Annotated in this window: 48 protein-coding genes and 10 pseudogenes (1 of these 58 only partly in view); 22 read left to right on the plus strand and 36 right to left on the minus strand. The window is 71.6% G+C overall.

Going from position 1 to position 55997, the window contains the following annotated elements; all coding sequences use genetic code 11:
- Nucleotides 1–11: 11 nt before the first annotated feature.
- Nucleotides 12–449 carry a ubiquinol-cytochrome c reductase iron-sulfur subunit gene (locus tag NLX86_RS23470; RefSeq protein WP_254373748.1) on the minus strand — a complete coding sequence of 146 codons (438 nt, stop codon included), beginning with the start codon at nucleotides 447–449 and terminating at the stop codon, nucleotides 12–14.
- A gap of 94 nt (nucleotides 450–543) precedes the next feature.
- Between NLX86_RS23470 and NLX86_RS23475 the strand changes: the two genes are divergently transcribed.
- Nucleotides 544–1464, plus strand: a complete 921-nt coding sequence (locus NLX86_RS23475) for a carbohydrate kinase (protein ID WP_254373749.1) — start codon at nucleotides 544–546, stop codon at nucleotides 1462–1464.
- A gap of 542 nt (nucleotides 1465–2006) precedes the next feature.
- Here the strand turns inward: NLX86_RS23475 and uvrA are convergent.
- Nucleotides 2007–4985 carry an excinuclease ABC subunit UvrA gene (gene uvrA / locus NLX86_RS23480; RefSeq protein WP_254373750.1) on the minus strand — a complete coding sequence of 993 codons (2979 nt, stop codon included), beginning with the start codon at nucleotides 4983–4985 and terminating at the stop codon, nucleotides 2007–2009.
- Nucleotides 4986–5168: 183 nt separating this feature from the next.
- Between uvrA and NLX86_RS23485 the strand changes: the two genes are divergently transcribed.
- Both NLX86_RS23485 and NLX86_RS23490 read left to right on the plus strand, forming a co-directional pair.
- On the plus strand, nucleotides 5169–5861 hold the full coding sequence (locus NLX86_RS23485; RefSeq protein ID WP_254373751.1) for a maleylpyruvate isomerase family mycothiol-dependent enzyme: 693 nt from the start codon (nucleotides 5169–5171) through the stop codon (nucleotides 5859–5861).
- Between the two features lie 9 nt (nucleotides 5862–5870).
- Nucleotides 5871–6527: an MBL fold metallo-hydrolase gene (locus NLX86_RS23490; protein ID WP_254373752.1), complete on the plus strand. Its 657-nt coding sequence runs from the start codon at nucleotides 5871–5873 to the stop codon at nucleotides 6525–6527.
- A 34-nt stretch (nucleotides 6528–6561) separates the two neighbouring features.
- Here NLX86_RS23490 and NLX86_RS23495 read toward each other — a convergent pair whose 3' ends face one another.
- Complete coding sequence (locus NLX86_RS23495; RefSeq protein WP_254373753.1) at nucleotides 6562–7275, minus strand: S9 family peptidase; 714 nt, start codon at nucleotides 7273–7275, stop codon at nucleotides 6562–6564.
- Between the two features lie 237 nt (nucleotides 7276–7512).
- Between NLX86_RS23495 and NLX86_RS23500 the strand changes: the two genes are divergently transcribed.
- On the plus strand, nucleotides 7513–8826 hold the full coding sequence (locus NLX86_RS23500) for an MFS transporter (RefSeq protein ID WP_254373754.1): 1314 nt from the start codon (nucleotides 7513–7515) through the stop codon (nucleotides 8824–8826).
- Nucleotides 8827–8838: 12 nt separating this feature from the next.
- Here NLX86_RS23500 and NLX86_RS23505 read toward each other — a convergent pair whose 3' ends face one another.
- From NLX86_RS23505 to NLX86_RS23525, 5 genes are all read right to left on the minus strand, one after another.
- On the minus strand, nucleotides 8839–9846 hold the full coding sequence (locus NLX86_RS23505) for a TerC/Alx family metal homeostasis membrane protein (RefSeq protein ID WP_254373755.1): 1008 nt from the start codon (nucleotides 9844–9846) through the stop codon (nucleotides 8839–8841).
- 227 nt (nucleotides 9847–10073) lie between these two features.
- Nucleotides 10074–12143 carry a TerD family protein gene (locus tag NLX86_RS23510; protein WP_254373810.1) on the minus strand — a complete coding sequence of 690 codons (2070 nt, stop codon included), beginning with the start codon at nucleotides 12141–12143 and terminating at the stop codon, nucleotides 10074–10076.
- Nucleotides 12144–12241: 98 nt separating this feature from the next.
- Nucleotides 12242–12820: a TerD family protein gene (locus tag NLX86_RS23515; protein WP_254373756.1), complete on the minus strand. Its 579-nt coding sequence runs from the start codon at nucleotides 12818–12820 to the stop codon at nucleotides 12242–12244.
- Between the two features lie 173 nt (nucleotides 12821–12993).
- Entirely contained in the window at nucleotides 12994–15132 is a 2139-nt protein-coding gene (gene uvrB, locus NLX86_RS23520) for an excinuclease ABC subunit UvrB (protein WP_254373757.1), read from the minus strand.
- Between the two features lie 51 nt (nucleotides 15133–15183).
- On the minus strand, nucleotides 15184–16032 hold the full coding sequence (locus NLX86_RS23525) for an MHYT domain-containing protein (protein ID WP_254373758.1): 849 nt from the start codon (nucleotides 16030–16032) through the stop codon (nucleotides 15184–15186).
- A gap of 265 nt (nucleotides 16033–16297) precedes the next feature.
- On the opposite strand from NLX86_RS23525, the gene NLX86_RS23530 reads away from it, so the two are divergent.
- The 3 genes from NLX86_RS23530 (at nucleotide 16298) to NLX86_RS23540 (ending at nucleotide 19214) form a co-directional block, all read left to right on the plus strand.
- A complete protein-coding gene (locus NLX86_RS23530) occupies nucleotides 16298–17185 on the plus strand; it encodes a glycerophosphodiester phosphodiesterase family protein (protein WP_254373759.1) in 888 nt (295 codons plus the stop codon).
- A gap of 40 nt (nucleotides 17186–17225) precedes the next feature.
- A complete protein-coding gene (locus NLX86_RS23535; RefSeq protein ID WP_254373760.1) occupies nucleotides 17226–17774 on the plus strand; it encodes a methylated-DNA--[protein]-cysteine S-methyltransferase in 549 nt (182 codons plus the stop codon).
- Nucleotides 17775–17894: 120 nt separating this feature from the next.
- Complete coding sequence (locus NLX86_RS23540) at nucleotides 17895–19214, plus strand: MFS transporter (RefSeq protein WP_254373761.1); 1320 nt, start codon at nucleotides 17895–17897, stop codon at nucleotides 19212–19214.
- On the opposite strand, the gene NLX86_RS23545 is transcribed toward NLX86_RS23540, so the two are convergent.
- From NLX86_RS23545 to NLX86_RS23555, 3 genes are read right to left on the minus strand one after another with little or no spacing between them, the layout of a single operon-like run.
- The gene (locus NLX86_RS23545) at nucleotides 19204–19566 is read right to left on the minus strand and encodes a cupin domain-containing protein (protein ID WP_254373762.1); all 363 of its coding nucleotides are present in this window, start codon (nucleotides 19564–19566) and stop codon (nucleotides 19204–19206) included. The two genes, NLX86_RS23540 and NLX86_RS23545, sit on opposite strands and share 11 nt — an antisense overlap.
- Nucleotides 19567–19595: 29 nt before the next feature.
- Nucleotides 19596–20357, minus strand: coding sequence for a class I SAM-dependent methyltransferase (locus NLX86_RS23550; RefSeq protein WP_254373763.1), 762 nt, complete (start codon nucleotides 20355–20357; stop codon nucleotides 19596–19598).
- Between the two features lie 10 nt (nucleotides 20358–20367).
- Nucleotides 20368–20805 carry a VOC family protein gene (locus NLX86_RS23555; protein ID WP_254373764.1) on the minus strand — a complete coding sequence of 146 codons (438 nt, stop codon included), beginning with the start codon at nucleotides 20803–20805 and terminating at the stop codon, nucleotides 20368–20370.
- Between the two features lie 88 nt (nucleotides 20806–20893).
- Between NLX86_RS23555 and NLX86_RS23560 the strand changes: the two genes are divergently transcribed.
- Nucleotides 20894–21817, plus strand: a complete 924-nt coding sequence (locus NLX86_RS23560; RefSeq protein ID WP_254373765.1) for a pseudouridine-5'-phosphate glycosidase — start codon at nucleotides 20894–20896, stop codon at nucleotides 21815–21817.
- Nucleotides 21814–22728 carry a sugar kinase gene (locus NLX86_RS23565; protein ID WP_254373766.1) on the plus strand — a complete coding sequence of 305 codons (915 nt, stop codon included), beginning with the start codon at nucleotides 21814–21816 and terminating at the stop codon, nucleotides 22726–22728. The genes NLX86_RS23560 and NLX86_RS23565 overlap by 4 nt, the downstream gene beginning before the upstream one ends.
- Nucleotides 22729–22731: 3 nt before the next feature.
- On the opposite strand, the gene NLX86_RS23570 is transcribed toward NLX86_RS23565, so the two are convergent.
- Nucleotides 22732–23409, minus strand: a complete 678-nt coding sequence (locus tag NLX86_RS23570) for a uridine kinase (RefSeq protein ID WP_254373767.1) — start codon at nucleotides 23407–23409, stop codon at nucleotides 22732–22734.
- Nucleotides 23410–23534: 125 nt separating this feature from the next.
- On the opposite strand from NLX86_RS23570, the gene NLX86_RS23575 reads away from it, so the two are divergent.
- A complete protein-coding gene (locus NLX86_RS23575) occupies nucleotides 23535–24020 on the plus strand; it encodes a DUF1772 domain-containing protein (protein WP_254373768.1) in 486 nt (161 codons plus the stop codon).
- Between the two features lie 5 nt (nucleotides 24021–24025).
- On the opposite strand, the pseudogene NLX86_RS23580 reads toward NLX86_RS23575, so the two are convergent.
- A pseudogene (locus NLX86_RS23580) lies at nucleotides 24026–24274 on the minus strand (DoxX family membrane protein); the annotation flags it as partial.
- Between the two features lie 68 nt (nucleotides 24275–24342).
- On the opposite strand from NLX86_RS23580, the pseudogene NLX86_RS23585 reads away from it, so the two are divergent.
- A pseudogene (locus NLX86_RS23585) lies at nucleotides 24343–25208 on the plus strand (PQQ-binding-like beta-propeller repeat protein); the annotation flags it as partial.
- On the opposite strand, the pseudogene NLX86_RS23590 reads toward NLX86_RS23585, so the two are convergent.
- Nucleotides 25157–25788 (minus strand): annotated as a pseudogene (locus NLX86_RS23590) (flavin reductase family protein). The pseudogenes NLX86_RS23585 and NLX86_RS23590 overlap by 52 nt on opposite strands.
- Before the next feature lie 65 nt (nucleotides 25789–25853).
- Here NLX86_RS23590 and NLX86_RS23595 point away from each other — a divergent pair.
- Entirely contained in the window at nucleotides 25854–26579 is a 726-nt protein-coding gene (locus NLX86_RS23595) for a helix-turn-helix domain-containing protein (protein WP_254373769.1), read from the plus strand.
- On the opposite strand, the gene NLX86_RS23600 is transcribed toward NLX86_RS23595, so the two are convergent.
- Entirely contained in the window at nucleotides 26570–27043 is a 474-nt protein-coding gene (locus NLX86_RS23600; RefSeq protein WP_254373770.1) for a cupin domain-containing protein, read from the minus strand. The two genes, NLX86_RS23595 and NLX86_RS23600, sit on opposite strands and share 10 nt — an antisense overlap.
- 228 nt (nucleotides 27044–27271) lie before the next feature.
- A pseudogene (locus NLX86_RS23605) lies at nucleotides 27272–27505 on the minus strand (hypothetical protein); the annotation flags it as partial.
- 57 nt (nucleotides 27506–27562) lie between these two features.
- Between NLX86_RS23605 and NLX86_RS23610 the strand changes: the two are divergent.
- Nucleotides 27563–28237, plus strand: coding sequence for a DUF2293 domain-containing protein (locus NLX86_RS23610; protein ID WP_254373771.1), 675 nt, complete (start codon nucleotides 27563–27565; stop codon nucleotides 28235–28237).
- A 10-nt stretch (nucleotides 28238–28247) separates the two neighbouring features.
- On the opposite strand, the gene NLX86_RS23615 is transcribed toward NLX86_RS23610, so the two are convergent.
- Complete coding sequence (locus NLX86_RS23615) at nucleotides 28248–28865, minus strand: chaplin (RefSeq protein ID WP_254373772.1); 618 nt, start codon at nucleotides 28863–28865, stop codon at nucleotides 28248–28250.
- A gap of 203 nt (nucleotides 28866–29068) precedes the next feature.
- Here NLX86_RS23615 and NLX86_RS23620 point away from each other — a divergent pair, with 203 nt between their 5' ends.
- Both NLX86_RS23620 and NLX86_RS23625 read left to right on the plus strand, forming a co-directional pair.
- Nucleotides 29069–29602, plus strand: a complete 534-nt coding sequence (locus NLX86_RS23620; RefSeq protein WP_254373773.1) for a hypothetical protein — start codon at nucleotides 29069–29071, stop codon at nucleotides 29600–29602.
- 26 nt (nucleotides 29603–29628) lie between these two features.
- Complete coding sequence (locus NLX86_RS23625) at nucleotides 29629–30120, plus strand: DUF3574 domain-containing protein (protein WP_254373774.1); 492 nt, start codon at nucleotides 29629–29631, stop codon at nucleotides 30118–30120.
- Between the two features lie 13 nt (nucleotides 30121–30133).
- Here NLX86_RS23625 and NLX86_RS23630 read toward each other — a convergent pair.
- From NLX86_RS23630 to NLX86_RS35150, 8 genes and pseudogenes are all read right to left on the minus strand, one after another.
- Nucleotides 30134–31161 (minus strand): annotated as a pseudogene (locus NLX86_RS23630) (phosphatidylinositol-specific phospholipase C domain-containing protein).
- A gap of 132 nt (nucleotides 31162–31293) precedes the next feature.
- The gene (locus NLX86_RS23635) at nucleotides 31294–31656 is read right to left on the minus strand and encodes a hypothetical protein (RefSeq protein ID WP_254373775.1); all 363 of its coding nucleotides are present in this window, start codon (nucleotides 31654–31656) and stop codon (nucleotides 31294–31296) included.
- Entirely contained in the window at nucleotides 31653–32903 is a 1251-nt protein-coding gene (locus NLX86_RS23640) for an SWIM zinc finger family protein (RefSeq protein WP_254373776.1), read from the minus strand. Before NLX86_RS23640 ends, NLX86_RS23635 begins: the two co-directional genes overlap by 4 nt.
- Before the next feature lie 14 nt (nucleotides 32904–32917).
- Nucleotides 32918–35902 carry a DEAD/DEAH box helicase gene (locus NLX86_RS23645; RefSeq protein WP_374213950.1) on the minus strand — a complete coding sequence of 995 codons (2985 nt, stop codon included), beginning with the start codon at nucleotides 35900–35902 and terminating at the stop codon, nucleotides 32918–32920.
- A 412-nt stretch (nucleotides 35903–36314) separates the two neighbouring features.
- Nucleotides 36315–36979: pseudogene (locus tag NLX86_RS23650) on the minus strand (LLM class flavin-dependent oxidoreductase).
- 183 nt (nucleotides 36980–37162) lie between these two features.
- A complete protein-coding gene (locus tag NLX86_RS23660) occupies nucleotides 37163–37891 on the minus strand; it encodes a DUF4328 domain-containing protein (RefSeq protein WP_254373778.1) in 729 nt (242 codons plus the stop codon).
- Nucleotides 37892–38030: 139 nt separating this feature from the next.
- Nucleotides 38031–38978, minus strand: a complete 948-nt coding sequence (locus NLX86_RS23665) for a hypothetical protein (protein ID WP_254373779.1) — start codon at nucleotides 38976–38978, stop codon at nucleotides 38031–38033.
- 558 nt (nucleotides 38979–39536) lie between these two features.
- A pseudogene (locus NLX86_RS35150) lies at nucleotides 39537–39734 on the minus strand (helix-turn-helix domain-containing protein); the annotation flags it as partial.
- A gap of 198 nt (nucleotides 39735–39932) precedes the next feature.
- Here NLX86_RS35150 and NLX86_RS23670 point away from each other — a divergent pair.
- Entirely contained in the window at nucleotides 39933–40574 is a 642-nt protein-coding gene (locus NLX86_RS23670; protein ID WP_254373780.1) for a hypothetical protein, read from the plus strand.
- Nucleotides 40575–40651: 77 nt separating this feature from the next.
- Here the strand turns inward: NLX86_RS23670 and NLX86_RS23675 are convergent.
- A pseudogene (locus NLX86_RS23675) lies at nucleotides 40652–40985 on the minus strand (NAD(P)H-dependent oxidoreductase); the annotation flags it as partial.
- 65 nt (nucleotides 40986–41050) lie between these two features.
- Nucleotides 41051–42334 (minus strand): transposase, encoded by a 1284-nt coding sequence (locus NLX86_RS23680; RefSeq protein WP_254373781.1) that lies wholly within the window; start codon nucleotides 42332–42334, stop codon nucleotides 41051–41053.
- Nucleotides 42335–42357: 23 nt separating this feature from the next.
- Here NLX86_RS23680 and tnpA point away from each other — a divergent pair, with 23 nt between their 5' ends.
- Nucleotides 42358–42786, plus strand: a complete 429-nt coding sequence (gene tnpA / locus NLX86_RS23685) for an IS200/IS605 family transposase (RefSeq protein ID WP_254373782.1) — start codon at nucleotides 42358–42360, stop codon at nucleotides 42784–42786.
- Here tnpA and NLX86_RS23690 read toward each other — a convergent pair.
- Together NLX86_RS23690 and NLX86_RS23695 are read right to left on the minus strand one after the other, a co-directional pair.
- On the minus strand, nucleotides 42746–43105 hold the full coding sequence (locus NLX86_RS23690; protein ID WP_254373813.1) for a DoxX family protein: 360 nt from the start codon (nucleotides 43103–43105) through the stop codon (nucleotides 42746–42748). The genes tnpA and NLX86_RS23690 overlap by 41 nt on opposite strands.
- 106 nt (nucleotides 43106–43211) lie before the next feature.
- Nucleotides 43212–43833, minus strand: a pseudogene (locus NLX86_RS23695) (GlxA family transcriptional regulator); the annotation flags it as partial.
- Here NLX86_RS23695 and NLX86_RS23700 point away from each other — a divergent pair.
- Nucleotides 43822–44357 (plus strand): annotated as a pseudogene (locus NLX86_RS23700) (DJ-1/PfpI family protein); the annotation flags it as partial. The pseudogenes NLX86_RS23695 and NLX86_RS23700 sit on opposite strands and share 12 nt — an antisense overlap.
- A 233-nt stretch (nucleotides 44358–44590) precedes the next feature.
- On the plus strand, nucleotides 44591–44869 hold the full coding sequence (locus NLX86_RS23705) for a DUF6343 family protein (RefSeq protein ID WP_254373783.1): 279 nt from the start codon (nucleotides 44591–44593) through the stop codon (nucleotides 44867–44869).
- A 33-nt stretch (nucleotides 44870–44902) separates the two neighbouring features.
- Here NLX86_RS23705 and NLX86_RS23710 read toward each other — a convergent pair whose 3' ends face one another.
- From NLX86_RS23710 to rpsA, 4 genes are all read right to left on the minus strand, one after another.
- Nucleotides 44903–45265, minus strand: coding sequence for a tetratricopeptide repeat protein (locus tag NLX86_RS23710; protein ID WP_254373784.1), 363 nt, complete (start codon nucleotides 45263–45265; stop codon nucleotides 44903–44905).
- 66 nt (nucleotides 45266–45331) lie between these two features.
- Nucleotides 45332–45943: a dephospho-CoA kinase gene (coaE, locus tag NLX86_RS23715; RefSeq protein ID WP_254373785.1), complete on the minus strand. Its 612-nt coding sequence runs from the start codon at nucleotides 45941–45943 to the stop codon at nucleotides 45332–45334.
- A 33-nt stretch (nucleotides 45944–45976) separates the two neighbouring features.
- The gene (locus NLX86_RS23720) at nucleotides 45977–46915 is read right to left on the minus strand and encodes a PAC2 family protein (protein ID WP_254373786.1); all 939 of its coding nucleotides are present in this window, start codon (nucleotides 46913–46915) and stop codon (nucleotides 45977–45979) included.
- 232 nt (nucleotides 46916–47147) lie between these two features.
- Nucleotides 47148–48656 (minus strand): 30S ribosomal protein S1, encoded by a 1509-nt coding sequence (gene rpsA, locus NLX86_RS23725; RefSeq protein WP_254373787.1) that lies wholly within the window; start codon nucleotides 48654–48656, stop codon nucleotides 47148–47150.
- A gap of 349 nt (nucleotides 48657–49005) precedes the next feature.
- Here rpsA and NLX86_RS23730 point away from each other — a divergent pair, with 349 nt between their 5' ends.
- Both NLX86_RS23730 and NLX86_RS23735 read left to right on the plus strand, forming a co-directional pair.
- Nucleotides 49006–49896 carry a class I SAM-dependent methyltransferase gene (locus NLX86_RS23730; RefSeq protein ID WP_254373788.1) on the plus strand — a complete coding sequence of 297 codons (891 nt, stop codon included), beginning with the start codon at nucleotides 49006–49008 and terminating at the stop codon, nucleotides 49894–49896.
- Nucleotides 49897–49915: 19 nt separating this feature from the next.
- Nucleotides 49916–52852, plus strand: coding sequence for an ATP-dependent RNA helicase (locus NLX86_RS23735; protein ID WP_254373789.1), 2937 nt, complete (start codon nucleotides 49916–49918; stop codon nucleotides 52850–52852).
- On the opposite strand, the gene NLX86_RS23740 is transcribed toward NLX86_RS23735, so the two are convergent.
- Nucleotides 52842–53843 carry a DUF3068 domain-containing protein gene (locus NLX86_RS23740; protein ID WP_254373790.1) on the minus strand — a complete coding sequence of 334 codons (1002 nt, stop codon included), beginning with the start codon at nucleotides 53841–53843 and terminating at the stop codon, nucleotides 52842–52844. The genes NLX86_RS23735 and NLX86_RS23740 overlap by 11 nt on opposite strands.
- A gap of 13 nt (nucleotides 53844–53856) precedes the next feature.
- Nucleotides 53857–53997, minus strand: coding sequence for an SPW_0924 family protein (locus NLX86_RS23745; RefSeq protein ID WP_254373791.1), 141 nt, complete (start codon nucleotides 53995–53997; stop codon nucleotides 53857–53859).
- 165 nt (nucleotides 53998–54162) lie between these two features.
- Here NLX86_RS23745 and NLX86_RS23750 point away from each other — a divergent pair, with 165 nt between their 5' ends.
- Nucleotides 54163–55029 (plus strand): DUF4184 family protein, encoded by an 867-nt coding sequence (locus NLX86_RS23750; protein ID WP_254373792.1) that lies wholly within the window; start codon nucleotides 54163–54165, stop codon nucleotides 55027–55029.
- Nucleotides 55030–55066: 37 nt separating this feature from the next.
- On the opposite strand, the gene polA is transcribed toward NLX86_RS23750, so the two are convergent.
- On the minus strand, nucleotides 55067–55997 hold the end of the coding sequence (gene polA, locus NLX86_RS23755) for a DNA polymerase I (RefSeq protein WP_254373814.1). The gene runs 1754 nt beyond the window's last position; 931 of the gene's 2685 nt are visible here — the last part of the coding sequence; its start codon lies off the right edge, out of view — the gene reads right to left on this strand; its stop codon occupies nucleotides 55067–55069.

Here is a 55997-nt window from a genome sequence, read left to right on the forward strand (position 1 = left end):
GCGCGTGCCCGTCAGGCGGCGGGGCCCGCGACGAGCCGCCCGCCCTCCGCCCTGATCGGGACCGCGGGCAGCGGGTCGGAGGCGGGGCCGCGCAGCACCTGCCCGGTCGTCACGTCGAACCGGCTCCCGTGGCAGGGACAGTTGCCCCGAGTCTCGTCCTCGATCTTGTCCAGTACGCAGCCGGCGTGGGTGCACTGCGCGCTGAACGCCAGGTACTCGCCCTCGGCGGGGCGGCTCACGACGACCTTCTGCTCGCGGTAGAGCTTCGCGCCGCCCACCGGAACCTCGTCGGCCGCGCCCAGGTCGACCGGGGCGGTGGGCGTGGGGGGCGTGGAGCCGCCGCTGTTCGTCTCGGTCGAGCAGGCCGTGAGCCCGAGTCCGAGCCCGGCGGCCCCGGCCAGAGCCGCCCCCTTGAGCACGGTACGGCGGGCGGAGGGCTGGGCGGACATGAGCTGTCTCCACTGGTCAGGGGGCGGTCGGCAGAAGACGATACCGGCGGTGGCCACTTACGCCTCCCACAGGCCATGGGATACGTTCCCCCGCATGATCGTCGTCGCCGGAGAAGCACTGATCGACCTGGTGCCGCAGGGGACGGCGCCGCGCGGCGAGCCCCTGCCGGCGCTGCTGCCCCGGCTGGGCGGCGGCCCGTACAACACGGCCCTTGCGCTGGGCCGGCTGGGGGCCACGGCCGCGTTCTGCTCGCGGGTCTCGACGGACGGCTTCGGCGAGGCGCTGCTCGACGGTCTGCGGTCGGCCGGGGTCGACCGCACGCTCGTCCAGCGCGGGCCCGAGCCGACGACGCTGGCCGTGGCGTCCATCGGGACGGACGGCTCGGCCGGTTACGGCTTCTACGCCGAGGGCAGCGCGGACCGGTTCTTCGAGACACCGGCCGCGCTGCCCGCCGGGACCCGGGCCCTGGCGCTGGGCACGTGTTCGCTGGTGCTGGAGCCCGGCGCGAGTGCGTACGAGGCGCTGCTGCGGCGGGAGGCGGCGCGCGGGGTGTTCACCCTGCTCGACCCGAACATCCGGCCGGGGCTGATCCCCGATGCGGACGCGTACCGGGCGCGGTTCAGGGGCTGGCTGCCGCACGTGGACCTGCTGAAACTGTCCGAGGAGGACGCGCGGTGGCTGGGCGGCGACCCGGCCGACTTCCTGGCGGGGGGTGCGGAGGCGGTGGTACTGACCCGGGGTGCGGCCGGGATGACCGTACTGACGCGGGCGGGGGACGAGTTCGCGGTCCCGGCGGAACCGGTGGAAGTGGCGGACACGATCGGCGCGGGCGACACGGTGAACGCGGCACTGCTGCACCGCCTGGCCGCGCACGACGCGCTCTCGCCACGGGCGATGGCCGCCCTGGGTAAGCCGGCATGGCAGGACACCCTCCACTTCGCAGCCCAAGCGGCGTCCCTCACCTGCTCCCGCCCAGGAGCCCAACCCCCATACGCAGCAGAACTGCCCCCGTAGCGTGGCCGGCCACGGCCAGGCAGCACAGCGGCGGCGAAGGACCCGGGACCTCCGCGCATCGGCGGAAGGCCCTGCGCCCGGCAGGCACGCGAGCCCGCGGGACGCAGCGGCCGAGGCCCGTAGCCCAGCGGCCACCCGAGCACCTCGGTACGCGACGGGCCCGCGCACCGGCTGAACGGCCCCGCTCCCAGCGGATACGCCAGACGCGCGGCCCACCCGCGCGGCGGCGACGACCCTGCGCAGCACACACACGAGCAGTCGGGCCCGAGCCGTGGCCGAGCCCCTGCGCCTACCCGAGCATCGCCGTATACGGCAGGCCCCGCGTGGCCGCGGGGAGCCCCGCCCAAACAGATACCGACCAGCGGGCCCGCGCAGCGGCCGAGGCCCCGCAGCCGCACGAGCATCGCAGTACGCGACGGGCCCGCACAGCGGCGGAACGGCCCCGGGTCCAGCGGATCCGCCCGCCCGCGCGGCGGAGGGCAGGGCCCCCGCGACCGGCGGGTGCGAGGGGACCCGGGCGGTGGTGGGGCCCCGCCGTGGGGTCAGGCCTTGCGGGTGCGCGGCGTCTTCGCGGTCGCCGTCCTTACCGGGACCGCGTTCGCCTTCGCCGCCACCGTCTTCTTCGCCGACGCCCGCTTCACGGGCTTCCGCGCCGCCGGCACCACCGCGTCGCTGATCCGGTCCGCGCCCAGGATGTCCCGCAGGAACTTGCCCGTGTGGCTCGCCGGGACCGAGGCGACCTGCTCCGGCGTGCCCTCGGCGACGACCAGGCCACCGCCGTTGCCGCCCTCCGGGCCCATGTCGACGACCCAGTCGGCCGTCTTGATGACGTCCATGTTGTGCTCGATGACGATCACCGAGTTGCCCTTGTCGACGAGATTGGACAGCACCTTGATCAGCTTGCTGATGTCCTCGAAGTGCAGACCGGTCGTCGGCTCGTCCAGGACGTACACCGTCCGGCCCGTCGACCGCTTCTGGAGCTCCGAGGCGAGCTTCACGCGCTGCGCCTCACCACCCGACAGCGTCGGCGCTGACTGGCCGAGCCGGACGTATCCGAGGCCCACCTCGTTGAGCGTCTTGAGGTGGCGGGAGATGGTCGGCACGGCCTCGAAGAAGTGCAGGGCCTCCTCGATCGGCATGTCCAGCACCTCGGCGATGGACTTGCCCTTGTAGTGGACCTCCAGCGTCTCCCGGTTGTAGCGCGCCCCGTGGCAGACCTCGCACGGGACATACACATCGGGCAGGAAGTTCATCTCGATCTTGATCGTGCCGTCGCCGGAACAGTTCTCGCAGCGGCCGCCCTTGACGTTGAAGGAGAACCGGCCTGGCAGGTAACCGCGGACCTTCGCCTCCATCGTCTCCGCGAAGAGCCTGCGCACATGGTCGAAGACACCGGTGTACGTGGCCGGGTTGGACCGGGGCGTCCGGCCGATCGGCGACTGGTCGACGTGCACCACCTTGTCGACGAGGTCGTCGCCGTCCACCCTCGTGTGCCGCCCCGGCACCGAACGGGCGCCGTTCAGCTCACGCGCCAGGTGCGTGTAGAGGATGTCGTTGACCAGCGTCGACTTGCCGGAGCCGGAGACGCCGGTGACCGCCGTCAGCACACCCAGCGGGAAGGAGACGTCGATGTCCTGCAGGTTGTTCTCACGCGCACCGTGGACGGTCAGCTGCCGCCCCGGGTCCACCGGGCGCCGGATCTCCGGCATCAGGATGGCCTTCTTGCCGGACAGGTACTTGCCCGTCATCGACTCCTCGTTGACCAGCAGCTCCTTCAGGGAGCCGCTGTGCACGACCTTGCCGCCGTGCTCACCCGCACCCGGGCCGATGTCGACGACCCAGTCGGCCACCTTGATGGTGTCCTCGTCGTGCTCGACGACGATCAGGGTGTTGCCCATGTCGCGCAGCCGCACGAGCGTCTCGATCAGGCGGTGGTTGTCGCGCTGGTGCAGTCCGATGGACGGCTCGTCCAGTACGTACAGCACGCCGACCAGCCCGGAGCCGATCTGGGTGGCGAGCCGGATGCGCTGTGCCTCGCCGCCCGACAGCGTGCCGGCCGCGCGGTTCAGGGACAGGTAGTCCAGGCCGACGTCGACCAGGAACCTCAGCCGCTCGTTGACCTCCTTCAGCACCCGCTCGGCGATCTTCTTGTCGCGCGCGTCGAGCCTCAGCCGGCCGAGGAAGTCGGCGCACTCACTGATCGACATTGCGGAGACCTCGGCGATGGACTTCTCCATCACCGTGACCGCGAGGACGATCGGCTTCAGGCGGGTGCCCTCACAGGTCGGGCAGGGCACCTCGCGCATATAGCCCTCGAAGCGCTCGCGGCTGGAGTCGCTCTCCGCCTCCGAGTGCCGCCGCTTGACGAACGGCACCGCTCCTTCGAAGGAGGTGGTGTACGCCCGCTCACGCCCGTACCGGTTGCGGTAGCGGACCTCGATCTGGGTCTTGTGCCCGTACAGCAGTGCCTTCTTGGCACGCTGGGGCAGCCCGGCCCACGGAATGTCCGTACGGAAGCCGAGCTCGTCGGCGAGCGCGCCGACCAGCCGGGCGAAGTAGTCCTTGGTGTGGCCGAGCGACCACGGCGAGACCGCGCCCTCGTCGAGGGACTTCTCCTCGTCCGGGATGATCAGCTCGGGGTCGACCTCCATACGCGTGCCGATGCCGGTGCAGTCCGGGCAGGCGCCGAAGGGCGAGTTGAACGAGAAGGAGCGCGGCTCCAGTTCCTCGAAGGACAGGTCGTCGTACGGGCAGTAGAGGTGCTCGGAGTACATCCGCTCACGCTCGGGGTCGTCCTCGGGCAGGTCCACGAAGTCGAGGATGACCATGCCGCCGGAGAGGCCGAGCGCGGTCTCGACCGAGTCGGTCAGCCGGCGCTTGGCGCTGTCCTTGACGGTGAGGCGGTCGACGACCACCTCGATGGTGTGCTTCTCCTGCTTCTTCAGCGTGGGCGGCTCGGTCAGCTGGATCGTCTCGCCGTCCACCCGCGCCCGGCTGTATCCCTTGGTCTGCAGGTCCGCGAAGAGGTCGACGAACTCACCCTTGCGTTCACGCACCAGCGGCGACAGGACCTGGAAGCGGCTGCCCTCCGCCAGGCCCAGCACCTTGTCGACAATGGCCTGCGGCGACTGGCGCGTGATGGGGCGGCCGCAGTCGGGGCAGTGCGGCTTGCCGATCCGGGCGAAGAGCAGACGCAGGTAGTCGTAGACCTCGGTGATGGTGCCGACCGTCGAGCGCGGGTTGCGCGAGGTCGACTTCTGGTCGATGGAGACCGCCGGGGACAGGCCCTCGATGAAGTCGACGTCGGGCTTGTCCATCTGGCCGAGGAACTGACGGGCGTACGAGGAGAGGGACTCGACGTACCGGCGCTGCCCCTCGGCGAAGATCGTGTCGAACGCGAGGGACGACTTGCCCGAACCCGAGAGTCCGGTGAAGACGATGAGCGAGTCGCGGGGCAGGTCGAGCGAGACGTTCTTGAGGTTGTGCTCGCGAGCGCCACGAACGATGAGACGGTCGGCCACGCCGGTCCGCACCTTTCTTGAGAGAAGCAGGGGGACTATGCAGAACAGCCCCCGTCCCAGGGTATGGGGGGCGCCGAGCGATGTCGTAAGGATTCAGCTCCGAGCCTATAGCACGCGCATTCGATTTTCCGTACAGGCCGGGATGCTTCACCCGATCGAGTGGACGGCGCTATCGTCGACGGCATGATCGATCATGTGCGCGACCTGGCATCTGTACGTGAAGCGACCGAGCGGCTCCTCGCCGCGACCGGCAAACTGGACAACGCGGCTGTGACCGAGCCGTCACGACTCCCCGGCTGGACCCGCGGCCACGTCCTCGCCCACCTGGCCCGCAACGCGGACGCGCTCGTCAATGTCCTCGAAGGCCGGCCGATGTACGTCAGCGCCGAGGCCCGCGACGCCGACATCGAGCGCGACGCGCCCCGCCCCCTCGACGTACAGCTCGCGGACGTACGCGACAGCGACGCCCGATTCCAGCGGGCGGCCGACGCCCCGGCCGACTGGTCCCGCACCCTCACCCTGCGCAACGGCGTCACCGACGCCGCCGCGCGGCTGCCCTTCCGCCGGCTGATCGAAATCGAGCTGCACCATGTCGACCTGGGCATCGGCTACGAGCTGGAGGACCTTCCGTGGGAATTCACCGGACGCGAGATCGAGTTCCTCACGGAACGCTTCTCCGGCCACCCGGACGTACCGTCCCTCATCCTGGCGGCGGCCGACGGGCGCCAGTGGCGCACCGGCCGCACCACCGACACCACCCCTCTCACGGTCAGCGGCAGCGCCGCCGGGCTGCTGGGCTGGCTGGCCGGCCGCGGCGACAAGGGAGCGGGCCTGGACACCGGCGGAGCCCCGCTGCCGCCGCTGCCCCCGCTATAGGCTGAGCCCATGACGTACAGCGGAGTGGTACGGGTCGGCGGACCGGCGGATGTGCACGAGCTGGCGGACCTGATGATCTCCAAGGTCGCGGTCGGCCCGATGGACAACAACGCGTACCTGCTGCGGTGCCGGGCGACCGGCGAGCAGCTGCTCGTCGACGCGGCCAACGACACCGAGACGCTGCTCCACCTGATCGGTGACGACGGCATCGCGTCCGTCGTCACCACCCACCGGCACGGCGACCACTGGCAGGCCCTCGAAGCCGTGGTCGCCGCGACCGGCGCCCGTACCTTCGCGGGGCGGTACGACGCCGAGGGCCTTCCCGTCGCGACCGACGTCCCGGTCGAGGACGGCGACACCATCCAGGTCGGCCGGGTTTCCCTGACCGCCCGTCACCTGGTCGGCCACACGCCGGGCTCCATCGCGCTCGTGTACGACGACCCGCACGGCCACCCGCACCTGTTCACCGGCGACTGCCTCTTCCCCGGCGGGGTGGGCAACACGCACAAGGACCCGAAGGCCTTCGCGAGCCTGATCGACGATGTCGAGCGGAAGCTCTTCGACCGGCTGCCGGACGAGACGTGGGTCTACCCGGGCCACGGCAAGGACACGACCCTGGGCGACGAGCGGCCGCACCTGCCTGAATGGCGCGCTCGCGGCTGGTAGGCGGTAGGCCCGCAGGCGCACTTGTACCGTCCGCTCAGCCGGCTGTATCGGTGCGGGGCGCGGCGCCGGCGAATCGTTCCGCCACCTCCCTCGGAAGCGGGCCCAGGTGCAGCAACCCGGTGACGAGCCGGGTGGTGAGGGTATGCCACTCGCCCGCGCCCCGCAGCATGGCGTGATCGCCGCCGGGCATCCGCAGCGCACAGGACTCGGCGCCTGCCGCCCGGGCCCGCTCCTCGAAGGCCCAGGAGTCGCGCGGGTCGGTCACCCGGTCGCGGTCGCCGTGCACCAGCACGATCCGGCGGCCCGCCAGGTGCTCCACCGGCTCGCCGGGCGGGCACCACGGGGCGAGGCCCACGACGGCCCGTACGGTCGAGTGGCCGGCCACCCGCAGAGCCGCGCGCCCGCCCATCGAATGGCCGACCAGGACAACGGGGACGGGCCCGGTCAGCCGCGTCAGTTCGTCGAGTGCCCGGCGGGCGTCACGGGCTGCATCGCCCCGTACGCCGTTCCAGCCGCGGTGGCGGTAGCGGACCTGCGCCAGCACAACACCGTCGTCCGCGGTGGCCCGCGCGATCGCCCGGGCGAAGGGGCGCATCCGGGCGCCCGGCAGATTCCAGCGTGTGGGCGGCTCGAGCGCGTCCGCACGGCCGCCGTGCAGCAGCACAACGGCGGCCCGCGGTCGTTCTGCGGTCCGCTCGACGACGAGAGCGGGACCGGGAGGCAGCGCCTTCGTGTCGCGTACGGCCATGGGTCAGTCCTCAGCTCCTCAAGGGGTTCCGGCCGGGCCGCGCGCGTTCGGCCCCCGTCTTGTATTCGGAGCCCGGGGCAGGGTGGATGGGCCGGGCGTACCGATTCTTACAGGGAGGGGTGCACGGAGGGTGCACGCAGGCGGCCGCGTATGCCTCCGCGCGCCCCATAACCGCCCTCCGGGGCGGGTAGTTGGAGCGTCATGCGCGAAGATCACCCCCCATCCGGGTCTCCGTCCATGGCCCGTCTCGCGGCCGCGTCACTCGCCGGGACCGCCATCGAGTTCTACGACTTCTTCGTCTACGGGACCGCTGCCGCGCTGGTCCTGGGGCCCCTCTTCTTCCCGACGTTCTCGCCGCTGGCCGGGACGCTCGCCGCGTTCGGCACCTTCGCCGTCGGCTTCCTGTCCCGGCCACTGGGCGCCGTGGTCTTCGGCCATATCGGCGACCGGTACGGCCGGCGTCCGGTGCTGTTCGCCTCCCTGCTGCTGACCGGCTTCGCGACCGTGGCGGTGGGGTGCGTACCGACGTACGGATCCATCGGAGTCGCCGCGCCCGTCCTGCTGTTGGTGCTGCGCTTCCTCCAGGGTCTCGGGCTCGGCGGTGAGTGGGGCGGCGCGGTGCTGCTCACCGCGGAGCACGCTCCCGAGCGGCGGCGCGGGCTGTGGGCGAGCTTCCCGCAAGTCGGGCCGGCGGTCGGCTTTCTGCTGGCCAACGGGGTGATGCTGGCCCTCTCGGCGGCGCTGACGGATGCTCAGTTCCGGTCGTGGGGATGGCGCGTGCCGTTCTGGGCGGCGGGCGTGCTCGCGCTGGCCGGGCTGCTGCTGCGTACCTCCCTGACCGAGACCCCGCAGTTCAGGAAGCTCGCCGAGACAGGGCAGCGGGCGAATGTGCCGCTGGCCGACGTGGTGCGCGGGCACTGGCGGCTGGTGCTGCTGACCGCGGGCGCGCTCTCGGTCGGGTACGCCGTGTTCTACGCGGTGAGCACCTGGGCGCTCGCCTACGGGACGGAACAGCTCGGGGTGAGCCGGACCGTGATGCTCACCTGCATCATGGCGGCCGTCGCGATCCAGGGGGCCGCGACGCCGTTTGCGGCGATGCTCGGCGACCGGTACGGGCGCCGGCCGATGTGCCTGCTGGGATGCGCGGCGGCGGCGGTGTGGATGTTCCCGCTGATCGCGCTGCTGCGCACCGGCGAACCGCTGCTGATGTTCCTCGGCTTCCTGGGCGCGCTGCTGGCCTTCATCACCATGTTCGCGGTGGTCGCCGCGTACCTGCCCGAGCTGTACGAGCCGCGGGTGCGCTGCACGGGCGCCGCCGTCGGCTACAACCTGGGCGGGGTGGTCGGAGGTGCGCTGACCCCTATCGTGGCCACTGCGGTGGCCACCGGGGACGGGCCGCCGTGGGGTGTGGCCGCATATCTGACCGGCATCGCGCTGCTCAGTCTGGGCTGTTTCGCACTCCTGCCGGAGACCCTGCCCGCGGCGGCACGGACCGGGTCTCCGGAGACGACTGAGGCGACGCCGGACGCGACGGAGGCCGCGCCCGCCTGACGCCGTCCGCGGTCAGGCGTCGACGCTGTCCTTCCGGTCCCGCTCGGCCTCCTTGGACGCCTCGGCGGCCTCTGCGGCCTCCTGCTTCCTGGACGCCATGAGGCTGGTGATGGTGGTGATCACCAGAACACCGCAGATCACGGCCAGCGAGACCGGGATGGAGATCTCGGGGACCTGAACCCCGGACTCGTGCAGGGCGTGCAGCACCAGCTTCACGCCGATGAAGCCGAGGATGACCGACAGGCCGTAACTCAGGTGGACCAGCTTCCTGAGCAGGCCGCCGATGAGGAAGTACAGCTGTCGCAGGCCCATCAGGGCGAAGGCGTTGGCCGTGAAGACGATGTACGGGTCCTGGGTCAGGCCGAAGATCGCCGGGATCGAGTCCAGCGCGAACAGCACATCGGTGGTGCCGATGGCCAGCATGACGACCATCAACGGGGTCAGGACGCGCTTGCCGTTGTTGCGGATGAACAGTTTCGTGCCGTGGTACCGGTCGGCCACGCCGAAGCGCTTCTCGACGGACTTCAGGAGCCGGTTCTCCTCGAACTCCTCCTCCTCGTCGTCGGAGCGCGCCTCCTGGATGAGCTTCCAGGCGGTGTAGATCAGGAACGCGCCGAAGATGTAGAAGACCCACGAGAAGCTGGCGATGATGGCGGCGCCGGCGGCGATGAATATCGCGCGCAGGACCAGGGCTATCAGTACGCCGACCAGCAGCACCCGCTGCTGGAGGTGGGAAGGCACCGAGAACTTCGCCATGATCAGGACGAAGACGAAGAGGTTGTCGACGCTCAGCGACTTCTCGGTGATGTAGCCCGCGAAGAACTCGCCGGACGCCTGGCTCTCGCCGAAGGCCAGCAGGCCGAGGCCGAACAGTGCGGCGAGGACGATCCACACGATCGTCCAGGTGCCGGCTTCCTTGATCGACACGTCATGGGGCTTGCGGCCGATGAAGAAGTCGGCACCGATGAGGATGCCCAGACCGACGATGGTCAGCACCCAAAGGGTCAATGAAACGTCCACTACGCCTCCGGCAGATGGCTACGGCTCAAGAGTCAGCATCATGGCTGCCGGAGGTCTCTTCCACCCGGGGCACGCTGAACGGCGCCGCAAGCCGACGCCCCGGGACCGGTCTCGGTCCGTATTGACGGGAACGCCGCAGCAGGAGTACTCCCCTCCGCACAAAGAAGCGTACACGGATTACCAAGGGAAGGTAAAGGGGTTGGTAAAGCCAATCCCAAAAGGCCAGGTCAGGGGCGCCAGGTGCGGCGGGCCTCGGCCGCCTGGCCGAGCACCTGCCGCAACACCTGGCTGCCGGGCGGCGCCAGCAGCGGCTCGAACGTCCACGCGTGCCCGACCCACGGGTCGGCCAGGTGGTCGTCGGGGACTGGGGTGATCCGCAGCAGCGAACGCCACAGCGGGTCGAGCACCGGTCCGTACGCGCTGGCGTCCTCGCGGTCCGCGACCATCACCAGATGCACGCCGACCGCCGGGCCCTCGTCCGCGAGATAGCGCAGCTGGGTGACCGCCCGGTCGTCGAAGCCGTGCGGGAAGTCGTTGACTATCAGCAGCTGCTCGGCCGTGTCGAGGTCGGGCGGCAGCGAATCCGGCGCGCCGCCGCGGATCGCCATCTGTACGAGGTCCACCCGCTGGGTGAGCTTGGCCAGCACGGCGGCCACTCCCCCGGCGCCGGCCGCGGGCGGCTCGTCGAGCACCCCGGACTGGACGAGCGGGGCGAGGGCCGCGGCTCCGGACCCGGCCGGGTCGATCACGTGCACCGAGAAGTCGCCTGCCGGATAGACCGCCAGCAGCCGGGCGGCGGTCGCGACGGCCGTGTCCATGGCGAGCCGACGCAGCTGGCTGGAGTCCGTCATCAGGGCGGCGTCCGAGCCGGAGCGGCCGCTGTCGATCCACAGGCCGCGCTCCAGCGGCAGCCGCACAAGCATGGGGATCCGCAGATCCGTGCGCTCGGGGAGGTGCAGATCGCCGACGCGCAGCGCCATCGGGACTTCCATCGGGACCCGGTAGCCGTGCCACACCGGGTTGTCCCAGCGAGCGAAGGCCGGCGGCAGGGCAGGCTCCACGACCCCCGACTCCGCGGCGAGCTGCGCCAGGTCGCGGTCGAGCGACTCGCGGGCCTGGTCGACCAGCTGATCGTGCTTGGCGCGGGCCGCGGCGCGGGCGGTGTCTCCGGTCGTGCCGATGCGGCTGCGCGGATCGGAGAGGACCCGGTCGAGCTCCTGCTCCATACGGGACTCGGCAAAGTCCACGGCACTGCGGTACGCGGCGGTGGCGCGGGCCAGGTCCTCGAACATGCCCCACACCTGGTTGTAGAGGCGCTCCTCCATGGACCATCCGGTCGCGTCGCCTGCGACCGGTGTGGGCGGCTGCCCGGGCCGGACCTGCGGGGCGGCCGGGGGCGGCGGAGGAGGCGCGGCGGCCTGCCGGCCCGGATGCGCGTAGTTGACCGGGCCGCCTCCGGTGCCGGGACCGAGCGGGCCGCCGGGCCCGCCGACCTGCGGCGCGGCGCCGTGGGCGTTCGGGGTGTGGGCGCCCGGGCCGTGGGCGGTGGCGCCATGCGCCGGGGTGCCGTGCGTGTGCGGGCCGTGGGACGGCGTGCCGTGCGGGCCGTGGGACGGGGTGGCGGCGGGCGGCTGGTCGGCCTCCGGCAGGGCGCCTCCGGTCTGGCCGGGGGCCGGGTGCGCCGCAGTGTGCCGGGCGCGGTCCCCGTCCGGGGTGCGCGGCGGGGGTGCCGAAACCGAGCGGGCCAGCCCACTCGCCACCGCTTCCTGGATGGCGGTGGCCAGCTCGCGGGCCTGCGGCAGGCCCTGGTCGCCGAGCATCTCGGCGAGTCCGCCCGCGTACCCCTGGCCGACGGCACGGACCTTCCACGCGCCCTGCCTGAGGTAGAGCTCGAGGGCGACGACCGCGGACTCGGCGTCCAGATCGGTGATGGTGTAGCTGGCGACCTCCGTGCCGTCCAGGCCGGTCACCGCGACGAAGGGGGCCGCGACGGCACCGAAGCGCACCGGTCCGCCGACCCCCACCGGCAGCGCGAGCAGCACGTTGACCCGGTGCACGGACTCCGGGAGGGCGCCCAGATCGACCGCCAGCCGGTGGTCCGCCGCCGCCTGCCGGGAGACCTCGAGGCCCGGCAGCTGGGGCGAGCCGGGGTGGGCGACCCACTCCACGCCGCGTACCTTGCCGCGCTCGTCGCTGAGCGTCGCGCCCGCCACCACCGGCTGCCCGGCCGATACGCGGATTTCCAAACGGGTCTGGGGCAAGGGGTGGTTCTGCCCCCGGACCAGCTCGGCCGTCATCGCCTCAAGTCCCCTCGTCATGTCGGGTGGTGCGGTGCAGCTCCCGGCGGCGGCATGCCTCCGGGAGCTGCACCGGCGAAATCGCCGTACCGGCCGGACTACAGGTGCGGCAGGATCGCCGGCATCAGGTCCTGGAAGGTACGGCCGTTGGCCGGGTTGCCCACCGCCGTCATCTGCCAGCCGGCGCCGGCTCGGTGCACCTTCGCCATGATCTGCGCTGTGTACTGCCCGCCACCGTCGAGCGTGTAACGGGCCAGTTCCTGGCCGTTGGTCTCGTCGACGATGCGGCAGAACGCGTTCTGCACCTCCTGGAACGTCTGGCCGGTGAAGGAGTTCACCGTGAAGACGATCTGGTCGATGTGCACCGGGACGCGCTGCAGGTCGACGAGGATCGCCTCGTCGTCGCCGCCCTGGCCGGCGCCGCCGACCAGGTTGTCGCCGGTGTGCCGGACGGAACCGTCGTCGCTGACCAGGTGGCGGAAGAACACCACATCGACCGGCTGCTTGTCGGCGAACAGCACCGCCGAGGCGTCCAGGTCGATCTCACGCGTACGCGAACCGAACAGACCGCGACGCGGCGCCGCCTGCCAGCCCAGCCCCATCCGCACCGCGGTCAGGGTCCCCCCGTCGGACTTCTGCAGGCTGATGGCCTGACCCTTGGTCATGTTGACCGTCACGCGCTGTCCCCTCTCCTTCGGCCCGGGGCCCCGGAGGTGGTCCTCCGGGAAAGCACAGCCCCCTCTAACCGCCTGTGTGTGCGGTTGTCCAGCACCCTACGCAGTCAGGTCGGCGGCGCTGCGACCGCGTCCCGGTTTTGTGGCGGTCTTGCAACACAGCGCTCCTGACGGGTTCAGGCGATGCCCGCCTCGCGCATCTGCCGCAGCTCCTTCTTCAGTTCGCTCACCTCGTCGCGGATCCGGGCGGCGACCTCGAACTGCAGCTCCGCCGCGCACGCCCGCATCCGTTCGGTCATCTCCTCGATGAGTGCGGCCAGTTCGGCGGCGGGACGGTCGGTGAGGACCTCCTCCTTGGCGCCCTTGCCTCCCTTGCGGCCGCCCTTGACCGCCTTGGCACCGAGGGCGGGCACCGGGGCCTTGGCCCCCTTGCCCTCCCTGGCCTGCCGGTAGCCGGTGCCGAGCAGTTCCTCGGTGTCGATCTCCTCGCGGGCGATCGTCGCGACGATGTCGTTGATCTTCTTCCGCAGCGGCTGCGGGTCGATGCCGTTCTCCGTGTTGTACGCGATCTGCTTCTCCCGGCGGCGGTTGGTCTCCTCGATGGCCTTCTCCATCGCCGGGGTGATCTTGTCCGCGTACATATGGACCTCGCCGGACACATTGCGCGCCGCGCGGCCGATGGTCTGGATCAGGGAGGTCCCGGAGCGCAGGAAGCCCTCCTTGTCGGCGTCGAGGATCGCCACGAGCGAGACCTCGGGCAGGTCGAGGCCCTCCCGGAGGAGGTTGATGCCGACCAGCACGTCGTACTCACCGGAGCGCAGCTCGCGCAGCAGCTCGATCCGGCGCAGCGTGTCGACATCGCTGTGCAGATAGCGGACCTCGATGCCGAGCTCGAGGAAGTAGTCCGTGAGGTCCTCGGCCATCTTCTTGGTGAGCGTGGTGACAAGGACCCGCTCGTCCTTCTCGGTGCGCTGGCGGATCTCGTGCACCAGGTCGTCGATCTGGCCCTCGGTGGGCTTGACCACGACCTGCGGGTCGACGAGCCCGGTGGGACGGATGATCTGCTCGACGAAGCCGTCGCCGCGCGAGAGTTCGTACTTTCCGGGGGTGGCCGACAGATACACGGTCTGGCCAACCCGCTTCAGGAACTCCTCCCACTTCAGCGGCCGGTTGTCCAGGGCGGACGGCAGCCGGAAGCCGTGGTCGACGAGGGTGCGCTTGCGGGAGGCGTCGCCCTCGTACATCGCACCGATCTGCGGCACGGTGACGTGCGACTCGTCGATGACCAGGAGGAAGTCCTCCGGGAAGTAGTCGATGAGGGTGTTGGGCGCGGATCCGCTCTCTCGGCCGTCCATGTGCAGCGAGTAGTTCTCGATGCCGGAGCAGGAGCCGATCTGCTGCATCATCTCGAGGTCGTACGTGGTGCGCATGCGCAGCCGCTGGGCCTCCAGCAGCTTGCCCTGCTTCTCCAGCTCGGCCAGCCGCTCGGCGAGTTCCGCCTCGATTCCGGTGATCGCCTTCTGCATGCGCTCGGGACCGGCGATGTAGTGGCTGGCGGGGAAGATGTACAGCTCGCTGTCGTCGCTGATGACCTCGCCGGTGAGCGGGTGGAGCGTGGAGAGCGCCTCGATCTCGTCGCCGAACATCTCGATGCGGACGGCCAGTTCCTCGTACACCGGGAAGATCTCGATGGTGTCGCCGCGCACCCGGAAAGTGCCGCGCGTGAACGCCAGGTCGTTGCGCGTGTACTGGATCTCGACGAAGCGGCGCAGCAGCTGGTCGCGGTCGATCTCCTCGCCGACCTTGAGAGGCACCATCCGGTCGACGTACTCCTGCGGCGTACCGAGGCCGTAGATGCAGGAGACGGAGGCGACCACGACGACGTCGCGGCGGGTCAGCAGCGAGTTGGTGGCGGAGTGGCGCAGCCGCTCGACCTCCTCGTTGATGGAGGAGTCCTTCTCGATGTATGTGTCCGACTGCGGGACGTACGCCTCGGGCTGGTAATAGTCGTAGTACGAGACGAAGTACTCGACGGCGTTGTTCGGCAGGAGCTCGCGGAACTCGTTCGCCAGCTGGGCTGCGAGCGTCTTGTTCGGTGCCATCACCAGCGTGGGCCGCTGGAGCTTCTCGATCATCCAGGCGGTGGTCGCCGACTTGCCGGTGCCGGTCGCACCGAGCAGCACGACATCCTTCTCGCCTGCGCGGATGCGCCGCTCCAGCTCGGTGATGGCCGTCGGCTGGTCACCGCTCGGCTGGTAGGGACTGACGACCTCGAAGGGCGCCACCGTGCGTTCGATCTTGGATACGGGCCGCATGGAACCACCGTACGACCCCCCACTGACACTCACGCACCGATCGGGGTCGGATCACCAGTCCCGGCGGTACGGAGCGCCGCTGCGGGGCGGGGGTACGGGCCGGGAGCGCGGGACGGGCGGGGGGAGCGGCGGGGTCCGGGGGGCGGTCGCCCGGTTCTGCCATTCCGGGGTGCCCATGACCAGCAGCGGGTCGAACATCACGACGACGCCGGCCACGAAGAGGAAGATCACCGGGCCGATGAGCATGGGCGCCAGAAGGCTGGCGGGAGAATCACCGCCGACCGGGGACTCGGGCCCGTGCAACCGGACGCTCAGCGCCGCCATGCCCGTGTAGTGCATGCCGCTGACTGCGATGCCCATGACTAGGCTGGCGCCCAGGGCGGGCAGGAAGCCGCGTACCGAGATCGCAGCCCAGAGCGCACCGGTGGCCGCCACAACGGCGATCACGACGGAGATCGCGACGGTGACCGTGTCGTATTCGAGCCGTCCGTGCAGCCGGATCCCGGCCATGCCGAGGTAGTGCATCGAGGCGACCCCGAGGCCGGTGATCGTGCCGCCGGTGACCAGTGCCATGGGGGTGGGGCCGCGATAGCCGACGATGAAGATCCCGACGCCGACCATGACGATCGCGACGGCCAGGCTCGCGAAGGTAATCCGTTTGTCGTAACTCAGCGGAGTTTCTTCGACGGAGAAGCCGATCATCGCGATGAAGTGCATGCTCCAGATTCCAGAACCCGTGGCGGTGGCCCCCAGAGCCAGCCAACCGGGCTTCCAGGAACGCTTGACCAGCAGGGAACGGGTGGCGCAGCGCAGCCCGAGAGCGCCGCCGAGACAGGCCATGAGATAGGCCGCCAGCGGCGTGACCAGGCCATAGCTGAAACCGTCGACCGTACCGTGCATGCGTGTCTGCCCTTCAGCCCATCCTCTGCGAGGTCCGGCCCAAGTGGTGGCGCTAAGGGCCTGTTTGAGGGCGAGAGTAGGACGGCGGACGGGGCGCGCGCACCGGCTCCAGGCAATTTGGCACCGCAGAAACGTACCGTCGTCACGATCCGGGCGTATTCGTTCACGTTGTGGTCATCCTGCACCTGTCCCCCGTTGACGGTCGGCTGTCACGCTCGGCGGGCGGGCACCGGTCTGCCGAGCCGTCGCCGTGAGGAGAACGAACGTGTACCTACGCCCTGCCGCAGCAGCCGCCGCAGCGCTCCTCGGAGCCACGGCGCTGGTCGCCCCCGCCGCCCCCTCCGCCGCCCGGGCCCGGGAGTCCCTCTGTCAGCACTGCCCCGTGGTGTTCGCGCACCGGGGCGCTTCGGCGTACGCGCCGGAGAACACCCTCGCGGCGATCGACCTGGCCGACCGGATGGGCTTCGAGTGGGTCGAGAACGATGTCCAGCGCACCAAGGACGGCCGGCTGGTCGTCATGCACGACGACAACCTCGTGCGGACGACGAACGCGGAGGAGGTCTTCCCCGGCCGTGCCCCGTGGAAGGTCAAGGACTTCACGGCCGCGGAGATCGCCAGACTGGACGCGGGGAGCTGGTTCGACCAGAAGTTCGCGGGAGCCCGCGTGCCCACGCTGGAGCAGTACGTCAACCGGCTCTCGCACAATGAGCAGAGGCTGCTCCTGGAGATCAAGAAGCCCGAGCTGTACCCGGGGATCGAGCAGGACACCCTGCGGGTGCTGGACGAGGCGGGCTGGCTGGACGCGGTCCACGTCAACGAGCGGCTCGTGATCCAGAGCTTCGGCGTCGAGAGCCTGCGGTCCGTGCACCAGCAGCGCCCCGAAGTCACGACGGGGTTCCTCGGTACGCCGCCGGTCGCCGACCTGGCGGCGTACGCGGCGTTCACGGACCGGATCAATCCCTCGCACACGACGATCACGTCCGGCTACGTGGCCGCGATCCACGCGCTGAACGGCGCGCACGGGAGGCCGCTCGAGGTGAACACCTGGACCGTCGACGACGCCGCCGGGGCCGTTCGGGCCCGGGACCTGGGCGTGGACGGCATCATCACGAACAACCCCGACGTCGTGGGCGAGGCCGTCTGCGAGGGCTGACTGGACGGCGTTGTCAGTGGCCCGCCGTACGGTGGTTCGCGTGAACAGCAGCGAGCAGTTCGAGGTGGAGTGGACCGTCGTCGGCAGCGATATCGGGCCGCTGTTCCTGGCCGCGACCGGCGAGGGACTCGTCAGCGTCGTTTTCCATGCCGACGGGGCGGTGCGGGACAGGGTGCTCGACCGGCTGCGTGCCCGGCTGGGCGCCGAGCCGGTGGAGGCTCCCGGTTCCGCGCGGCTGGCCGAACCGATACGTCAGCTCGCGGCGTATTTCGCGGGTGAGCTGAGGGCCTTCGAGCTGCCGCTGGACTGGTCGCTCATATCCGGGTTCAACCGGCAGGTACTGCGCGAGCTGGCGGCGACCGTGCCGTACGGCTCGGTCGTGGGTTACGGGGAGCTGGCCGAGCGGGTGGGACAGCCGGGCGCCGCGCAGGCGGTGGGTGCGGCCATGGGGTCGAATCCGCTGCCGGTGGTGGTGCCTTGCCACCGGGTGGTGGAGAGCGACGGGGGCCTGGGCGGCTTCGGGGGCGGTCTGGAGACGAAGCGGATGCTGCTGGCGCTGGAAGGCGTGCTGCCGCGGCCGCTGTTCTGACCGCCTTGACCCGGTTAACCCTATGTCACCTCGGCGTAAGGGGTGGCACACTGCTGCGGTGACTACACCCGTGGACTTGTATCAGGCTCTGTGGGCCGACGGAGGAAGGGCGTACGCCGGGTGACCGCTACCGAGAGAGCCGTCCCGACCATCGTGGTGGCCGATCTGCCCGCTTTGCGCCGGCGTACGTCCGCCGTGCTCATCGTGAGCCAGATCCTCGGCGGCCTCGGGGTGCCGATCGGCATCGCCCTCGCGCCGGTGCTCGCGACCGAAGTCAGCGGCACCGAGGCGATGTCCGGCCTGGCGCCGACCGCTTCGGTGGCCGGCACCGCGCTGCTGTCGATGCCCCTGGCCGCCCTGATGACCTCGCGGGGCCGGCGCCCGGGTCTCGTACTCGCGTATCTCATCGGGGCCCTCGGCGCGTGCCTCGTCGTCCTCGCCGCCGTGATCGACAGCTTCCCGCTGCTGCTGCTCGGTATGGCGGGCTTCGGGGCCGGCTCCTCCGCCAATCTTCAGGCCCGCTTCGCGGCTGCCGACCTCGCCGAGCCCGACCGGCGCGGCCGGGCGATCTCCACCGTCGTGTGGGCGACGACCATAGGTGCGGTCCTCGGACCCAATATCGCGGCGCCCGCGAGCCACGGCTTCGCCGGCACCGCGATACCCGAGACGGCGGGGCCGTTCCTGTGGGCGGCCGGGATATTCCTGCTCGCCGGCGTCATGGTCGCGATCCTGCTGCGGCCGGACCCGCTGCTCGCGGCGCGGGTCCTGGCTCCGCAGGAGCAGCAGTCGGCCGAGGGCCGCTCGCTGGGCGCGGGACTCGCCGCGGTGGCGGCGTCCCCGCGTGCCCGGCTCGCGCTGGTCACGGTGACCGTGTCGCACACCGCGATGGTCTCGATCATGGTGATGACACCGGTCGACCTCGGACACCACGGCGCCGATCTCGAGCTGATCGGTCTGGTGATCAGCGGCCACATCGCCGGCATGTACGCCTTCTCGCCGGTCATGGGCTGGCTGTCGGACCGGATCGGGCGGCTCGCCGTGATCGGGCTGGCCGTGGGCCTGCTGTCCTGCGCGGCGCTGCTGGCCGGCACGGCAGGCCCCAGCCACGGCCAGACCGCCGCCGGGCTCTTCCTGCTCGGGCTCGGCTGGTCGGCCGGCCTGGTGTCCGGCTCGGCGCTGCTCACCGACTCCGTGCCGCAGCCCGCCCGCGCCGCTGTCCAGGGCCTGTCGGACCTGACGATGAACACGGCCGCCGGCATCGGCGGTGCGGCGGCCGGCCTGATCGTCTCGCAGGCGGGCTACGGCTGGCTGAACGCCCTGGGCGCCGCTCTGCTGCTGCCGATGGCCGCACTCGCCCTGCTCACCGCCCGCCGCCGGCCGGCGGCAGAGGCCGGGGCCGGGGCTGGGGCTGGGGCTGGGGCTGGGGCCGTCAAAGACTGATGTGGTAGCCCTTGCGCAGCGTCTCGTGGACGGTCCACGTCGTACGGTCGCCCTCACGCAGCACACAGGCGGATCCGGGGCCGACCTCCAGGGTGTCGCCGCCCTCGACCTCGATGGTCGCGCGTCCGCTGACCACGACGAACAGCTCGTTCGCCTCGGTGTCGGTGACAACGCCCGGGGTGATCTGCCAGATTCCGCGGAGCTGCTTGCCGTCGGCGGACTCCCACAGCACCTTCCCCGTCACGACGGGGTCGCCGGAGACGATCTGGCCCGGGTCGAGGGGCTCGGGCTCCAGGTCGGCGTCGGGGATGTGCACGGCGAAGGAGGCGGGAGCGTGATCAAGGTTCGTCATGGCGGGCACCCTAACCTGTCGCCCGTCGGTCACCGCCGGGCGGTCATGACCGGCTGGAAGAACCCGCTGCGGGCCGGGTCGTGCCACTCGGTGGCCGTAAAGCCGGCCTCCACCGCGAACGCGGCGGTCTCGTCCTGGGGCAGCGCCCAGTACGTGGTGAGCCGGGTGTGCGTCGTCCACGCGTCCCCCTCGGGCAGCAACTGGAACAGCTCCACGTCGTAGCGCTCCCCGTCCGGGTGCCAGTGCCACAGCTGAAAGGTGATGGTCCGCCCGTCGGGCCCGGTCCTGACGTGCGGAGGCGCGGAGGCGGGCCGCTCGCGCCGCAACGCGTCGTACGGGCGCGTGGAGAGCAACAGCAGCCCGCCCGGGCGCAGCACGCGCCGCATCTCCCGCAGCGCGGCGCGTACGTCCTCGGGCGTCAGCAGATGCGGCAGGGAGTTGTCCGCGCAGACGACAACGTCGAACGTGGCGTCGGGGAACGGCAGCGCCCGCATGTCGGCGGCCGTGACCGGCGGCCGGAGACCTCGCGCCGCGGCTTCCCGTGCCGCCCGGCCCGCGGCGACCGGACTCACATCGCTGCCGGTGACTCGGTGCCCGCGCGCCGAGAGGCCCAGCACCTGGGTGCCGATGCCGCAGGCGCAGTCGAGTACGTCGTACGCCCCCTCCCCGAGCGCGTCGTCGATCAGCATGCCGAGCGCCTCGCCCTGCCGCGCGATGCTCGCGTCCCAGTCTGCATACATCAGGTCGTAACTGTCGGCGAGGCGGTCGTAGAAACGGCGGGGCGAGTGCATGGAGCCAACGCTAGGGCGTGTCGGGCTGGTCGTAGTGGCGGGCCTCGAAGATGTTCCCGTCCGGATCGCGGAAGTAGAAGCTGCGCGGGGCGCTGCCGCGGGCTCCGAAGGAGTCGTGGGAGTACGGGCTGACGGGCACCCCTTGCGCCTCGAGCCGGTCGCGCAGAGCGTCGAACGCCTGCCGGTCCATGGCCAGGCAGACATGGTTGACCGGATGGCCCGCCGCGCCCTGCGCTCCCGGTACGACGTTCATGGCCCCGGCCATGGAGTGCGGCGCGAGGTCCAGGATCGACGCGTCGGAGATACGCACGGAGGGGAAGGACGCCTTTCCCTCCGCGAATTCGGCGGCCCGGACGGAGGGCAGTCCGACGGCCTTCTCGAAGAACTCCACCGAGGCGAGCGGATCGCTCACCCAAAGGACGACGTGGTCTATGCGTATGTCCGTCATACGACCAGGCTGCTGCGCGATCCGTCACGGGCACAAGAGGGGGCGCCGCTACGTTTGCCGACCCGGTCGCCGTGCCAGGGATGGGGACATGCCTCCACAATCATCTGTCCTGGCCCTGTCCGACGAGGTGCGGGATGCGCTGGAGCAGCGCCGTCCCGTCGTCGCGCTGGAATCGACGATCATCGCGCACGGTCTGCCGCGCCCGCGCAATCTGCGGGTCGGCGAGGAGCTGGAGGCCCTCGTGCGGGCCGGCGGCGCGGCGCCCGCCACCGTCGCCGTGCTCGACGGCGTGCCCCGTATCGGGCTGGACAAGGCGCAGTTGGAGCGTGTCGCGGGCGACAACACCGTACGCAAACTCGGTCATCGCGATCTCGCGCCCGCGCTCGCGACGGGCGCGAGCGGCGCGACGACCGTGTCCGCGACAGCGTTCCTGGCCGCGCGGGCGGGGCTGCGCGTCTTCGCCACGGGCGGACTGGGCGGCGTACACCGGCGGTGGACCGAGACGCAGGACGAGTCGGCGGATCTGGGGCTGCTGGCCCGGACACGGATCTCTGTGGTGTGCGCCGGGGTGAAGTCGATCCTCGACGTGCCGGCCACACTGCAGCGGCTGGAAACGCTCGGTGTCGGCATCCTCGGCTACCGGACGGAACGTTTCCCCGGCTTCTACCTGAGCAGTTCGGGAGAGCCCGTCGACTGGACGGTCCACACGCCGGAAGAGGTGGCGGGGGTGATGGAGGCTCAGGACGCGCTGGACGGACCGGAGTCAGCGCTGCTGGTGGCCAATCCCGTACCCGAGGCGGAGCAGCTGGACCCGGCGCTGCACGACCGGGTGCTGGCCGAGGCGCTGGAGGAGTGCCGCGAACGCGGAATCACCGGCCAGGCCGTCACCCCTTTCCTGCTGGACTTCCTGGTACGCGCCACGGGAGGGGCGTCCCTGGAGGCCAATTTGGCGGCGGTACGCGGAAACGTACGGCTCGCCGCGCGCATCGCGGCGGCCTGGTCCGCCCGGTGAGCGACGGCCTGCTCGTCGTCGGTGACGTGGTCACCGACGTGGTGGCGGTGCACCGCGAGCCGCCCGCTCCGGCGACCGACACAGCGGCGGACATCCGCATCCTGCCGGGCGGCGCGGGCGCCAACGTGGCCTGCTGGGCGGCCCATGAGGGGGTCGCGGAGGTCAGTCTGCTGGCGCGCGTGGGCGCCGACCGGTCCTCCTGGCACGAGGGGTTCCTGCAGCGTGCGGGCGTGCGCCCGCGTCTTGTCGTCGACACCGGTGCCCCGACCACGACGGTCGTCTCGCTCGTCGACGCCTCGGCCGGCGCCGAGCGCAGTTTCCTGACGGACAGCGGGGCGACACTGCGCCTGTGTCCCGCCGACTGGTCTCCCGCGCTGCTCGACGGCGTCGCGCATCTGCATGTGTCGGGTTATCTGTTCTTCGCCGAGTCGAGCCGCGAGCTGGCCCTGCTCGCCCTGCGGAGCGCCCGTTCGCGCGGTGTCCCGGTGAGCGTGGACCCTGCATCCGCCGGGTTCATCGCCGACTTCGGGGTCAGCCGGTTCCTCGCCGCGGTCGAGGGCGCCTGCATCCTGCTGCCCAACCACGACGAGGCCCGCCTGCTCACCGGACTGCCCGATCCGGCCGAAGCAGCCGCGAAACTGAGCCGCCACGTCCCGCTGGTTGTCACCACCCAAGGCGCTCGGGGCGCGCTGGTGGCCGAGTCGGGTGCGGTGACCGCCAGGATTTCGCCCGCTGCGGCGCAGGCGGTGGACTCGACGGGCGCGGGGGACGCGTTCACCGGGGCGTTCCTCGCCGCTCTCCTTGCGGGCGGTGGTCCGGTGGCGGCCGCGGAGGCGGGCTGCCGGGCGGGCGCGGAAGCGGTGACGCGGATGGGCGGCCGCCCGGGATCGCGGACCCGTGGGGCCCAGTAGGGCCTAGCGGATTCCGCTCCATGCCGGGTGGCGCGGGTCGTCCGCCCCTACTAGCACATCCGCGGCCTCTCCCGGGTCCGCTTCCGTCTCGTACCGGGCGAAGGCGGGCAGCGTCCAGCGCGCGCCCTCTTCCGTGCGCCGGGCGAGAGCGCCGGGCGAGAGCCGTACGTGCACGGTCAGATCGAACGGGAACCAGTGTCCCAGCAGCAGGGGTCCGTGCAGCACCAGCACTCCGCCGAGCGGAAGGTGGGCGTAGGGCGTGCGGGTCGCGCGGTCCGTCACCGGGTCCCACAGGTCGGGGAGCACCCGCCCGCTGCCGCCGGCGGCCAGCGGACCGAAGACCTCGCGCCACAGCGCGCCCGTGTCGTACCAGCCGCTGTAGTACGTGTCGGGGTCCTCGCGCCCGTACTCGAAGCGCAGCGATGCGGGCCGCAGGAACCCGCCGGTGCCGATGACGAGTACGGAACGACCGCGCAGCCGCAGCGCCTCCGCGAGCATCTCGGCCGGCGGTCCGGTGCCGGCGGCCGGGGCGCCGTCGACCGCCACCCGCAGCCACGGGCTGTCCGTCAGGCCGTCGTTCAGGCCGTCCTTCAGGCCGTCTTCCGGGCCGTCCTTCAGCCCGTCCACATGCGCGGCCAGCGCCTCGGCCAGGCGCTCCCACGTGATCGCTTCCAGCTGCACGCGCCCATGATCGCCCCATGGCGCCGTGGAGGTCACCCCCCGCGCGGTGCGGCCCGAGACGCACGCACACGGAGTTGAGCGCCTCAGCCATCCTCTCGGAGCCGGGTCCGGGGTTCACTGATCACATGGATACCGGACTGCTCTTCACCCTGACCCTGTTCTCGGCCCTCGGCACGGGCGTGGTCGCCGGGACGTTCTACGCCTTCTCGACGGCTGTGATGCGCGCGTTGGCCGCACTGCCCGCCCGGCAGGGCATCGCCGCGATGCAGTCGATCAACATCGCGGTGATCCCGTGGTTCGTGCTGGCATTCCTCGGTGCGGCCCTCCTGTCGGTCGCGACGTCGGTCGTGGCGCTGACTCGGTGGGACGAGCCGGGTGCCGGCTGGGCGCTGGCCGGCGGAGTCGTGTACTTCTTCGGCTCGCTGGTACTGACGATCGTGTTCCACATTCCCCGCAACAACGCGCTGGCGGGCATGGATCCGGCGGCGGAGCAGAGCGCGGCGTACTGGGAGCGCTACGTGCGCGTGTGGACGGCGGGCAACCATGTGCGGACCGTCGCTTCCTTCGCCGCCGCGGCGCTCTTCATCCTGGGGCTGACCGCGGGCCGGTGACCTTGTGCGGGTGCCGGCGGGGTGGCGAAACCCAGGGCCAGCAGCGCCCCGCCGCCCGCCTCGCCGAGGCCCGCCGCGATCGCGCTCTGCCTGCCCGGCGTGAAGCCCATGGACTCCATTGCCGCTGCGGTGCCCGCGATGCCGCCGCCCCCGAACCAGCCCAGCAACTTCTGCGCCCCGTGAGCGGCGAGCACGGCGCCGGTGCCGACCCGCAGCGTGAGCAGGCCGAGGTCGCGTCGGTTGATGGCTGCCATGCGTGTCTCCCGGTGTACGGGCTGGGCGTACGCATCCACTCTCCGAGCCCGGGAGGGACGGGCCGCAGCGGTGTTGGGCCATTCGGGCCGCGGCCGCCGCGGCGCTTGATTGTCAGTGGCGGCCCGTCAGTCACGGCGGCGAGGTGCTCGCCCGCTACTCGCTGCCGGACGGCGTCAAGTGCCTGGTCGCGGACGGCTTCTGGATCTATGCGGGGTGCGACGACGGCACGGTGTACGACCTGTCGTCGAAGCTGCCGTTCGGGGCGTACGACATCGCGGCGGACGTCGACATCCACGAGTCGGTGTACGCCGGCACGGCCCGTCATGTCGTGCAGCGGCTGTCGAAGGACACGGGCGTGGTGGAGGCGACGTACCGCTGCGACACCGCGGTGTACTCGTGCGCCACGGCGTCGGGGGGCCGCCATGTCTTCGCCGGTGACTCGGCGTCCTCGGTCTACTGCTTCGACGCGGACGGCACGCGGCTGTGGAAGCTGGGGACGGGCGGCGGCTCGGCTCTCTCCATGCAGTATCTGGACGACAAGCTCTACATGGTCACCACGGACGGCTCGCTGGTGTGCGTGGATGCGAGCGCTGCCGCGATAGCCGCCGCCCAGCAGGGCACGGTCCCGGTCGCCGTGGACGTCAAGTCGGCCGCCGCGCTGCCACGGACACGCCGGCGGCGTCGCCGACAGCGGTGGCGACGGTGTCTGCTCCGCCGGCCGGTGGCGTCGTGGTGGAGTGCGTCCAGGACGGCGGCCGGGTGCGGGTGCACGTCGTCTCGGACGGCTTCGAGCCGTCGTGGAACGTCCAGTTCCCGCGCGGGATACGCCAGGTCGGCGCTCGGTACGTCGTCGACGCCCTGCACCCGGCGTCGGCCGGGTTCTACCGGGTGCGCGGGGAGATACGCCGGCTGGTCCGAGAGCGTAAGCCGTGACCGAGCTCGGGCCCGAGGCCGTGGTAATGGCGGAAGTTGTAGACGAGCGGCTCCACGCCGAGGGGTCGATGTGCTGGGTTCCCGGCACGACGATGCGGTCGTGCGCGTGCACGCGCACGACCTCGCATTCGACGCTCAGGAACGGCCCGCCCGCACCGGGCGTGATCGCCCTGACCCTGGCCTCCAGCTGCAGCGGGCATTCGGCGACCCGCGGTGGCCGCACCACCTCGGACTCCTGCCGCCGGAGCCCGGCGGCGGCGAACTTGTCGGGCTCGTACCGGTAGACGGGGCGCTTGCTCTCCGGGACCGGATCGGCCCCGGTGAGTGGTGCCAGCCGTTCCACGTGTTCCCACAGCTCGGGCGAGGGAAGGCTGATCACGAGTTCGGGCCGCGCGGCCAGGTTACTGCCCGTCTGCCCCTCGCTGCCCAGCCCGAGTACCACGCTCTGCCCGAGCGCCCAGGCCGAGGAGACGGGAGCCAGGTTGAAGGAGCCGTCCTCGTTCTCCGTACTCAGCAACGCCACGGGGGTACCGAAATAGAGAATGCTCGGCCGGACAACGGTATGTATCGCGCTTTCCATGATCCGCACGCTAGCCGCCGGACCCTTCGGTCCCGGCCGAAGTGACGCACGGCGAGAATGAACCCGTGACCAGCCCCGACACCTACGCCGACAGCCCGGATCTCGCCGCCCTGGCGGGCCTGCTGGCCGACCGTACGCGCGCCGCGTTCTGCCTGGCGCTGCTCGACGGCCGCGCCTGGACGGCGACGGAACTGGCTCGCCACGCCGGAGTCGCGCCCTCCACCGCCACCGGGCATCTGCACCAGCTCGTCGCGGGCGGCCTCCTCGCCGAGGAGCGCCAAGGCCGCCACCGCTACGTACGGCTGGCAGGCCCCGACACCGCCGAGATGATCGAGGGGCTCGCGGCCTACGCGCCGCGTCACCCCGCCCCGGTCCGTTCGCCGGCCGACGCCAACCGCCGCCGTGCCCTGGCCCATGCGCGTACCTGCTACGACCATCTGGCAGGCGCTCTCGGTGTCGCGATCACCGAAGCCATGACCGAACGCTCCCTGCTGGCCTGGGAGTACGGCCCGGCGCTGACCGCGGCGGGCGCCGAGTGGCTGCACGACCTGGGGATCGCGGACGATCGCCCGGCCGCGTCCCGCCGTCCGCACCTACGCACCTGTCTGGACTGGACGGAGCGCCGCCCCCACCTCGCGGGCGCCGTGGGCGCGGCGCTGTTCCGTCATGCACTGGACGAGTCCTGGCTGGTACGCCGGGAAGCCTCCCGCGTCATCACGCTGACCGACCAGGGCCGCGTGGCGATGCGCCGCCATCTGGCCCTGCCGGACGAGCTGCTGGACTACTCCTGAGCGCACATCGGGGCGTCGGCGTCCACGGACAGCGGGCTGCCCGCCGGCAGCATGTAGGTCACGTACAGCACGACCGGTTCGGTGCCGAGATTGCGCCCGATATGGACGTGCCGGTGTCCGGCGGGCTCGATGAACGACGAGCCTGCCGGCGTGGCCTCCACCGAGCAGTCGTCCAGCGTGCGCGTCAGCGTCCCGGACTTGACGACGGCGATGAGCTGGCCCGGGTGGTAGTGCCAGCCGGTGGAGCCGCCCGGCTGCACGGTGATCTCCCGTACCACGACGTCGGTGGGTCCCTTGGTCTTGACCTTCAGGGTCCCTTCCGAGGTGCCCTTCGCCAGCACCGTGCCGGAGACTCCCGTGCCGGGCGTGGCGAGCGCCGCCGAGGGCACCAGCCCCAGCGCCGCCATGCACCCGCCCACCACCATGGCCTTGCGTATCCACCCCTGCTGCTTGTCACCGCGCATGTGAACCCCTCCCAGGTCGGCCGAAACGCCCATACGCTACCGGGACTCAGGAACGCCGGCCGGAAAGGAGCGGGCCCGGGGGCGAAGCCTGCCCCCGAGCCCTGTGATGCCGCCCAATTGCGCACGCCGGCACTCTTAAGGGCACGGGTCGGTCATCATGTCGTCGTGTTCTGCCTTTGAACTACCGCGCATCCGAAGGGAAAGCTGCGCGGGCAGGGCCACCGGATGCGCGCCGCAGTTGGCCCAGTCCTTGGTGGCGGTCACATCGAACAGCCTCGTCAGCGTCGCCGCGGTGTCCCGCAGCGCGTCCTCCGCCTTGACCTGTACGCGAGTGGACTCGGGCGGCAACTGCTCGCCCTCCTCGTCCTTCGGCTGGTACGCACGGGAGATGCCCGCCAGCAGCGCCGGCTTCTGCAGGCCGTGATGCGCTGCCGTCAGGTCCTTGATGCGACTTGGCCGGATATGTGATCAGGGGAGCTGTCACGGTTGCCGCGCACGGCTCGTCGGTATGAAGCAGGCATGGCAACCTCCCTTCCGCCGAAGGACCTTGTGGTCTTCGAGCCGGTCAAGCGGAGCCAGTGCGCGGAGTGCCGGCAGGTCCCGCTCGACCGTCTGGTCCTCGATGACGGCGCGCCGCGCTGCCTGGACTGCGCGGACCTGGGGCATCTGGTCTATCTGCCGCGCGGTGACACCGCCCTCACCCGCCGGGCACGCGAGGGCAGTTCACTGTCGGCTGTCGTGGTGCGCTTCAGCAAGCGCCGTGGGCGGTACGAGCGTCAGGGCGTACTCGTCGAGGAGGTGGCGCTCGCCCGCGCCGAGGCCGACTGCCTCGCGGACTCCGAGGCCCGGGCTCGTCGTCGTGCGCGTGATGCCGTACGCCGCGCGGCCGAGGACGTGCGCTTCACCGCGGCGTTCACCGCGGAGATTCGCCGGCTCTTCCCCGGCTGCCCGCCGGAGCGAGCCCATGCCGTCGCCTCGCACGCCTCGGTCCGCGGCAGCGGCCGGGTGGGCCGCAGCGCGGCGGGCCGCGCCCTGGACGAGGGCGCGGTCACGGCCGCGGTACGTGCGTCCGTACGCCACGACGACACGGCGTACGACGCGCTGCTGATGGCGGGGGTACCTCGGTACGAGGCTCGTGCCCGCGTCGCGGCCACGATCGAGGCGGTACTCGCGGCCTGGCGCGGACCGGGCTGAGAGAGCCGGGTCAGCGCCGGGCGGCGGCGCGTGACCTGCGGTAGAGCATGGCGCCACCGAGCAGCAGGGCCGCGCTCGTCGGCACGGCGACGCCCAGACCGTCCGTACCGGTGTTCGCCAGCTCGGTGTCCTTCGGCGGGGTGTGGCGCACCGGCTCCTCCTTCGGCGGCGTGACCGGCTTCGGGCGCTCGGGACGCGGACCCGGCGTGTTCGAGGAGGAGTTGCCGACGGCGGCGTTGCCGATGCCGACGACGTTGACCGAGTTGCCGGTGACGTTCACCGGCACATCAACGGGGATCTGAACGCCGTTGCCCGACAGCACACCAGGCGAATCCTTTCCGCGCCCTTCCGCGGTGGCCCCGCCGTGCTCGCCGTGCTCGCCGTGCTTGCCATGATTCCCGTGCTTGCCCTGCTTGTTGCCGTGCGAGGAGTTGCTGCAGTTGTTGCCTACCGCCGGGTTCAGCAGTCCGACCACGTTCACGGTGTTGCCGCACACGTTCACCGGGATGTGCACGGGGACCTGCACCGTGTTGCCCGAGAGCACCCCGGGCGAGCCGACCGCACTGCCGTCCGCGTCCGAGTCGGCGTGCGCGTAGCCCGCGCCGGCGAGCGCAGTTCCCGTGATCATCGCGGCTACCAGGCCATTTCGGCTTACCTGCCTCATCAGTTCCCTGCTTTCCGGAGGATTTCACGGGCACTCACCCGCACCGGAAATAACGCGATGGAGCCATTCGGGTTATGGCTCATACGCCTTTCACTCCATCGAGTGGGCGTTTTATCGAACTACTCTCCCGTGAATGGAAGCCGGTCCCTCCCGGGTAACTCCTTGCCATGACGGATCGCCCGCTGCTCCTCCTCGACGTAGACGGCCCCCTCAACCCGTACGCCGCGTACCTCCCCGGCATGCGCGGCTACACGACACACCGCCTCCACCCGGCCAACTGGCTGGCCCGCCAGACCCCGGGCTCCCGCCGCCACCGTCGCGGGCTGCGCGTCCGGCTGCATCCCGGGCACGGCGCGCGGCTGACGGCCCTTCCGTACGAACTGGCCTGGGCGACCACCTGGATGCACCAGGCCAACGACATGATCGGGCCCGTGATCGGACTGACCGGCGACCTGCCGGTGATCGAATGGCCCGAGCTCTTCGCGCGTGACCCCGACGGGCTGTACTGGAAGACCCGGCCGCTCCTCGAATGGGCCGCCGGCCGCCCCTTCGCCTGGGTCGACGACATGATCACCGACCTCGACACGACCCATGTGACCGCCCACCACGACGCCCCGGCCCTCCTGCTCCGCATCCACCCGAGGCGCGGTCTGCGAGAAGCGGACTTCATGGCTCTGGAGCACTGGGCCGGGCAGCTGTGAGCCCGCGGACGAAAGGTTCCCCTCGCGTGCCGATCCTGACGAAGCGCACCCGTCTCGCCCTGGCCGGAGCAGCCGCGGCCGTCCTCGCGGCCGGCGCCCCCGCCGCGTACGCGACGCTGGACACCGAACGCGCGCAGCCGCAGCCCTCCGCCGTGACGTCCTCCGCCGAAGCGGCGGCGGCGCGCGGCCAGGCGTACGTCGAGACGCGGCTGTTCTTCGGTACCGAGCGTCCCGACGGCGGCCCGGACGTGACCGACCGGCAGTTCATGGCCTTCATCGACCGCCATGTCACGCCGAGCTTTCCGTCGGGACTCACCGTGCAGGACGGCCGGGGACAGTGGCGGGACGCAGGCGGCACCATCGAGCGGGAGCGTTCGTACGAACTGATGCTGCTCTACCCAGTCACCGAGGCCCGCGCGCACGACCGTCAGATCGAGCGGATCCGCGACGCCTACGAGCGCGCCTACGCGCAGGAGTCGGTGGCCCGGCTGGACGAGCCGACGCGCGCCGACTTCTAGGCGCGCCCGGCTTCTAGGCGCCCGCGCCGCGCGGCACGACCGTCGACAGTACGGCGGGCAGTGGGTACCAGTCCGCCGACACGACACTAGCGTGGCGCCCCGCCAGCAGGGCGAGGCGTTCGCGCGCCTGTGCCTCGGTCGGGTTGGTGCCGTCGGTGGCGGGCGGGACGTTGTGCGCGTCCGTCATGACGACAAGGTAGTGCCGGGCGTTGTACCAGCCGGTGTCGATGCCGCCACCCGCACAGGCGGATGCGTCGCCGTCGAAGACGACGAACCAGGGCCGGATGCTCGCGTCCGCGTATCGCGCGCGCGGGTCTCCGGCCTCGGCCTTGTGTACGGCGGGGAACGCGGCCGCGTCACGCAGCCGCCCGGCCGCGGCCAGGTCCCGCAGGTGGGTGGCGTACTCGCGGTCGGTCCACAGGGTGTCGGCGGGGTTGCCCTCCTCGACCGTGCCCGGGATCAGCTCGACGATGAACCGGCCGGCCAGGGCGGACCGCGCGGGCCAGCCGTCCGCCCGTACGGCCTCGTCGAGCGTCGCGCGGCCGCCGGCCAGATCGGCCGGCCGGTACAGCGCATCGCCGAGCTTGCTGCCGAGCAGGGCGTCGAAGGCGGCAGGCCCGCGGCCGTTCCGTCCCCGGAAGCCGTCCTTCATCTCGATCTTCAGCAGGATGGGCCGGTGGCCGGGGTGCGCGTCGTGCCAGGCTCTGATGTCCGCGAGGCAGCCGGCGAGGTTCTGGTTGCGGGGCTTGGTGCGCAGTTGTTGTCGTTGCCGAGCGGGTTGCTGTGCGAGACCCGCCAGGAGCTGCCGAAGACGTTGGTCCACACGTCGAGTTCGAGCATGGCGGCGCCGGAGTCCAGCGCGTCGGCGAAGTACGGGTACTTGGCCTTCTCGTACGCGTTGTGGACGCCGACGCCGGTGGTCGCCGAGTACGGCGACTGGACAGGGTCCGCGCCCGTCGGGCCGGCATGCGCCGGCGCCCCCGCGAACGCGAGCGCCCCCGCCGCGGCAGCCGTCGCTACCGTACGCACCAGTGTGCTCATACTCCCCCACTCTCACCGGTCAATCCGGTCAACGTGGGTGCACAGTAGGGGAGTTGGCTGAGGCCCGGGAAGACGGCGGCTTACGTTCAGGGGTGAGGGACGCGATGCCGGACCCGACCTCGGCGACCGACGTCACAGCCCTCCGGAAAGCTCACCCGTCCATGGGCCGGAGAGCATGCCATCGGTGAGCCACAACCCCGTGGCAGCCTCGATCGTGACGGCGACCCGCTGCGCGCCGTCACCGTCAGGGCCCAGCTGCTCCGTGATGCGGTGGAGGCCGGGTGCGGCAGCGCTTCCCGGTACGTACTTGCCTGGTATCCGCCTGTCGCACGGTTGCGGCTGTCCGTCGGGAACGAGAGTGGGATAGGTGCTGTTGGGGTGGTACCGGGCGCCGTTGACGTGGAAGGCCAGGCCCTGGTGGTCGGAGCCGAGCTGGTAGGTCAGGAACGGGATCGCTTCGACGAAGACGCAGGCTTCGGGACGGTTGATGATCACGTCACGCGGCGGGCCGCCGCCTCCACCGGGTTGGTCGACGGTGTGCCCCTGGGCCACCAGTCGTCGCGGCCCGGGTCCGATTCGTATGCGTACCAGTAGCCGTCCTGGCCCAGACGGAGTTGGAGGGACCCGCCCGGGATCGTCAGGTGGTTGCGCCAGGGGCGGAGACTCGGGAGGCCTGCCGCTGCCAGGACCGGCCGGGCTCGGTCGAAGGGGCCCGCCGGGGGATCCCACGGCGTTTCCAGGACCTGGAGGGCGTCAGGGCCGCCCTGGCGCCAGGCGGCCACCGCGCGGGCCAGGTCGGTCGGGGTGCGGCCGGTGGCGGCGGCGAGGTCCCGGTAGAGGGCGCGGGTCGGGGCGGCCAAGCCGGAGCCGGGCTGGGCGGCGGCCAGGCGGACGGCGTCCTGCCAGGGGGTGAGGTCCGCGATCGGGTCGTGTGAGGTGGCGAGGATCGTGTGGGCGCGGGCCGCCGCGTCCGTGGCGAGCTGGTCCAGGGCGAGGGGGTCCGGGGCGCCGGGGACCGCGGGGTAGGACGGGGGGTGCGCCGGGTGTGCGGGGGTGGGGAGCGGCGGTGGCAGCGGCGGGAGCGGACCGCGTGCGACGGCCTCACGGGCCGCGATCCCTGGGGTGGCCGGGGCGGTGGTGCGCTCGCGGGCGGCGTGGGCCGCGTTGCGGCGGGCCAGGGCGTCGAGGAGTTCACGTTCGCCCCGGCCGCGCATGAGCAGGAGGACGAAGGGGTCCTGGTCCAGGAGGCGTGCCGTCCGGTAGCAGAGCGCCGCCGCGTGTTTGCAGGGCCAACCGCGGTCCGGACACGTGCAGGTGGGGGCCAGATCCCCGGCGGTGGGCAGCAGAACGACGTCGGCCTCCGCGGAGGAGTCGGCCAAGGAGTGCGGCATGTCCTTGTCCAGGAGCGCCGCGAGATGCGCCGGATGCGCGGCCGCGGTATCCAGGAAGCTGTCCCAGTCGCTGTCCGTGAGAGTACGGAGGCGGATTTCCGTACGGTACGGGCGGGCGCGGCTGCCCCGCACGTACGCGACGATCCGGCCCGGCGTCACGCTGATCGTGTCGACGTACCCCTCGCGGGCGTACGTGCGGCCCCGGGCCAGTCGGCCCTCGTCCAGGGAGAGTTCCTCCAGGGCCCGCACCCAGGCATGGCCCCACCAGGTCTCCGCGCTCCCCTGCGGGACCGCGTCGAAGGTGCGGCGGCGGTCGTCGGGGCGGGCGCTCATGTTGCTCGAGTTGCTCATGCTGCGCAGGCTGCTCATGACGGCCTCCGCAAGGCCACCAGGTCGGCGAGCTGAGCGTCGGACAGCTCGGTCAAGGCCGCCTCTCCGCCACCCAGGATCGCGTCGGCCAACGCGCGCTTGGACGCCAGCATTTCGGCGATCCGGTCCTCGACCGTGCCTTCCGCGATCAGCCGGTGGACCTGGACCGGCTGGGTCTGGCCGATGCGGTAGGCACGGTCGGTGGCCTGCTCCTCCACGGCCGGGTTCCACCAGCGGTCGTAATGGATGACATGGGATGCCCGAGTGAGGTTCAGACCGGTGCCCGCCGCCTTGAGGGAGAGCAGGAAGACAGGGACCTCACCGGACTGGAAGCGGTCCACCATCTCCTCGCGCTGGGCCACCGGCGTTCCCCCGTGGAGGAGTTGGGAGGGGACGCCGCGTGCGGTGAGGTGCTCGGAGAGGAGCCGGGCCATGGTCACGTACTGGGTGAAGACCAGGACCGAGTCGTCCTCGGAGAGGATCGTGTCGAGGAGTTCGTCGAGGAGCGTCAGCTTTCCGGAGCGGTTGCCGAGGCGGACGGGGGTCGCCTGTGGTCCGTGCTCTCTCAAGCCGTGTTCTTTCAGGCTGTGCTCTTTCAAGAACTGCGCCGGGTGGTTGCAGATCTGCTTGAGCGAGGACAGCAGCTTCATGATCAAGCCGCGCCGCGCGATGCCTTCGCTCGCCTCGATGGCGGCCATCGTCTCGTGTACGGCGGCCTGGTACAGGGACGCCTGTTCCCTGGTGAGCGGGACGGGGTGGTCGGTCTCCGTCTTGGGCGGCAGTTCGGGGGCGATGCCCGGGTCGGACTTCTTGCGGCGCAGAAGGAAGGGGCGGACGAGGCGGGCGAGTCGTTCGACCGCTTCTTCGTCCTCGCCGCCTTCGACCGCGCGGGCGTGGCGGGCGCGGAACGACTTGAGCGGGCCGAGCAGTCCGGGCGTGGTCCAGTCGAGGAGCGCCCACAGCTCGGAGAGGTTGTTCTCGACCGGGGTGCCGGTGAGCGCGACCCGGGCGGATGTGGGAATCGTCCGCAGCGCCTTCGCCGTCGAGGAGTGCGGGTTCTTCACGTGCTGCGCTTCGTCGGCAACGACCATGCCCCAGGCGTGGGTGGCCAGATGACCGGCGCTCGCGCGCATCGTTGCGTACGTGGTGAGGACGAAGCCGCCGGCGAGACCGGACAGGGTGCGGCCGGCGCCGTGGAAGCGGCGCACGGGGACGCCGGGCGCGAAGCGGGTGATCTCGCGCTGCCAGTTGCCGAGCAGCGATGCCGGGCAGACGACCAGGGTGGGTTCGCTGCGGGCCCGGTGCAGGTGGAGGGCGATGACCGTGATCGTTTTGCCGAGGCCCATGTCGTCCGCGAGGCAGCCACCGAGGCCGAGCGAGGTCATCAGGTCCAGCCAGCCGAGGCCGCGCAGCTGGTAGTCGCGCAGGGTGGCGTTCAGCCCGGGCGGCGGTGGCAGCGGGGCGGTGTCCGTGGTGAGCCGGGTGCGCAGGGTCGCCAGGGTGCCGGTGGGGATGGCCTCGACCGTCGCACCGTCGATCTCCGCCGTGCCGGTGAGGGCGACCGCCAGTGCGTCCACCGGGTCCAGAAGGCCCAACTCCCGCTTGCGCGCTTTGCGTACGAGCGCGGGGTCGACCACCACCCACTTGTCCCGCAGCCGCACGATCGGGCGGTGCGCCTCGGCGAGGGCGTCCATCTCGGCTTCGCTGAGCCGGTCATCGCCGAGGGCCAACTGCCACTGGAACGCGAAGAGTTCCTCCGCGTCGAAGAACGGCGTGCCGTCTGTCGCCGAGCCCGGCGCGGGCCGTACGACGGCGGTGGCGGTGAGCGTACGCGCCAGCTCCCTCGGCCAGTGCACGGCGATCCCGGCGGCGGCGAGCCGGGTCGCGGCGATTCCTAGCAGATCGGCCAACTCGTCCTCGTCGAGCGGCAGTACGTCGGGCGTGGGTTGCTCCAGCAGCCGGCCGAGGGGCGGCCAGAGGCGCGCCGCGCGGCGCAGCGCGAGTACCGCCTCGATGCGGGCACGCGGCCCGAAGCGGTCGCTGCCCTCTCCGTCCCACAGCCGCGCCGCGTCGATGACGAGCGTCGGGTCGGCCAGGCTGTGCACCTGGACGACGGCCGCGCCCGCTCGTCGTTCGCCGCCGTCGCCGTGGCGGTCGCCGTCGCCGTGGCGGTCCCCGTCGCCCGAGGTGTCGAAGAGGTCGTATGCGGAGAGGTCGAGCCGCAGCGAGATCCCGACCCCGGTATCCATCCCCGCGGCGACTTCGGCCGCCCACTCCCGCTGCTCGGGCAGCCGCTGTGGCTCGCGCGCCGCGAAGGGTGCGCCGTACGCGTGGCCGGCGGCCGGCGTACGCGGCAGGGTGTCGGCGACCGCGTCGAGGAAGGCCCGTACCAGCGCCTCGGGCTCGGGCAGCTGGAGGGGCCCGCGGCCCGGGGGGCCCGGCAGGGGGATGGCGTATGCCTCGTACGGCATGGCCGCTGCGATGGACCGCAGGTGCGCCACGTCGTCCGCGTCCAGGGGACCGGCCCGCCACGCGTCGTGGTCATCGGCGGTCAGGCCTGGCAGGAGCCGGCCCCGAGCCACCAGGTGAAGGGCGTGCAGCGCGGCCGCACCCCAGCAGCGGGCGGCCGGGTGAGCGGCGGGATCGTGCCGGGCACGGGCGAGCACGGACAGCGCGTCGGCAAGGGGCAGCAGGACGGCGGAAACGGGCTGGCTGCGCACACCACCACTGCTGCCGTCGCGCCGCACGACAATGATCCGCCCACCCCCATCCGCGGCGGACGCCGACGCCGGCGCCGGGCCGCCCTGGCCACCGGGCCCCGCGGCCAGGGCTCCTACCGGACCGGCCCAAGCACCGGGTGCGTCAAGGGCTGCCGACGCCCCTCCTGCCCACCCGGCACCAGCACCCATAGCGCCGCCGGGCATCGCGGCCAGGGCTCCTGCCGGCCCGGCACCGACGCCCGGTGCGCCGCCGGGCACCATGTGCGCACCACCCGCCGGCTCGGCACCAGCCCCCGGTGCGCCGCCGGATACCGCCGTCTTGGCACGCGCAGGGTCCGCGAGCGGGGGTGGGGCGTCCGTGAGGTCCGGGGCCCGGTCGGCCGGGGGTGCGGGGTCCGCGAGCTGGGTGTCCGCGACTTCGGCTCGGTCGGCCGGGTGCGGCGACGTGGTCTCCGGCCGTGGTGGGAGGGGGGTTCCTGTTGGGGACCAGAAGGCGATCCGGGCCTCGCGCGGCAGCGCGGCCGGGAGGAACACCGCGGCGTAGCGCGCAAGCGCGTCGGCCGCGCCCTCGGCCGACGACGGGTGCATCCAGTGCGCCACCGTCCCTCCCCCCGCTCGTGCCCATGGATTCCCTGACCTGGCCGAGTCTACGAGCGGGGTCTGACAGCCCCCGTTACGCGAGCTTCGCGGCCGGCGCTTCGAGGGCCTCGATCTGGCGGTCGGGGGCGATTCCGGTGAGCCCGGGTTCCCAGTGGATCTCGTCGGCCCCGAGATCAGCGGCCCGTTTCAGGTCTTCCAGCACGATCCGGGCGAAGTCTTCGGCCAGGTCCGGGGTGTCCTCTACGGGCGGCATCACCCGGAGGACGACCTGGCCCGTGCCGCCTGCCGCCCGGTACCAGCCGATCTCGGTGCGGCTGGTGTCCCAGTCCCGTACGCCGGTGACGAACCCGTCGCCGATCCGCGCGGCACGCTCCACCGCCGGGCGGGCCACCGCCCCGATGACCACCGGCAGGCTGCCGTTCACCGGCTTCGGGCCGACCGTGGACAGCGGGATCCGGAAGTACGGGCCGTCGAGCTGGACCGGGGTCCGGTCCCCAGCACGCCCGCATGCCGCCAGATGCTCCTCGAAGCCGGCCCCGCGACGGCTCAGCGGCGCACCGGTCGCGGTGAACTCCTCCGGCAGCCGGCCCTGCCCCAGTCCACGTCGAGTCGGCCGCCGGAGGGCCGGTCGAGGGTGGCCAACCGTGGGGCGAGCACGATCGGCGGCTGGAACAGCGCGTTCACGGCGCCGGAACTCACGCGGATGCGACGGGTGTGCGCCGCCGCCCAGGTCAGCATCTCCAGGGGTGTCCCAGACGTACGACTCCGGCAGCCCGGCCTAGTTGCGCCAGTGCGGTCCGGCGGGCAGCAGCAACCGCTCGCCGGCGGACACGCTGTCGAATCCGAGCCGTTCCGCGGCGGTCGCGACGGCGACGAGGTACCCCCGGCTCCGGGTCAGACCGCAAGCGCCGTCGCAGCCGCCTAGCCGCGCTGGGCCTTGATGCGCTGCATCGAGGTCAGCGTCCGTACGAACAGCATGGCCAGAGCCGCGGCCGCGATGTCAGCGAGGTTCGCGGCGATCAGCAACTCCGCGGCGTCGCGCACCTGCTCAGGCTCAACGGCCTTGTTGTATCTCGTGGTAGCCAAGCGGCCCGTCAGTATGGCGACGACCCATATCGTCCACCACGCGTTGACGACAGCGTGCGAGACCTTGCTCAGTGCGAGGTGCGGCCCCTCCGGGGCGCTCGCCCGCCAGATGCCGACGGCGATTCCGCGCGGTATCCAGAGGTTGGCGATCGGAATGAACCATGCGCCGATCGCCCAGCCACGGCCGCGGGTGTGGCCGTCCGGAGCGAAGACGTCGGCGTTCGCGCGGACGCGGTGGAACCAGATGATGAAGAGGGTCGCCGTCGCGAGCAGTGCCCAGCGCTGGAGGTTCGCTGCCATGAAGGACAGGTCGTTGGCCCGGTCAACGCTGCCCTGAGTCTGCTGCGCGTCGCCCATCGCGCCGTGCATGGACACCGCGGCAAACATCGCGAACAGGTCGGCTGCGACGACAAGTCCGAGCAGCGCCAGGACCGCGTACGAGAGCCCCACGGGCGAGCGCAGCCGCGCCGGATGCGCGGACACCGCCGGAGGCGGCGGCGCGGAGGCTGCCGCCGCGATGACACAGCCGTCGCAGAGCCCTTCCCCTGTGGTTGCTTTGGACATGCCACAGCCCGTGCAGATCATGATGAGGGACCCCCGGGAACATGGGTTCCCCTCCCCGGGGACCCCGTTGACCAGCCACGAGGCCGTGGCTGCCCGGGGAGGATACGCGAGCCGTCGCCACGGGTCGTGATCGGTACCGTCACCGGTCGGTCGCCCAGCCACCGTGCTCCCGCGTGTAGCCGTACTCCGGACGGCCCTTGGCCGCGCTCGTACGGAACGGCCTGCCGCCGTCGTCGATCCGCGTCGTGCCGGACCGGCCGGACCGGGTCCAGGCGAGTTCGAGGTACCAGTCGCAGTCGCAACCGGACGTGGTGGCCTCCACGCGTAGGACGACGGGGTCCGTTGACGACACCCGGAACGGGAAGGTCACGGCCGGCAGTGCCTTCTCGCCGTCGAAGCCGGCCACGGGGCGGGCGAGGGGGCGCGGGACGTCCAGTTTCACGGCGAATGAGGCAGGGGTGAGGATGCCGCCGCAGCCCTGGGACATCGTGTAGACGTTCCAGGGCAGTGGTGTGCGGCGGCCGGCAACCCGTACCTGCAGGGCCTGGAGGACGGCAGGTTCGGCCGCGTCGCCCTGCACGGTGATCTCGACGACTGTCTGCCCGCCGTGCACGGCGCGCTGGGCCGCCGCCCAGGCGTGGGCGTCCTGTTCGACCGGTGGCGCCGGGACGTCCTTCGGGGCGCGGTCGATGACGTAGCTGTGGTCGCAACCGTGCTGCCAGACGTGGGAACGGGCGGTCCACGTCAGGGGCGCGCGGCCGCCCGTCGGTGGTGGGGTGGGGGTGGCGGCGGGGGGAGGGGAGCTGCGCGCCGGAGTGGAGCCCGGGCTGGAAGTCGGTACGGTTGTGGGCGTGGTGCCGGGCGCCCGAGTGACGGCGGTCGGACCGGCGCTGGGGTCAGGACCGGTACCGGTACCGGTACCGGTACCGGTACCGGTACCGGTACCGGTGTCGCGCCCGGTCCGGGGTGTGGGGTCGGCGGTGGAACCGGTGGCCAGGTCCACGGCGATGGCGGCGGCGACGAGCGCGCCGACGGCGGCCGCGAGGGCGGCATGGCGCCGCCCCGCCCGACGACGCGCCGGACGCACCGCCCCAGCAGCCGCGATACCCCCACCTCCTGACCGCGGTTCCGATTCCGGTTCCGACGAATGCTGGGCAGCGGCCGCCGGCCCGCCCTGCGGACCGGGCTCCGATGCCAACGGTGCTCCGGGCACCGGTACGCGACGCGAACCCGACTCCGGTGCCTCGCGCGGACCCGACTCCGACGCCAACTGCGGTCCGGGGCCCCGACCCGACTCCGAGGCCGCCTGCGGTCCGGGCTCCGGCGCGGAGCCCGAACCCGGCGCCGACGCCAACTGCGGTCCCGGCCCCGGTGGCTGCGCCGCTGCGGGTCCCGGTACCGGCTGCGTGGGCCTTTCCGGTACGGGTCCCCGTTCCGGCCCGCGTACGGGCTCCCGTTCCGGCCCATGCACGGCCGCCGGTACGGGCCCCAGGCCCACCCCGCGTACAGGCGCCGGTTGCGGTTCACGTACGGACTCCCCTGCCGGCCCAGGCGCGGGCCGGCCCGGTCCCGGACCGCGCGCGGAGTCTCGCATGCGCTGCGCGTCCGCCAGGAGCCAGCGGCGGTGCAGGTCCACCATCTCTTGCGGCGACGCGCCGCACTGGCGGCCGAAGCGGTCCACCGTCGCGAACTCGACCGGCACCGCGTCGCCGTTGCAGTACCGGTGCAGCGTCGACGTGCTGACGTGCAGGCGCCGCGCGAGCGTGCCGTAGCTGAGGCCCGCGCGTTCCTTCAGGCCGCGCAGGCAGTCGGCGAAAGCCTGGGTCTCTGCCGCTCTCTCCACCGTTCCCCCATTTCCCCCGATCCCGCCGTCCCGCAACAGCGTTCCACCCCAGGGTCATTCCCCCAGGTGGGCGTACGTACAGCCGTTCCTGCGTCCCGGATCGGCCGCGTTCCGTTGCCTTCACGCCTCTCCAGCTCAGACGCTGGCCACGCAACAGCAGTTCACCTCACAGCACACAGAAAGACGGGGGAATCACCCATGCTTCAGCGCACCCTCACGGTGGCCGTCGTGGCAGCGGCCGCCGTGGCCGCCTGCACCCTGCCCGGCACCGCCCAGACCCAGCCCGCCCGAGCACCCGCAGCCGCGACCGCCACCGCAGCCGCCACCGCACCCGGCTTCATCAAGGGCACGGACCTGCCGCCGCACCCCACCTCGCCGTGGTTCGCCGGCAAAGTGACCCGCGGGCTGCCCGAGTTCGTACCGTTCTGCCTCGACGGCGTACTGCCGTCGAAGGGCGCCTGGCACCGCAGCTTCGGTACCGAGTACGACACCGGGGCGAGCCAGATCTCGGTGCGGGCCTCCTCCACCACCGCCGCCCGCAAGCTGACCGCGGCGGTCGAGAAGGCCGTTGCCGGCTGCGCGGCCGACTGGCTGCGCGAGACGCCCGGTGGCACAGCCAGCTGGCAGGACTACGGCCGGTTGAGCGTGGAGGAGGGTGCCCATGTCTACGGCGTGCACACCTCGGTCCCCGACTCGGAACCGGGCGTGCACCTCTACGGCATCGGACGCGACGGCAGCACCGTGACCGTCGTCAACTGGTCCCAGATGGGCCACCTCGCTGACGCGCCGGTCAACAGGTTCAAGAGGACGACGACCACAGCCGTCAACAAGCTCAACTGACGAGCCGGGCGGGCCCCCAGAACCCGGGACACCGGGGGGGACCGGGGGACGGGGGACGGGGGCCCGCCGGTGTCATGTCAGGCGCGGAGCGCCGCCAGCTGCTCCGCGAAGGGGATTACCTCCACGGGCGCAGGAGCCGACGCCGGCATCCGGCCAAGCGGGACGGCCAGTTCGCCGGCGGCACGCGCGATGCGTGCGGACAGGCCGTCCGTACGCGCGTCTCCCGCGCCGCCCGCGCCACCCAAGTCCTCCGAGGCCGCGAACACGGCCGTGGGCACGACCTGCGTACGCAGATACGCGAACAGCGGGCGCAGCGCGTGTTCGAGGGCCAGCGAGTTGGCGCGCCGTACCGCCGGTGGCGGCGATGAGGACGGGCTTCCCGGCGAGCTCGTCCGGGTCGATCACGTCGAAGGGATGGATGTCCTGGCCGAACCACGGTTGAAGTGCTCTCCCTCGTGAACGAGGGAGATTCCTGCCTACCTTGCGGTGGCGGGCTGGACGCGACGAGCGCGCCTGGCGACTGCCCTCCCGGCAGCCGGGATGAGCGCGGGGCCCATCCGGTACAGATGCAAGACGTTCCGGGCGGCGTTGTGGTCGGCGTTGCCGTACCAGCCGCAGTCCGGGTTCTTGCACACGAACACGGCCTGGGACTCCCGGCTGCCCGGCGTGGTGAACCCGCACGCCGAGCAGCGCTGGGAGGTCCCGGGGGCGGGAACCTTGACCAGGGTGCCGCCCTGGCGGGCGGTCTTGTACGTCAGCAGCTCGACCGTGCGGCCCCATGCCTGCTGGCTGATGGAGCGGTTGAGGCCGGACTTCTGAGCGACGTTCTTCCCCGGCTGGTCCACGGTGCCCTTGGCGGACTTGACCATGTTCGTGATCTGCAATGCTTCCACCACAATCACGCTGTACTTCGCGGTGATCTCGGCGGTGGTCCGGTGCTGCCAGTCCAGGTGCCTGCGCTTGGCTCTCGCACGCAGCGCCTGGATCTGGTCATAGGTGGTCCGCAGTCGGCCGGAGGTCTTCTCCCCGCGCCTGCGGAAGCTCGTACGGTGCGCGGCCCGCTGCTCCAGGCGGAGCAGCTTGGCCGCTTCCTTCCCGGTCAGCCATGCGTCGTGGTCGTATGTTGTCCCGTCCGAGAGGGCCAGGGGCACGGTGACGCCGACGTCGATGCCGATTTCCGGTCCGGGGTGCGGCTCGGGCTCGGGTTCAAGGGTCTGGATGCGGAAGGCGATGTGCCAGCCGAGCGCGTCCTTGACCAGTCGGGCCCCGGTGATGCGGCTGTCGGTGTTGGCACGCTTGCCGACCGGGAGATCCTTGGTCCAGCGGAAGCGGATCCGCCCGATCTTGGGGATGTTGACCATGCCCCAGCGGCGGTGCACGCGGGTGATGTTCAGGTCCCGGCCCTGCGGGATGTCCACGGACATCCCGGTGCGGAAGCGGGCCTTGAAGTTCGGCTCGTCCGCCCGGCCGTCCCAACAGTTCTTCCACGCCTGGAAATACGTCTTCAGCACCGCTTGCGCGGCCTGCGCAGGCAGAACACCAAGCCAGTCGATGTCCTTGCGGGCTTGACGTATCGCCGCGTCCGCCGCGGCGAGGCTCCTGCGGTCCTTGGGGATCATCGTCCACCAGTCGTGGAGCAGGTTCCACATCGTGCGGGCGGCGTGCGCCTGGGCGTCGACCAGGTGAACCTGAGCAGGCGTCAGCGCTAGCCGGGCGCGGTGCCCGAACTGCCGTTTCTCCCACGCGGGCTCGCTGTTCACATCGCCAGCGTAGCATTTGGTTCATGTCACCACGCTGGAATCCTAACCCCGATGTACGCACCGGCCGTCACGTCGTCTACAACCTGCATGTCCATTTGGTTTTTGTCACTAAGTACCGGCGCAGGGCGCTCACCGACGACATGCTGACCAGGTGCGAGGAGATCATGCGCGAGGTCTGCGCCGACTTCGAGGCCGAGCTGAAGCAGTTCAACGGCGAAGAGGACCACGTGCACCTGCTCGTGCATTACCCGCCCAAGGTCCAGCTCTCCAAACTGGTCAACTCTCTCAAGGGCGTCAGTTCGCGCTACCTGCGCAAGGAGTACGACGCGCACGTGCGCCGGTATCTGTGGGGCGGCCACTTCTGGTCCGGCTCATACTTCGCCGGCTCCTGCGGCGGGGCACCGCTCACCGTCATCCGCCAGTACATCGAACAGCAGCAACGACCGGTATGACCGTGCGGTTACCGGAGGCACAGCGAACCACGGCGCTCCGCGCCTCCAGGCCAAGGATGCGCATAACCTCCGCCCTGAAGGGCAGAGCACTGCGCACCAGGCCGCCGACGAGGTACATGTACCAGTCGCCGAAGCCGATCTTGTCGAAGGATTCCGCTGCCGAGGAGTGGCCGATGAGCTTCGGGAAGGCGCTGGCGACCCCGAAGAACAGGGCCAGTACAACCTGAAGCGCGCGCAGCGCGATGTGCGCGCGGCGGCTCGGGGCGGCGGTAGCGGTGCCTGCGGTAGCGGTCGCGGCGGGGGGCGTTGCGTCGGACATCTCGGTCTCCTCGGAAGGGCCTTGCGGCGGCGTGTGTGCTTTCACCGGGATAGACCGGGCGGCTGCGCGGAACTCATCGCTCGCGGGCGCTTTGGACCGGACTTCTTTACGCTCCGGGCAGGCGGGCGGCCGTATCCGTGCCCTGGAAGGCCCTGCGTACGCCGGCGGGCTGGTGCCGGTGAGGCGTCTGAAGCGGTCGCGGAACGCGGTGGGCGAACCGAAGCCCACCCGGTCCGCGATCCGGTCCACCGGGTGGGTGGTGGTCTCCAGCAGATATTGGGCCTGGCGGATCCGGGCGCGGTGCAGCCACTGCAGGGGGTGGTACTGGTCTGTTCTCGGAACCGCCCGTTGAGGGTGCGGGTGCTCATCCCGGCGCGGTCGGCGATGTCGTCGAGGGTGAGTTCGCGCCGGACGTTGTCCTCCATCCACCGCAGCAGTGGCTCCATGACCGAGCCGTGGGGAGCGGGAGGCTGCGGCTGGACGATGAACTGCGCCTGCCCGCCCTCGCGTTCGCGAGGCATGACCGAAAGCCGCGCGGCATCGGCGGCGACCGCGGACCCGTGGTCGCGCCGGATCATGTGCAGGCACAGGTCGAGGCCGGCCGCCGCCCCGGCCGAGGTCAGGAACTGCCCGTTGTCGACGTAGAGGACATCGGCGTCCCCCTCGACCGCGGGGTGGCGTTCGGCGAACAGGGCTGCGGCCACCCGGTGGGTGGTGGCGCGCATCCCGTACCGAGCGGCACGGGACCGCTGGCCCTGCGGGCCACCGCGCGGCTCGATCCCGCGGTCGCCGACGTGATCGTGGTGCCGGGCGCGGCGGGGCGTACCGCCGACGACGGCAGCGCGGACGCGATCCCGGCCGTCCTGGCTGGCTCGCTTCGGACTGAGTTGCCGGCCCTGCTGAAGGACGCCCGCGACCGGGCGGGTACGACCGTGGCCACCGTGCGCGCACCGTGTGCGGCGGCTCAATGCTCCTTGCCGTGGCGGGCTGATCGCGGGCCGGCCCGCGACGACCCACTACCTGGGGCTGGGGGCGCTGGATGCCGCCGGAGTGCATGCGGTGGACGCCCGGGTGGTCGACGACGGCGACCTGGTGACGGGCGCGGGGGTCACCTCGGGCCTGGACCTCGGCCTCCACCTGCTGGAACAGGAGCTGGGGCCGCGCGTCGCGTACGCGGTGGAGCGGCTCTTCGCGCACGAAACGCCGGGGCACGGTCTGGCGCAGCGAGGGCCTCGTCCCCGCGTCCCTCTGACCCGGGACCCCAGGCCCACGCACCTGGCCCGCACGCTCCGCGCATCGCGGTGGCTGCCCGGCTGGCCATGCACACGGGAATGTTCAACCTCCTGTGGGCCACGGTCACCGTACTGATGATCGTCCGTCCCGGCTCCACCACGGGAGCGCGACGGTGAACGGCCTGCCCGATCGCGTCGCCGTTCGCGGATTTCGGCCCGGTTCCGGGGTACACCAGCGGGAGAGGCGATCATCATGCGTACCGGCAATGAACCAAGCACCGCACGCAGTCCGCTGCGGATGCGGCTCTGGCTGAGTGTGTGGGGCCTGATCTGGGCCGCGTCCGGCACCGCCGCGTTCGCCCTGGCCGGCCGCACGGGCTGGGCGGTCGCCTGTGGCCTGCTGCTGGTGGTGGTTGCCGTCGACCTGGTGCTGGTCCTGCGGCACCTGCACCAGGGCCCGCACTACCAACCCGGCCCGGACGTCCCGCCGTACGAACCCGACCACGGCGGGCGGGGCGGGCGCGGCAGCTGATACGCAGAGCTCTACGTGCCCACCCGTGACGCTTTACGCGTCGAACTTCGCGGCCTCGAGATACTCCGGATTGGGATCCAGCGCCGCCGCAAGCCGGAAGTGCCGCCTGGCGTGCTCGGGGCGTCCCGAGCGCTGGAAGGTGCGGGCCAGCGCGAAGTGCGCGAACGCGTTGTCCGGCTCGCGCTCCAGGACCAACTCGAACTCGAGCTCGGCGGGCCGCAGTTGGGCCGCCGCGAAGAACGCGCGAGCGCGCAGCAGGCGGGCCGCCGTGTTCTCCGGATGCGCTGCGATGACCGAGTCCAGCAGCCTGACCGCGCCCCGCGGGTCACGGGCGGCGAGAAGCTGTTCGGCGGCGCGGTAGTCGATGACGTGAGTTTCCGGGTTGCTCTCGGGCACGGTCAGCTTCCTTCCCTTGCTGCGCGCTTTCAACGCCTGCACAGTCGGCCGTATTCCATGAACCCGTCAGGTGCCCGCCCGGTGCGCCGCGCGCTCGGAGAGCTCCACCCACACCTTGCGGACCTGCGGTTCCAGGGCTTCCAACGGGCCGTCGTTGTCAATGACGAGGTCCGCGACCGCCAGCCGCTGCTCCCGGCTCGCCTGCGCGGCCATCCGCGCCCGGGCCTCGGACTCGGCCATTCCACGCAGCCGGGTCAGCCGGTCCAGCTGGGTCTGCGGGGAGGCGTCGACGACCACGACCAGGTCGTACAGCGGCGCGAGCCCGTTCTCGGTGAGCAGCGGTACATCGTGGACGACGACGGAATCGGGCCCGGCCGCGCCTTCCAGCTCGGCCGAGCGGGCCCCGACCAGCGGGTGCACGATCGCGTTGAGCGTGCGCAGCCTGTCCTGGTCGGCGAAGACGATCGAGCCGAGCTTCGGCCGGTCCAGGGTGCCGTCGGCGGTGAGGACGGACTCCCCGAAGGCCTCGACGACGGCGTCGAGGCCGGGTGTCCCGGGCTCGACGACCTCTCTCGCGATGTTGTCCGCGTCGATCAGCACGGCGCCGTACGAGACGAGCAGCCGCGAGACCTCGCTCTTACCGGCACCGATTCCACCTGTCAGGCCCACTTTCAGCATGGCCCGAAGCTTAGGACAGGGCCCTGGACCGATCTACGCCTCGCCCTCCCGCTCCGCGAGAAAGCGTTCGAATTCGCGGCCGATCTCGTCCGCGGACGGGATCTCGGCCGGCTCGGCGATCATGTTGCCCCGGGTCGCCGCGCCCGCCACCGCGTCGTACTGGTGCTCCAGCCCCTGCACCAGCGCGACCAGCTCCTCGTCGCCCTCACCGATCTGCCGGTCGATCTCGGTCTGGGTCCGGTGTGCCTCGGTGCGCAGCGCGTGCGCGACGGCCGGCAGCACCAGCCCGGTGGCCGCCGTGATCGCTTCCAGGGTGGCCAGCGCCGCGTCGGGGTAGGAGGAGCGGGCCACGTAATGCGGGACGTGTGCCGCGACGCCGAGGACGTCGTGACCGGCCTCGGCGAGCCTGAACTCGACCAGCGACTCCGCGCTGCCCGGCACCTGCGCCTCGTCGAACGGGCTGCGGTGCCCCGGCATGAGGTCGGTGCGGTTGCCGTGCGGGGTGATGCCGACCGGGCGGGTGTGCGGGACGCCCATCGGAATGCCGTGGAAGTTCACCGACAGCCGGACGCCGAGGCGCTCGACGATCTGCCGTACGGCGACCGCGAAGCGCTCCCACTCCACATCGGGCTCGGGGCCGGACAGCACCAGGAAGGGGGCTCCGGTGGCGTCCTGCACCACGCGGACCTCCAGCTTGGGCTGCTCGTACGAGGTCCAGCGGTCGCGCTGGAAGGTGAGCAGCGGGCGGCGCGCGCGGTAGTCCACGAGCCGGTCTGCGTCGAAGCGGGCCACGACCTGGTGGGGCAGCGTGTCGAGCAGCCGCTCGACGATCTGGTCGCCGGTCTCACCCGCGTCGATGTAGCCGTCGAAGTGGTAGAGCATGACCAAGCCGGCCGATTCCTGGGCGAGCGCCATGTCGACGACGGCCAGCCCCTTCGGCTCCCATGCGTACAAACCCTGTGGATCAAGCACGATTACCGCTCCTCCTCGTGTTTCATGGGGAAGAACGCCGGGCCGGGCGGAGGCATTCCCCGCGTACGCCCGTGAACGGCGGGCGCACCTACCGCCCATGGCCCGATCCGGGGTGAACACGACGAGCGGAACGCCCAGTTCATCTCGCTGGTAAACGCGGTAAGACCCGCCCCCCGAAGGGACGGGCCTTACCGTTTCAGCTACTCAGCCGCGCCGAAGCGCTGAGCTGCGATCAGCTCTGGCCGCCGGCCAGCTTCTCGCGGAGCGCGGCCAGGGCCTCGTCCGACGCCAGGGCGCCGGAGTTGTCGTCCGACTCCGAGGAGTACGAACCGCCCGAGATGCCCGCACCGGCGCCGGCACCGGCGGCCGGGGCGGCAGCGCCCTCGGCAGCGGCGGCCTCGTCGGCCTCGCGGGACTTGATGACCTGCGCCTGGTGCTGCTCGAAGCGGACCTGCGCCTCGGCGTACTGGCGCTCCCACTCCTCGCGCTGCTTCTCGAAGCCCTCGAGCCAGTCGTTGGTCTCGGGGTCGAAGCCCTCGGGGTAGATGTAGTTGCCCTGGTCGTCGTACGACGCGGCCATGCCGTACAGGGTCGGGTCGAACTCGACCGACGCCGGGTCGGCACCGAAGGACTCGTTGGCCTGCTTCAGCGAGAGGCTGATGCGGCGGCGCTCGAGGTCGATGTCGATGACCTTGACGAAGATCTCGTCGTTGACCTGGACGACCTGCTCCGGGATCTCCACGTGGCGCTCGGCCAGCTCGGAGATGTGGACCAGGCCCTCGATGCCCTCGTCGACGCGCACGAACGCACCGAACGGAACGAGCTTGGTGACCTTACCCGGGACGACCTGACCGATCTGGTGGGTCCGGGCGAACTGCTGCCACGGGTCTTCCTGCGTCGCCTTGAGCGACAGGGAGACACGCTCGCGGTCCATGTCGACGTCGAGAACCTCGACGGTGACTTCCTGGCCGACCTCGACAACCTCGGAGGGGTGGTCGATGTGCTTCCAGGAAAGCTCGGAGACGTGGACGAGACCGTCGACGCCGCCGAGGTCCACGAACGCACCGAAGTTGACGATCGAGGAAACGACGCCGGAGCGGACCTGGCCCTTCTGCAGGGTCGTGAGGAAGGTCTGACGGACCTCGCTCTGGGTCTGCTCGAGCCAGGCACGGCGGGACAGGACCACGTTGTTGCGGTTCTTGTCCAGCTCGATGATCTTGGCCTCGAGCTCCTTGCCCACGTAGGGCTGGAGGTCGCGGACGCGGCGCATCTCGACGAGAGAAGCCGGCAGGAAGCCACGGAGGCCGATGTCGAGGATGAGACCACCCTTGACGACCTCGATGACGGTACCGGTGACGATGCCGTCTTCTTCCTTGATCTTCTCGATCGTGCCCCAGGCACGCTCGTACTGAGCGCGCTTCTTGGACAGGATCAGACGGCCTTCCTTGTCCTCCTTCTGGAGAACAAGCGCCTCGATCTCGTCGCCGACCTTGACGACGTCATTGGGGTCGACGTCGTGCTTGATCGAGAGTTCGCGGCTCGGGATGACGCCTTCGGTCTTGTAACCGATGTCGAGCAGGACCTCGTCCCGGTCGACCTTCACGATGACGCCGTCGACGATGTCGCCGTCGTTGAAGTACTTGATCGTCTCGTCGATCGCGGCGAGGAAGGCTTCCTCGTTACCGATGTCGTTGACCGCTACCTGCGGAGTGGTGGCGGTGGTCTCGGTGCTGCTCGTCATGTGGGAAAGGGCTCCGGTTACGGACAGAAAGTCGTAGGTACTGCTACGCCGGGAGCCCTTGTCGCCGCTGCAGAAGCCGGACAGCTTTGGAGACGCACCAGCGCCTCGTAGAACCGAGGGGACATACAACAGGGGCGAGCGCAGCCTGCTAGGTCTGAGGAGCGCAGGCTCGCAACGCAACTTGTAGCATACGGGGGCAGCCGGACACGGTCAATGCGCGAACGCGCACACCCGGGGCGAATTGCCCTATACCCGGCACAACTTATGTTCCGCGAGGCCACGAGCGCCGCACGGCGCTCGGCGGCGACAGGTTCATGCGATCCCTACGCAGACTAATCTGACGGGCACGATGAACCAAGAGGACGACACCACTTACGAGCCGGCTCACGGGCCGGCTTACGAGCCCGAGGCGACGCGGCGTGACGCCGGAGAAGCGGAAAGCAGCCGGGCGAGCCGCGGGTGGTGGGACCGCAACGCCGATGAGTACCAGACCGACCACGGCGCGTTCCTGGGGGACGACCGCTTTGTGTGGGGGCCGGAGGGTCTCGACGAGGCGGACGCCGGGCTGCTGGGCCCTGCCCGCTCCCTGAAGGGCCTCGACATCCTTGAGATCGGCGCCGGCGCGGCCCAGTGCTCGCGCTGGCTCGCCGTGCAGGGCGCACTCCCGGTGGCCCTGGACCTCTCCCACCGACAGCTCCAGCACGCGCTGCGGATCGGCGAGGGGGAGGAGGCACCCCTCGTACCGCCCGTACCGCCCGTACCGCCCGTACCGCCCATTCCGCTCGTACAGGCGGACGCGGGCCTGCTGCCGTTCCGGGACGGGTCCTTCGACATCGCGTGCTCCGCCTACGGGGCGGTGCCCTTCGTCGCGGATCCGGTGAACGTGATGCGCGAGGTACGGCGGGTGCTGCGGCCCGGCGGGCGCTGGGTCTTCTCCGTCACGCACCCGATCCGCTGGGCGTTCCCGGACGAGCCGGGGCCCGAGGGCCTGACCGTCGCCGCCTCCTACTTCGACCGCACGCCGTACGTGGAGCAGGACGGGCAGGGACGTGCGGTGTACGTCGAGCACCACCGCACCCTGGGCGACCGGGTGCGCGACGTGGTGGCGGGCGGTTTCCGCCTGGTGGACCTGGTCGAGCCGGAGTGGCCCGCCTGGAACACGCAGGAGTGGGGCGGCTGGTCGCCACTGCGCGGGAACCTGATCCCGGGTACGGCGATCTTCGTCTGCGAGCGGGACTGAAGGCTGAGGACCGACACGCATGATCCGTACCGACGCTCTGGACCGGCTGCCCGTCCGCCATGCCGTCCCCGCGCTGCTGGACGCGCTCGACGGGCACGGCAGCGCGGTGCTGTGCGCGCCGCCCGGCACGGGCAAGACCACGCTGGTGCCGCTGGTGCTGGCGGGGCTGGTGGGTGGTGACGACCGTCCCGTACGCAGGGTGGTCGTCGCCGAGCCCCGGCGGATCGCGGCGCGGGCCGCGGCGCGGCGGATGGCGTGGCTGCTGGGTGAGGACGTCGGGGGCCGGGTCGGGTTCACCGTGCGCGGTGAGCGCGTGGTGGGGCGCGGGACGGTGGTGGAGGTGGTCACCACGGGCGTACTGCTGCAGCGGCTCCAGCGCGACCAGGAGCTGGCGGGTGTCGACGCGGTCGTGCTCGACGAGTGCCACGAGCGGCATCTCGACGCCGATACGGTCGCCGCCTTCCTGCTGGACGTGCGGGCCGCGCTGCGGCCGGAGCTGCGGCTCGTCGCCGCCTCGGCGACCACGGACGCGGCGGGCTGGGCCCGGCTGCTCGGGGACGCTCCGGTGGTGGCGGCCGAGGGCGTGTCGTATCCGGTGGAGGTGGTGTGGGCGCCGCCGGCCCGGCCGGTACGGCCGCCGCACGGGATGCGGGTGGATCCGGCTCAGCTGACCCATGTGGCGTCGGTGGTGCGCCGGGCGCTGGCCGAGCGGGAGGGGGACGTGCTCTGCTTCCTGCCCGGGGTGGGCGAGATCTCCCGGGTGGCCGGGCAGCTGGGGAACGCGGGCGCGGAGATCCTTCAGGTCCACGGGCGGGCGCCGGCGGCAGTCCAGGACGCGGTGCTGGCGGGGTCGTCCGGCGCGCGCCGGGTGGTGCTGGCGACGTCGGTTGCCGAGTCGAGCCTGACGGTGCCGGGGGTGCGGGTCGTCGTCGACTCGGGGCTGGCGCGCGAGCCGCGGATGGACCATGCGCGGGGGCTGGGCGCGCTGACGACCGTACGGGCGTCGCAGGCCGCTTCCCGCCAGCGAGCGGGCCGGGCGGGGCGGGAGGCGCCGGGGGCGGTGTACCGGTGCTGGGCGGAGGCCGAGGACGTACGGCTGCCGCGCTTCCCGTCCCCTGAGATCAAGATCGCGGACCTGGCCGCGTTCGCCCTGCAGGCGGCGTGCTGGGGCGATCCGGACGCGTCCGGTCTCGCGCTGCTCGACCCGCCGCCGGCCGGTGCGATGGCTTCGGCGCGTTCCGTCCTGGCGGCGATCGGCGCGGTGGACGCGGCGGGCCGGGCGACGGACCGGGGCGTACGGATGGCCCGGCTCGGCCTGCACCCCCGGCTGGCCCGGGCACTCCTGGACGGCGCCCAGCAGATCGGCGCGCGGAGGGCGGCGGAGGTGGTGGCCCTGCTGAGCGAGGAGCCGCCGCGCGAGTACGGGGACGACCTGACGGCGGCCTGGCGCGCGGCACGCCGCGGCGCAGACGCGTACGCCGCCCGCTGGCGCACGGAAACCCGCCGCCTCGCCTCGGTGGCGGGGACGCCGGAGGCGGGCGGGACGCCGGAGGCGGGCGCGGGTGGGGGTACGGGTGCGGGCGGCCAGTCCGTATGGACCGACGACCGCGCCGCCCAGCCCCCGGCGGCCGGGGCGCCGGGGGCGGCGGGGCGGGCCGTTGGCCACGGGCGCGACGCGGGAACGGGCGCCGTTCAGCCGGATGGCGCGAGTCGGCCACGGGCCGGGTCGGATGCGGGCGCGGAGCGGGCCGAGGGAACGGCCACCGCTTCCGCCGCTCGCGACGCACGGCCGGGCGCGGCACGGGGCGCGCAAGCGGACGCCGCGGGGGGCGCGCAAACGGGCACCGCACGGGGCGCGGTATCGGACGCAGCGCGGAGCGCGGCAGTGAACGCGGGCGCCGCGCGAGGCCCGGCAGCGGACGCGACGGCAGACGCGGCGCGGGGCGCGGCAGTAGGCGGGCCGCAGGGGGGTGGGGGGTTCAGTGACGATGCCGCCGCAGGGCTTGTTGCCGCGCTTGCGTTTCCTGAGCGGGTTGCCCGGACGCGGGGCGCCGGGGCGTTTCTCATGGTGTCCGGGACCGGGGCCGAGCTCGGGGAGGGATCTGGGCTGCGCAGTGCCTCCTGGCTGGCCGTGGCGGTGGCCGACCGGCCGGTCACGGCCGCCTCGGCGCGGATCCGGCTCGCCGCCGTCGTCGACGAGGCCACTGCCCGCTCGGCCGCCGGGCATCTGCTCGCCTCCGGCGAGGAGGTCCGCTGGGACGGCGGCGATGTGGTCGCCCGGCGCGTGGAGCGGCTCGGGGCCGTGGAACTGGCGGTGCGGCCGTTGCGGGACGCCGACCCCGCTCTCGTACGGGACGCGCTGCTGGACGGGCTGCGCCGCGAGGGGGTCGGGCTGCTGCGGTGGTCGCGAGACGCCGGGACACTGCGGGAGCGGCTCGCGTTCCTGCACCGGGTGCTGGGCGGCGGCTGGCCGGACGTGGCCGACGGCGCGCTGCTGGAGCGTGCCGGGGAGTGGCTGGAGCCGGAGCTGTCCCGGGCCCGGCGCCGGGACGGCCTGGCGCGGATCGACGCGGGCCGGGCGCTCGGCCGGCTGCTGCCGTGGGCGACCGGGGAGGCCGCGCGCCTGGACGAGCTGGCGCCGGAGCGGATCGAGGTGCCGAGCGGCTCGCGGATCAGGGTCGAGTACGGCGGCGAGCAGCCGGTGCTCGCGGTGAAGCTTCAGGAGCTGTTCGGGTTGGCCGAGACTCCTCGGGTCGCCGGCGTGCCGGTGCTGGTGCATCTGCTGTCGCCGGCCGGGCGGCCGGCCGCGGTGACGGCCGACCTGGCGTCGTTCTGGCGGGAGGGCTACCGCTCCGTACGCGCCGAGCTGCGCGGCCGCTACCCCAAGCACCCGTGGCCGGAGGACCCGGCGACGGCCGAGCCGACCCGGCACACAAACGCGCGGCTCAGGCGCTGACCGGCTGCGGGGCGGGGTCCGGCGGCTGGGCGGGTCCGCCGGGGCGGCGTCCGCGGGCCTCCAGGTAGAGGGAGAGCGCCAGGAGCCCGCCGCCGAGGGCCGGGAAGCCGACGGGCAGATACGTGCGCGTCATCATCAGCTTCATGCGGTTGGACTTCACCAGGCCGACCGTGTAGTCGAGGTAGTCGTCGCGCATCTTGACATGGCCGGCGAAGGCGGTGGCCTTCTCCATACCCAGCAGTGTGGACGCGTTGCGCAGCTCCTCCCGGTGGATCTCCTCGCCTCGGACGGGCGCACCGGTGAGCGGCTCGACCCAGAACATGCGCTTGGTGGTGTACCAGCGCGTCATGCCGGTCTTCTCGACCGTCTCCGGCGTGATGCCTTGGATCGGCATCTTCTTGGGCATCTTCACCTTGGTCCAGGGGATGGTCTGCTCGAAGTAGTAGACCTCCAGGCCGCGGAAGTTCTGCGTGCCCTTGTAGTGGATGGGGGCCGTGATGCGCGCCTGCGCGTCGAAGTACCGGTAGTCCCGCTTCTCCGTGAGGAAGGGCCACTTGAACTCGATGCCCTCGCGCTTGACCATGTCGCCGTCGACCATCTCGCCGGTGGCGTGCACCGGGGCCTGGGTGCGGGCGTCGAAGATGTACCGCTCGGGGATCTCGGAGACCAGCTTCCCGTCCGGTCCCTCTACATAGGAGAGGGAGTCCCAGACGACGACGTCCCGCCCGGCGCTCTCCTCTATCTTCTTCGACTCCTCGACGTTGCCCTTGAGCGTCTGCACGATGGTGACCCTGGGGACCTGCTTGGCCTTGATCCCGGTGGGGTCGTTGTAGTCGAGGAGTGTCGCGGGCTTCGCCTCCAGCACCATCTCCTGGTACTGGCTCGCCGGGATCTCCACCACCCGGGCGAACATGTACCAGCGCAGCAGCGGTGCCATGGCGGTGAAGAACACGGCGAAGGCAAGCAGGACAAGGCTCGCTCTGCGGCGCATGGCCGGCCCTCCTCTACTTTCCGGGGGCGTCGGGGACGCTGGTGAGCAGCGGCTTCGGCGAGGTCGTTCCCTCGGGCACGCCGATGGCCGTGACGCCGAGGACGAGGACGAGGGCGGCGGCCAGCCCGATGGCGGCGGCGACGAGGGCGCGCATGCCGGGCCTCCCGGATATCTGATGCGGCGTCAGGGCTGGGGCACCGTAGCAATGCGGGGACGAGATGAGAACACGTCGCACGCACGCGAAACCGCATACTTGGTTGTTGATGCACACCGCGTTGATGCACACCGCGTTGATCTACAGCGGTCCCAGGGGGGAACCTTGCCGTTCACGCTCAGCCACGCCGCGGCGGTACTGCCGGGCATCAGGAGAAACGGCACTGCGCGCGGCCCGCTCATCGCCTCGGCCCTCGTCGCCGGTTCCTTCTCACCCGACATGACATACTTCGCCGACACGGCGATCCCAGGCGCGATGCGGTTCGGCGATGTGACGCACTCGCTGCTCGGCATCCTCACCGTGGACGTCCTGGTCACCGCCGGGCTGGCCGGCCTGTGGCTGCTGCTGCGCGAGCCGCTGCTCGCTGTGGTGCCGTACCGCTGGCGCGGCCGTGCGTACGCCTTCCTGCGCGGGCAGGACTGGCGCGACCGCCCGCCCTTCGCGCTCGCCGCCTGGTTCTACGTCTCGGCGGTCGTCGGCGCCGCCACCCATGTGGTGTGGGACAGCTTCACGCATCTGGACCGCTGGGGCATGAAGGTCTTCCCGCTGCTCGGCGAGATCGTCGCGGGCTTCCCGATGTACCTGTACTTCCAGTACGGCGGCTCGGCGCTCGCGCTGGTGGCCCTCGGCTGGTTCATGGTGTCCGGGCTGCGGCGACAGCCGTACGCACAGGCGCCGGCCGACGTACCCGTACTGGACCGGCGTGAGCTGTGGTGGGCCGGCGGGCTGGTGGCGCTGTGCGTGCTGGCCGGGATCGTGCACCGATGCCTGCGCTGGTACGCGCACCTCGGGCAGATCAGCACGCCCCTCGACATCATCCCGACGGCCTGCTTCGGGGCGGGCGCCGGACTCGCCCTGGGGCTGGTGCTGTTCGCCGTGGGCGTGCGCCTGCTGCACCGGTCGCGGTCGAAGCCCCCGGCTCCTCCCGCTCCCCCGCTGCCGTCGGTCCGTTCCGGTACGGGATCACGCTGATCCCGCACCGGAACGCACCGGAACGCATCGCCTCCGGTCAGTGCGCGGCAGACTCCCAGTCGTCGCCCACGCCCACCGACACATCGAGCGGAGCGCGCAGGTCGACGGCGGCGGCCATCTCCCGGCGCAGGATCTTCTCGACGGCCGCGCGCTCACCCGAGGCGATCTCCAGCACGATTTCGTCATGGACCTGGAGCAGCATCCGGGACTTCAGCTTCGCCTCGGTCAGCGCCCGGTCGACATTCAGCATCGCGACCTTGACGATATCGGCCGCCGTGCCCTGGATCGGGGCGTTGAGCGCCATCCGCTCGGCCGCCTCGCGGCGCTGGCGGTTGTCGCTGTTGAGGTCGGGCAGATAGCGGCGGCGGCCGAGCATCGTCGCGGTGTACCCGGTGGCCCTGGCCTCCTCGACCACACGCCGGAGATAGTCCCGCACGCCGCCGAAGCGCTCGAAGTACGTGTCCATCAGCCCACGCGCCTCGGCCGGTTCGATGTTCAGCTGCTGGGAGAGGCCGAACGCCGAGAGCCCGTAGGCCAGTCCGTACGACATGGCCTTGATCTTCCGGCGCATTTCCGCGTCGACGGCGGACTTCTCGACGCCGAACACCTGGGAGGCGACGGTGGTGTGCAGGTCCTCGCCGGAGGTGAACGCCTCGATCAGGCCCTCGTCCTCGGAGAGGTGGGCCATGACGCGCAGCTCGATCTGGCTGTAGTCGGCGGTCATCAGCGACTCGAAGCCTTCGCCGACAACGAATCCGCGCCGGATGGCCCGGCCCTCGTCCGTGCGGACCGGAACGTTCTGCAGGTTCGGGTCGGTGGAGGAGAGCCGTCCGGTCGCCGCCACTGTCTGGCTGAACGTGGTGTGGATCCGGCCGTCCGCCCCGATCGTCTTGATCAGGCCCTCGACGGTGGACCGCAGCCGGGCCTGCTCACGGTGGCGCAGCATGATCACGGGCAGCTCGTGGTCG

Origin of the sequence: Streptomyces sp. A3M-1-3 (assembly GCF_024213665.1) — a bacterium.
Taxonomy (GTDB): domain Bacteria; phylum Actinomycetota; class Actinomycetes; order Streptomycetales; family Streptomycetaceae; genus Streptomyces.

What these genes read in the sequence shown, in the direction of transcription:
- NLX86_RS23470 (WP_254373748.1), bottom strand. Translation starts at nt 449, where the DNA reads ATGTCCGCCCAGCCCTCCGCCCGCCGTACCGTGCTCAAGGGGGCGGCT.
- NLX86_RS23475 (WP_254373749.1), top strand. Translation starts at nt 544, where the DNA reads ATGATCGTCGTCGCCGGAGAAGCACTGATCGACCTGGTGCCGCAGGGG.
- NLX86_RS23485 (WP_254373751.1), top strand. Translation starts at nt 5,169, where the DNA reads ATGATCGATCATGTGCGCGACCTGGCATCTGTACGTGAAGCGACCGAG.
- NLX86_RS23490 (WP_254373752.1), top strand. Translation starts at nt 5,871, where the DNA reads ATGACGTACAGCGGAGTGGTACGGGTCGGCGGACCGGCGGATGTGCAC.
- NLX86_RS23495 (WP_254373753.1), bottom strand. Translation starts at nt 7,275, where the DNA reads ATGGCCGTACGCGACACGAAGGCGCTGCCTCCCGGTCCCGCTCTCGTC.
- NLX86_RS23500 (WP_254373754.1), top strand. Translation starts at nt 7,513, where the DNA reads ATGGCCCGTCTCGCGGCCGCGTCACTCGCCGGGACCGCCATCGAGTTC.
- NLX86_RS23510 (WP_254373810.1), bottom strand. Translation starts at nt 12,143, where the DNA reads ATGACGGCCGAGCTGGTCCGGGGGCAGAACCACCCCTTGCCCCAGACC.
- uvrB (WP_254373757.1), bottom strand. Translation starts at nt 15,132, where the DNA reads ATGCGGCCCGTATCCAAGATCGAACGCACGGTGGCGCCCTTCGAGGTC.
- NLX86_RS23525 (WP_254373758.1), bottom strand. Translation starts at nt 16,032, where the DNA reads ATGCACGGTACGGTCGACGGTTTCAGCTATGGCCTGGTCACGCCGCTG.
- NLX86_RS23545 (WP_254373762.1), bottom strand. Translation starts at nt 19,566, where the DNA reads ATGACGAACCTTGATCACGCTCCCGCCTCCTTCGCCGTGCACATCCCC.
- NLX86_RS23550 (WP_254373763.1), bottom strand. Translation starts at nt 20,357, where the DNA reads ATGCACTCGCCCCGCCGTTTCTACGACCGCCTCGCCGACAGTTACGAC.
- NLX86_RS23555 (WP_254373764.1), bottom strand. Translation starts at nt 20,805, where the DNA reads ATGACGGACATACGCATAGACCACGTCGTCCTTTGGGTGAGCGATCCG.
- NLX86_RS23560 (WP_254373765.1), top strand. Translation starts at nt 20,894, where the DNA reads ATGCCTCCACAATCATCTGTCCTGGCCCTGTCCGACGAGGTGCGGGAT.
- NLX86_RS23575 (WP_254373768.1), top strand. Translation starts at nt 23,535, where the DNA reads ATGGATACCGGACTGCTCTTCACCCTGACCCTGTTCTCGGCCCTCGGC.
- NLX86_RS23600 (WP_254373770.1), bottom strand. Translation starts at nt 27,043, where the DNA reads ATGCGCGGTGACAAGCAGCAGGGGTGGATACGCAAGGCCATGGTGGTG.
- NLX86_RS23610 (WP_254373771.1), top strand. Translation starts at nt 27,563, where the DNA reads ATGGCAACCTCCCTTCCGCCGAAGGACCTTGTGGTCTTCGAGCCGGTC.
- NLX86_RS23615 (WP_254373772.1), bottom strand. Translation starts at nt 28,865, where the DNA reads ATGATCACGGGAACTGCGCTCGCCGGCGCGGGCTACGCGCACGCCGAC.
- NLX86_RS23620 (WP_254373773.1), top strand. Translation starts at nt 29,069, where the DNA reads ATGACGGATCGCCCGCTGCTCCTCCTCGACGTAGACGGCCCCCTCAAC.
- NLX86_RS23640 (WP_254373776.1), bottom strand. Translation starts at nt 32,903, where the DNA reads ATGAGCAACTCGAGCAACATGAGCGCCCGCCCCGACGACCGCCGCCGC.
- NLX86_RS23645 (WP_374213950.1), bottom strand. Translation starts at nt 35,902, where the DNA reads ATGGTGCCCGGCGGCGCACCGGGCGTCGGTGCCGGGCCGGCAGGAGCC.
- NLX86_RS23660 (WP_254373778.1), bottom strand. Translation starts at nt 37,891, where the DNA reads ATGTCCAAAGCAACCACAGGGGAAGGGCTCTGCGACGGCTGTGTCATC.
- NLX86_RS23670 (WP_254373780.1), top strand. Translation starts at nt 39,933, where the DNA reads ATGCTTCAGCGCACCCTCACGGTGGCCGTCGTGGCAGCGGCCGCCGTG.
- tnpA (WP_254373782.1), top strand. Translation starts at nt 42,358, where the DNA reads ATGTCACCACGCTGGAATCCTAACCCCGATGTACGCACCGGCCGTCAC.
- NLX86_RS23690 (WP_254373813.1), bottom strand. Translation starts at nt 43,105, where the DNA reads ATGTCCGACGCAACGCCCCCCGCCGCGACCGCTACCGCAGGCACCGCT.
- NLX86_RS23705 (WP_254373783.1), top strand. Translation starts at nt 44,591, where the DNA reads ATGCGTACCGGCAATGAACCAAGCACCGCACGCAGTCCGCTGCGGATG.
- coaE (WP_254373785.1), bottom strand. Translation starts at nt 45,943, where the DNA reads ATGCTGAAAGTGGGCCTGACAGGTGGAATCGGTGCCGGTAAGAGCGAG.
- rpsA (WP_254373787.1), bottom strand. Translation starts at nt 48,656, where the DNA reads ATGACGAGCAGCACCGAGACCACCGCCACCACTCCGCAGGTAGCGGTC.
- NLX86_RS23730 (WP_254373788.1), top strand. Translation starts at nt 49,006, where the DNA reads ATGAACCAAGAGGACGACACCACTTACGAGCCGGCTCACGGGCCGGCT.
- NLX86_RS23735 (WP_254373789.1), top strand. Translation starts at nt 49,916, where the DNA reads ATGATCCGTACCGACGCTCTGGACCGGCTGCCCGTCCGCCATGCCGTC.
- NLX86_RS23740 (WP_254373790.1), bottom strand. Translation starts at nt 53,843, where the DNA reads ATGCGCCGCAGAGCGAGCCTTGTCCTGCTTGCCTTCGCCGTGTTCTTC.
- NLX86_RS23745 (WP_254373791.1), bottom strand. Translation starts at nt 53,997, where the DNA reads ATGCGCGCCCTCGTCGCCGCCGCCATCGGGCTGGCCGCCGCCCTCGTC.